Source organism: Bartonella sp. CR127HXZ, from assembly GCF_042194555.1.
In the GTDB taxonomy this organism is placed as follows: Bacteria; Pseudomonadota; Alphaproteobacteria; order Rhizobiales; family Rhizobiaceae; genus Bartonella; species Bartonella grahamii.
In genome coordinates this window covers 288,358-346,028 of sequence record NZ_JBHIMZ010000001.1, presented here as the reverse complement: position 1 = coordinate 346,028, position 57,671 = coordinate 288,358, and the positions used below count along the sequence as shown (strand labels likewise).

At 36.9% G+C, this 57,671-nt stretch carries 44 protein-coding genes (2 of these 44 only partly in view); 12 read left to right on the top strand and 32 right to left on the bottom strand.

The window, feature by feature from the left end; translation table 11 throughout:
- Nucleotides 1–2,162: the 5' portion of an ATP-binding protein gene (locus ACFIKY_RS01395; RefSeq protein ID WP_375636489.1), read on the bottom strand. The gene continues 106 nt to the left of window position 1, outside the view; 2,162 of the gene's 2,268 nt are visible here — the first part of the coding sequence; the start codon lies at nt 2,160–2,162; its stop codon lies off the left edge, out of view.
- A gap of 172 nt (nt 2,163–2,334) precedes the next feature.
- On the opposite strand from ACFIKY_RS01395, the gene rirA reads away from it, so the two are divergent.
- Genes rirA through ACFIKY_RS01380 form a run of 3 tightly spaced genes read left to right on the top strand, consistent with a single transcriptional unit; the run spans nt 2,335 to nt 4,478 of the window.
- The gene (gene rirA / locus ACFIKY_RS01390; RefSeq protein ID WP_273788340.1) at nt 2,335–2,778 is read left to right on the top strand and encodes an iron-responsive transcriptional regulator RirA; all 444 of its coding nucleotides are present in this window, start codon (nt 2,335–2,337) and stop codon (nt 2,776–2,778) included.
- A 24-nt stretch (nt 2,779–2,802) separates the two neighbouring features.
- Nucleotides 2,803–3,993, top strand: a complete 1,191-nt coding sequence (locus tag ACFIKY_RS01385) for a bifunctional 2-C-methyl-D-erythritol 4-phosphate cytidylyltransferase/2-C-methyl-D-erythritol 2,4-cyclodiphosphate synthase (RefSeq protein ID WP_375644921.1) — start codon at nt 2,803–2,805, stop codon at nt 3,991–3,993.
- Nucleotides 3,990–4,478 carry a CinA family protein gene (locus tag ACFIKY_RS01380; protein ID WP_375636491.1) on the top strand — a complete coding sequence of 163 codons (489 nt, stop codon included), beginning with the start codon at nt 3,990–3,992 and terminating at the stop codon, nt 4,476–4,478. Before ACFIKY_RS01385 ends, ACFIKY_RS01380 begins: the two co-directional genes overlap by 4 nt.
- 540 nt (nt 4,479–5,018) lie before the next feature.
- On the opposite strand, the gene ACFIKY_RS01375 is transcribed toward ACFIKY_RS01380, so the two are convergent.
- From ACFIKY_RS01375 to tpiA, 15 genes are all read right to left on the bottom strand, one after another.
- Nucleotides 5,019–5,480 (bottom strand): type II toxin-antitoxin system RatA family toxin, encoded by a 462-nt coding sequence (locus tag ACFIKY_RS01375; RefSeq protein WP_273788342.1) that lies wholly within the window; start codon nt 5,478–5,480, stop codon nt 5,019–5,021.
- 2 nt (nt 5,481–5,482) lie between these two features.
- Entirely contained in the window at nt 5,483–6,445 is a 963-nt protein-coding gene (gene lipA / locus ACFIKY_RS01370; RefSeq protein ID WP_273723360.1) for a lipoyl synthase, read from the bottom strand.
- A gap of 67 nt (nt 6,446–6,512) precedes the next feature.
- A complete protein-coding gene (lpdA, locus tag ACFIKY_RS01365) occupies nt 6,513–7,973 on the bottom strand; it encodes a dihydrolipoyl dehydrogenase (RefSeq protein ID WP_375636493.1) in 1,461 nt (486 codons plus the stop codon).
- 220 nt (nt 7,974–8,193) lie between these two features.
- Nucleotides 8,194–9,537, bottom strand: a complete 1,344-nt coding sequence (locus ACFIKY_RS01360; protein ID WP_375661305.1) for a pyruvate dehydrogenase complex dihydrolipoamide acetyltransferase — start codon at nt 9,535–9,537, stop codon at nt 8,194–8,196.
- Between the two features lie 14 nt (nt 9,538–9,551).
- A complete protein-coding gene (locus ACFIKY_RS01355) occupies nt 9,552–10,916 on the bottom strand; it encodes a pyruvate dehydrogenase complex E1 component subunit beta (protein WP_375636497.1) in 1,365 nt (454 codons plus the stop codon).
- Nucleotides 10,917–10,932: 16 nt separating this feature from the next.
- On the bottom strand, nt 10,933–11,973 hold the full coding sequence (gene pdhA / locus ACFIKY_RS01350; RefSeq protein WP_273788346.1) for a pyruvate dehydrogenase (acetyl-transferring) E1 component subunit alpha: 1,041 nt from the start codon (nt 11,971–11,973) through the stop codon (nt 10,933–10,935).
- A 135-nt stretch (nt 11,974–12,108) separates the two neighbouring features.
- Complete coding sequence (locus ACFIKY_RS01345) at nt 12,109–12,420, bottom strand: septum formation initiator family protein (protein WP_012754998.1); 312 nt, start codon at nt 12,418–12,420, stop codon at nt 12,109–12,111.
- A 187-nt stretch (nt 12,421–12,607) separates the two neighbouring features.
- Complete coding sequence (locus ACFIKY_RS01340; protein ID WP_375628670.1) at nt 12,608–13,060, bottom strand: TM2 domain-containing protein; 453 nt, start codon at nt 13,058–13,060, stop codon at nt 12,608–12,610.
- 383 nt (nt 13,061–13,443) lie between these two features.
- The gene (locus ACFIKY_RS01335; protein WP_273788348.1) at nt 13,444–13,854 is read right to left on the bottom strand and encodes a TM2 domain-containing protein; all 411 of its coding nucleotides are present in this window, start codon (nt 13,852–13,854) and stop codon (nt 13,444–13,446) included.
- Nucleotides 13,855–14,236: 382 nt separating this feature from the next.
- Entirely contained in the window at nt 14,237–14,644 is a 408-nt protein-coding gene (locus tag ACFIKY_RS01330; protein WP_273788349.1) for a TM2 domain-containing protein, read from the bottom strand.
- A gap of 111 nt (nt 14,645–14,755) precedes the next feature.
- Complete coding sequence (gene eno / locus ACFIKY_RS01325) at nt 14,756–16,027, bottom strand: phosphopyruvate hydratase (RefSeq protein ID WP_273788350.1); 1,272 nt, start codon at nt 16,025–16,027, stop codon at nt 14,756–14,758.
- 71 nt (nt 16,028–16,098) lie between these two features.
- Nucleotides 16,099–16,935, bottom strand: a complete 837-nt coding sequence (kdsA, locus tag ACFIKY_RS01320; protein ID WP_375661304.1) for a 3-deoxy-8-phosphooctulonate synthase — start codon at nt 16,933–16,935, stop codon at nt 16,099–16,101.
- Nucleotides 16,936–16,971: 36 nt separating this feature from the next.
- Nucleotides 16,972–18,600 (bottom strand): CTP synthase, encoded by a 1,629-nt coding sequence (locus ACFIKY_RS01315; RefSeq protein ID WP_026500351.1) that lies wholly within the window; start codon nt 18,598–18,600, stop codon nt 16,972–16,974.
- Between the two features lie 126 nt (nt 18,601–18,726).
- Entirely contained in the window at nt 18,727–19,179 is a 453-nt protein-coding gene (secG, locus tag ACFIKY_RS01310) for a preprotein translocase subunit SecG (protein WP_273788352.1), read from the bottom strand.
- An 82-nt stretch (nt 19,180–19,261) separates the two neighbouring features.
- Complete coding sequence (gene tpiA, locus ACFIKY_RS01305) at nt 19,262–20,026, bottom strand: triose-phosphate isomerase (RefSeq protein WP_273788353.1); 765 nt, start codon at nt 20,024–20,026, stop codon at nt 19,262–19,264.
- Between the two features lie 152 nt (nt 20,027–20,178).
- Between tpiA and ACFIKY_RS01300 the strand changes: the two genes are divergently transcribed.
- On the top strand, nt 20,179–22,068 hold the full coding sequence (locus ACFIKY_RS01300) for a peptidyl-prolyl cis-trans isomerase (protein ID WP_375636503.1): 1,890 nt from the start codon (nt 20,179–20,181) through the stop codon (nt 22,066–22,068).
- 729 nt (nt 22,069–22,797) lie between these two features.
- Here ACFIKY_RS01300 and ACFIKY_RS01295 read toward each other — a convergent pair.
- The 9 genes from ACFIKY_RS01295 to tatA all read right to left on the bottom strand — a co-directional run bounded on the left by ACFIKY_RS01295 (nt 22,798) and on the right by tatA (nt 31,529).
- On the bottom strand, nt 22,798–23,658 hold the full coding sequence (locus ACFIKY_RS01295) for a phytoene/squalene synthase family protein (protein ID WP_375661303.1): 861 nt from the start codon (nt 23,656–23,658) through the stop codon (nt 22,798–22,800).
- A gap of 875 nt (nt 23,659–24,533) precedes the next feature.
- Nucleotides 24,534–24,920, bottom strand: a complete 387-nt coding sequence (locus ACFIKY_RS01290; RefSeq protein ID WP_012754989.1) for an Mth938-like domain-containing protein — start codon at nt 24,918–24,920, stop codon at nt 24,534–24,536.
- Nucleotides 24,921–25,368: 448 nt separating this feature from the next.
- Nucleotides 25,369–25,821 (bottom strand): preprotein translocase subunit YajC, encoded by a 453-nt coding sequence (gene yajC, locus ACFIKY_RS01285; RefSeq protein WP_375647558.1) that lies wholly within the window; start codon nt 25,819–25,821, stop codon nt 25,369–25,371.
- A gap of 688 nt (nt 25,822–26,509) precedes the next feature.
- Entirely contained in the window at nt 26,510–27,691 is a 1,182-nt protein-coding gene (locus ACFIKY_RS01280; RefSeq protein ID WP_375636509.1) for a peptidoglycan DD-metalloendopeptidase family protein, read from the bottom strand.
- A gap of 155 nt (nt 27,692–27,846) precedes the next feature.
- Nucleotides 27,847–28,506 (bottom strand): protein-L-isoaspartate(D-aspartate) O-methyltransferase, encoded by a 660-nt coding sequence (locus ACFIKY_RS01275; RefSeq protein WP_375636528.1) that lies wholly within the window; start codon nt 28,504–28,506, stop codon nt 27,847–27,849.
- 133 nt (nt 28,507–28,639) lie between these two features.
- A complete protein-coding gene (gene serS / locus ACFIKY_RS01270; RefSeq protein WP_375636511.1) occupies nt 28,640–29,917 on the bottom strand; it encodes a serine--tRNA ligase in 1,278 nt (425 codons plus the stop codon).
- Between the two features lie 61 nt (nt 29,918–29,978).
- On the bottom strand, nt 29,979–30,761 hold the full coding sequence (tatC, locus tag ACFIKY_RS01265; RefSeq protein WP_375636512.1) for a twin-arginine translocase subunit TatC: 783 nt from the start codon (nt 30,759–30,761) through the stop codon (nt 29,979–29,981).
- Complete coding sequence (locus ACFIKY_RS01260; protein WP_375647555.1) at nt 30,758–31,162, bottom strand: twin-arginine translocase subunit TatB; 405 nt, start codon at nt 31,160–31,162, stop codon at nt 30,758–30,760. The genes tatC and ACFIKY_RS01260 overlap by 4 nt, the downstream gene beginning before the upstream one ends.
- A gap of 55 nt (nt 31,163–31,217) precedes the next feature.
- The gene (gene tatA / locus ACFIKY_RS01255; protein ID WP_375636516.1) at nt 31,218–31,529 is read right to left on the bottom strand and encodes a twin-arginine translocase TatA/TatE family subunit; all 312 of its coding nucleotides are present in this window, start codon (nt 31,527–31,529) and stop codon (nt 31,218–31,220) included.
- A gap of 1,641 nt (nt 31,530–33,170) precedes the next feature.
- Between tatA and ACFIKY_RS01250 the strand changes: the two genes are divergently transcribed.
- The 3 genes from ACFIKY_RS01250 to pgsA all read left to right on the top strand — a co-directional run bounded on the left by ACFIKY_RS01250 (nt 33,171) and on the right by pgsA (nt 37,065).
- Nucleotides 33,171–34,034: a 23S rRNA (adenine(2030)-N(6))-methyltransferase RlmJ gene (locus tag ACFIKY_RS01250; RefSeq protein WP_375644903.1), complete on the top strand. Its 864-nt coding sequence runs from the start codon at nt 33,171–33,173 to the stop codon at nt 34,032–34,034.
- A gap of 397 nt (nt 34,035–34,431) precedes the next feature.
- Complete coding sequence (uvrC, locus tag ACFIKY_RS01245; protein WP_375636520.1) at nt 34,432–36,411, top strand: excinuclease ABC subunit UvrC; 1,980 nt, start codon at nt 34,432–34,434, stop codon at nt 36,409–36,411.
- A 72-nt stretch (nt 36,412–36,483) separates the two neighbouring features.
- Complete coding sequence (gene pgsA / locus ACFIKY_RS01240; RefSeq protein WP_375661302.1) at nt 36,484–37,065, top strand: CDP-diacylglycerol--glycerol-3-phosphate 3-phosphatidyltransferase; 582 nt, start codon at nt 36,484–36,486, stop codon at nt 37,063–37,065.
- Between the two features lie 297 nt (nt 37,066–37,362).
- On the opposite strand, the gene ndk is transcribed toward pgsA, so the two are convergent.
- The 4 genes from ndk to bafA (ACFIKY_RS01220) all read right to left on the bottom strand — a co-directional run bounded on the left by ndk (nt 37,363) and on the right by bafA (ACFIKY_RS01220) (nt 49,661).
- Complete coding sequence (gene ndk, locus ACFIKY_RS01235; protein ID WP_375628682.1) at nt 37,363–37,785, bottom strand: nucleoside-diphosphate kinase; 423 nt, start codon at nt 37,783–37,785, stop codon at nt 37,363–37,365.
- Nucleotides 37,786–38,195: 410 nt separating this feature from the next.
- The gene (gene bafA, locus ACFIKY_RS01230; protein ID WP_375661301.1) at nt 38,196–40,766 is read right to left on the bottom strand and encodes a BafA family autotransporter; all 2,571 of its coding nucleotides are present in this window, start codon (nt 40,764–40,766) and stop codon (nt 38,196–38,198) included.
- A gap of 405 nt (nt 40,767–41,171) precedes the next feature.
- The gene (gene bafA / locus ACFIKY_RS01225; RefSeq protein WP_375661300.1) at nt 41,172–43,736 is read right to left on the bottom strand and encodes a BafA family autotransporter; all 2,565 of its coding nucleotides are present in this window, start codon (nt 43,734–43,736) and stop codon (nt 41,172–41,174) included.
- 360 nt (nt 43,737–44,096) lie between these two features.
- Nucleotides 44,097–49,661 carry a BafA family autotransporter gene (bafA, locus tag ACFIKY_RS01220; protein ID WP_375661299.1) on the bottom strand — a complete coding sequence of 1,855 codons (5,565 nt, stop codon included), beginning with the start codon at nt 49,659–49,661 and terminating at the stop codon, nt 44,097–44,099.
- 563 nt (nt 49,662–50,224) lie between these two features.
- Between bafA (ACFIKY_RS01220) and ACFIKY_RS01215 the strand changes: the two genes are divergently transcribed.
- Entirely contained in the window at nt 50,225–51,514 is a 1,290-nt protein-coding gene (locus tag ACFIKY_RS01215; RefSeq protein WP_375636532.1) for an MFS transporter, read from the top strand.
- On the opposite strand, the gene ACFIKY_RS01210 is transcribed toward ACFIKY_RS01215, so the two are convergent.
- The 3 genes from ACFIKY_RS01210 to ACFIKY_RS01200 are packed head-to-tail and all read right to left on the bottom strand — an operon-like array spanning nt 51,511 to nt 52,386.
- Nucleotides 51,511–51,774: a hypothetical protein gene (locus tag ACFIKY_RS01210; protein ID WP_375636533.1), complete on the bottom strand. Its 264-nt coding sequence runs from the start codon at nt 51,772–51,774 to the stop codon at nt 51,511–51,513. The genes ACFIKY_RS01215 and ACFIKY_RS01210 overlap by 4 nt on opposite strands.
- Nucleotides 51,764–51,940: a hypothetical protein gene (locus ACFIKY_RS01205; RefSeq protein WP_012754972.1), complete on the bottom strand. Its 177-nt coding sequence runs from the start codon at nt 51,938–51,940 to the stop codon at nt 51,764–51,766. The genes ACFIKY_RS01210 and ACFIKY_RS01205 overlap by 11 nt, the downstream gene beginning before the upstream one ends.
- A complete protein-coding gene (locus ACFIKY_RS01200; protein WP_375636534.1) occupies nt 51,940–52,386 on the bottom strand; it encodes a DNA polymerase III subunit chi in 447 nt (148 codons plus the stop codon). Before ACFIKY_RS01200 ends, ACFIKY_RS01205 begins: the two co-directional genes overlap by 1 nt.
- 397 nt (nt 52,387–52,783) lie before the next feature.
- Between ACFIKY_RS01200 and lptF the strand changes: the two genes are divergently transcribed.
- The 4 genes from lptF to ACFIKY_RS01180 all read left to right on the top strand — a co-directional run.
- The gene (gene lptF, locus ACFIKY_RS01195) at nt 52,784–53,974 is read left to right on the top strand and encodes an LPS export ABC transporter permease LptF (protein ID WP_375636536.1); all 1,191 of its coding nucleotides are present in this window, start codon (nt 52,784–52,786) and stop codon (nt 53,972–53,974) included.
- Nucleotides 53,971–55,062 carry an LPS export ABC transporter permease LptG gene (gene lptG / locus ACFIKY_RS01190; RefSeq protein WP_375636537.1) on the top strand — a complete coding sequence of 364 codons (1,092 nt, stop codon included), beginning with the start codon at nt 53,971–53,973 and terminating at the stop codon, nt 55,060–55,062. The genes lptF and lptG overlap by 4 nt, the downstream gene beginning before the upstream one ends.
- Complete coding sequence (locus ACFIKY_RS01185; RefSeq protein WP_375636539.1) at nt 55,063–57,423, top strand: LPS-assembly protein LptD; 2,361 nt, start codon at nt 55,063–55,065, stop codon at nt 57,421–57,423.
- Nucleotides 57,424–57,532: 109 nt separating this feature from the next.
- Nucleotides 57,533–57,671, top strand: the beginning of a protein-coding gene (locus ACFIKY_RS01180) for a peptidylprolyl isomerase (RefSeq protein ID WP_026500356.1). It continues 818 nt past the right edge of the window; 139 of the gene's 957 nt are visible here — the first part of the coding sequence; its start codon is at nt 57,533–57,535; its stop codon lies off the right edge, out of view.

The following is a 57,671-nucleotide window of genomic DNA, read 5'->3' as shown; positions in this document are numbered from 1 at the left end:
TCCGGTGCATCATGAAGCTCCATGGAACCACCGTGATCTTCAATAACTTTGCGCACAATGGCTAACCCGAGCCCTGTTCCTTTTTCCCGCGTTGTTATATAGGGCTCTAATAACTTTTGTCTTTGCTCTTTAGGAAGTCCTTTCCCATTATCAACAACATCCACAACCACCCATTCCTCTTGACGATAAGAACGGATAAGAATATGACCGTGAATATTTTCCTCTCGCATAACTGAATCTATGGATTCGCTCGCATTTTTGATCACATTGCAAAAAGCTTGTACAATGAGACGGTTATCAAATGCACCCATAAGTGGTAGACTTCCTAAATCTTGCTCAAAATGAATATCATGTCGTGTCACTTCTATCAAGAAACATGCTTCGCGCAACAATTCTCGTATATCTAAAATATGCATTTGTGGTTTGGGCATACGTGCAAAAGAGGAAAACTCATCAACCATACGCCCAATATCTCCAACCTGTCGAATAATTGTCTCAATACACCGCTCAAAGACCTCTCTATCTTGTGTAATAACTTTGTTATAACGTTTACGAATGCGTTCAGCGGATAACTGAATGGGTGTGAGAGGATTTTTTATTTCGTGTGCAATACGCCGTGCAATATCCGCCCACGCCGCTGTACGTTGTGCTGCAACAAGGTCTGTAATATCATCAATTGTTAGGACCCAAGATTGCCCCTGTCCATCATCCTCTTCCATCGTAACTTGGACATTACAGACACGCTCTTTTCCTGCAACGTTTAAAGTAACCTGCTCACGATGATTTTTACGATCCAATGAACGTGCAAACTGAAAAACCTGCCAAATTTCAGCACTTAAAGATAAAAGACTTTGTCCAACAACGTGTTCAGAGCGAATATCAAACATCGCTTCAATAGATCGATTAATAATTGTAATATCACCATTATCATCTATACCCGCTACTCCTGCTGTTACACCCGATAACACTGCTTCAGAAAAACGCCGTCTCTCATCAATTTGATCACGTACTGCAATCAACTCATTGCGCCGACTTTTCAATTCACTGACCATGTAATTAAAAGTTTTGGATAATTGCCCAATATCTCCGTCCTTCGCGCGTACTGGCACAAAAATTTCCATATTTCCAGTAGCAACATCATCAGCAGCACTAATGAGAAGACGAATAGGACGTACTAAGCGATCAGCGACAGCAATAGCAGCCCAAATAGCCGATAGGAATAAACTAAAAAAAAGACATAAATAAAGCATACCAAATGCAATTTGCGTCAGAAGGCGATTTTCATTTAAATCACGATAACGATCTGTATTGACTTCTGTTAAACGCAAAGCAGATAAAACACCTTTATCAACGTCACGCACCAAATATAAAAATGTGTTTGGAATGTTGGTAAATTTTAAAATAATACCAAAATAATCATGCACGCCTGGTTGAAAAGAAAAAGGCCTCGCACTGGTTGCACGTTCAATAAGATTGGAAGGAGGAATTGGCAGTTTATCTTCATCACCAAGAGCACTCGATATAAAAATAGCTCCGCTAGAACTTAACAAAAATGCGCCACGCAAATTGCGTCCTATAGCATGACGCGTCAATTGCATCCTATATTCAGCCGGATTACGTTCTAAGAGTTTTTTGTTATCAAGTGCAAATGCCATCGCGTAGGATAAATTTTTTAAATTTTGAAGCATTTCATCTGCATAAGCATTTGCTAAATCAATAGAAGAGCCCACAATTTGCCGCGTTGTTGTATCAAACCATCGATCAAGTCCCAAATTTAGTGCTGGACCCGATACAAGAGCTACAGCAACAGCCGGCATTGTCGCAACAAGTGCAAACAATGAAATAAGGCGCACATGAAGACGCGATCCTGCACGCCTTGAACGCCAAGCACGAATAATCGGAATCATCTCATAAAAAACGATGACAATAAGCCCTAAAACCCAAAAACTATTAATCCCTATAAGAATAAGGGTTACTGTTCTACTGGGAACAACAGGGGTTAATCCAATAAGAATAATAAATGAAACAGAGGCCGTAAGTAACGCCAATACAATAATTGTAATCCCTAAAAAAATATATACCTTACTTAAACGATACAACTCATCGTTATAAGTATTTTTATCTATGTCTTGAAGATTCGTTACAGATGTTATATTCGTCATGAGCTTACATACCCTTATCCCATTATTCTCATATAACCTTTTGTAGCAAAAATTGACAATACTAATACTACATTTAAAATAGGGCAAATATAGTCAATGAGAAAGAACTTCTACATTTTGCAAAATATCTTAAAATAAACTGTGTTCGACGATACTTTACGAAGGAAATGAGATGCGATTAACAAAACAAACAAATTATGCTCTTCGAATGCTCATGTATTGTGCAGATAATCAGGGAACTCTCAGTCGTGTTCCAGAAATTGCTAAAGCATATGCCGTTTCAGAACTTTTTTTATTTAAAATCCTTCAGCTGCTTGTTCAAGCAGGTTTTATACAAACAGTGCGTGGACGCAATGGTGGAGTTAGGTTGGCGAAACCCGCAGCAGAGATTTCAGTCGCTGATGTTGTGAAAGTAACAGAAGACAACTTTTCCCTCGCAGAATGTTTCGATACTGCAGAACCGACTTGCCCCTTGATTGATTTTTGTGGTTTAAATACCGCACTTCAAAAAGCATTAAATGCTTTTTTTGAGGTGTTATCCGTGATATCCCTTGCTGATCTACAACAACCATCCTTTCAAAATCATTTTAAAATTAATGACAAAAAAGCAAACTAAGATTATAACACGAGGAGATTAAGTATTTCTATTGCAGCAATAATATTAGCTGCTGGACGCGGTGAAAGAGCAGGGTCTCCCCATAAAATTCCAAAACAATATCGGCTTCTAGGACAAAAGCCGATTATTTATCATACCGTGCATTGTTTTTTGCAGCATCCAGCTATCACAACAATTATCCTTGTTATTCATCCAGAAGATCGTCAAATCTGTGAACAAGCTATCGGCGATTTTAAAGAGCGCCTTATTATCGTTGAAGGAGGCAGGACACGTCAAATCTCTACCTTACATGGACTTCAGGCACTCAAAAAATTCAATCCCCAATATGTGCATATTCATGATGGTGCACGCCCCTTTATCGAAAACAAGCTTCTTGATAACATTCACAACACGATCACACCTCAAGAAGGTGTTCTTCCTGTTCTGCCCATCTCTGATACCCTTAAACGTATAAATAATCAGCATGTTTTAGAAACAATTCCCCGTACCCATCTTTATAGTGCACAAACTCCACAGTGTTTTCCCTTTGAACATATCTTAGCGGCCCATAAACAAGCAAAACAAGCTTGCAAAAAAGAATTCACTGACGATTCTGCGATTGCCGAATGGTTTGGAATTCCTATGCGTACCGTTCCTGGGGATCCTAACAACATAAAAATTACATGGCATGAAGATTTTAATACTGCACATTTATATCTCCAAAAGAAAATGCAAATATTTCCTGATATCCGCACCGGCAATGGTTATGATGTTCACTCTTTCGAGGATGGTGATTTTCTTATTTTATGTGGTATAAAAATTCCTTTTCATAAAAAATTGAATGGACACTCCGATGCGGATGTTGCTCTTCATGCGCTAACAGATGCCCTGCTCGCTACGCGAGGTGCTGGAGATATTGGCACACATTTCCCTCCCTCTGATCCTCAATGGAAAAATGCATCATCAGAAATTTTTCTCCGTCATGCTCTTGATATTCTAAAACAAGCAGGTGGTCGTATCGCCAATGTTGATATCACAATTATTGCTGAAAATCCTAAAATTGGTCCCTATCGTCATGCCATGACAGAAAATCTTATGACGATACTTTCAATAACACCTGATCGAATCTCTATCAAAGCAACAACAAATGAAAGGCTTGGATTTATTGGTCGCGGTGAAGGAATTGCTGCTCTTGCAACAGTGAGCGTTCTTTATTCAGGAGAACTTCCCCAATGACATATCTTTGTGAAAAACAAGCACATGAAGTCCTTAATATCTTTCGCCAAAAAGGTTTGCTGTTAACAACTGTAGAGTCTTGTACAGGAGGACTCATTGCTGCAAGCCTCACAAATATTGCAGGCTCGTCAGATGTTCTCGATTGTGGATTTGTTGTTTATTCAAATGAATCTAAAACACGCCTTGTTGGCGTTTGTGCTGAACTTATAAGAACCTATGGCGCCGTTTCAAAAGAAGTTGCTCTTGCAATGGCTGAGGGTGGATTAAAACATTCACAAGCTGACATTGCAGTCTCTGTAACAGGAATTGCTGGTCCAGGAGGAGCAAGTCTTGATAAACCTGTAGGACTTGTGCACTGCGCAGTTGCTTACAAAAATCATAAAACTCTGCACAAAGAAATGCACTTTGGTCATCTTAACCGCAATGCTATCCGCCATGCAACTGTTGAAAATGTTTTTAAAATGATTCTGGAATTGCTTCACTGAATTCCCCATACTAATTTCAAAGCTCTCTATTCCACATTGAGTCTATAATCGTCAACATCTTGAAAAAATGATTTATTGTGCCACAACTTTAAGTTGAATCAATCAAATTTATTCACTTGCACGCCACAAGAAAAAAACTGTATAAATAAAATGATTAAAGAAAGGGATACTTGTACCTCTCTCAAATGCTAAGAGCTCGCGCAACATCTTGAGAGATGGCAAATCAATGGTGCAGGCTGACTTTTTCATAAGTGTAAAGATGTTGATTTATATACTTTTACGAGTATCTCTACTATTTATTATGAAATGGGTATGACGCAAGCATGTCCTATTTGGGCGTTTTGTTTGGATATGCCTCTATTAAAAAAGAGAAACAAAAGCGTAAAGCTGTGCATCATCTTCATCATTTAAAATGATATTCCTTTAATATGCTTTTCAAAGCTGAAAAAGATGAATTAAAACAAATAGTAAAGATGAAAACCAGTTTTCACCTTCACGCTGTTATAAGCAATACGTATTGTTAAAAAATAACAGAATAGACTATGTTATCGTAGAGCCATAAATCTGATGCGCACGCTTCTCAAAAGCGTCGGTGAATTTACGAAACGCAATATCAAACATTGAGCCCATCACTAATCCAAGCGTTTTACTTTTAAATTCATAATCAATAAAAAACTCTACATTACATGCATTGGTATTTTCAATATCATGAAAGGACCAACGATTTTCAAGATATTTGAATGGACCATCAATATATTTAACTTCTATAAGATTTTTTTCCGGCTGAAGAAATACTTGAGTCGTAAAAGTTTCACGGATAATCTTATAGCCAACGGTCATATCCGCAAGAAGCAACATTTTTTTCCCATACTCTTTTCGAGAACGTACTATCAAAGACTCACACATTGGTAAAAATTCAGGATAACGCTCAATATCTGAAACCAGCTCAAACATTTCACTGGCACTATGGGTGATCTGCCGATGTATTGTAAAAATCGGCATAATTATCTCTGTAAGGAAAATTTTTCATCACGCGCTTTTTGCAAAATAGCAAAATCATCTCCAGCATGATGAGATGAACGCGTCAGAGGATTGGAGGCCATATGTAAAAATCCTTTTACTTTACCAATCTTGGCAAAAGACTCAAATTCTTCAGGAGGCACAAAACGAACAACTGGATGATGTTTTCGTGTAGGCTGCAAATATTGTCCAATCGTCATAAAGTCAACATCAGCAGAGCGCAAATCATCCATCAATTGCAAAATTTCATTTCGCTCCTCCCCAAGCCCAACCATAATTCCCGATTTTGTAAAAATTGTTGGATCAAGTTCTTTAACGCGTTGTAATAAACGAATTGAATGAAAATAACGTGCCCCTGGACGAACCTTCAAATATTTAGAAGGAACTGTTTCTAAGTTATGATTAAAAACATCAGGCTTAGCAGCAACAACAACTTCTAAAGCGCCATCCTTATGACGAAAATCAGGTGTCAGAACTTCAATTGTTGTTTTAGGAGTTTTTTGACGAATCGCATAAATAACTTTTGCAAAATGCTCAGCACCACCATCAGCAAGATCATCACGATCAACAGATGTAATGACAACATGTTTTAATTCCATCCGTGCAACAGCATCGGCTACGCGTTCTGGCTCATTATCATCAACGGCAAGTGGAATACCTGTTGCAACGTTACAAAAAGCACAAGCACGCGTACATATTTCACCTAAAATCATAAAGCTAGCATGCCGCTGGCTCCAACATTCGCCAATATTAGGGCAACCAGCTTCTTCACATACAGTCACTAACTTATGCGTACGTACAATACCATGTGTTTCCTTATAAATTGGTGATGTTGGCGCTTTTACACGAATCCAATCTGGCTTTTTTTGAACGCTTGTATCAGGACGATGTGCCTTTTCAGGATGACGCAAACGTCTATTTGTAACTCTATCAACAACCGTAACCATTTAAGCCTTTGCCTTATAAATACGAAGTAACAATCAAAAATATAAAATCTTTCACACAATCCAGTCATCAAGCGTTTAAAACTTGACCATAAGCATCCAATACACTTTCTTTCATCATTTCCGATAAAGTCGGATGTGGAAAGACAGTATGCATTAATTCTTCTTCTGTTGTTTCAAGATTCATGGCAATAACAAAACCCTGTATCAATTCTGTTACCTCAGCCCCTACCATATGGGCCCCAAGAAGCTGTCCTGTTTTTTTATCAAAAATCGTTTTTACTAACCCCTGATCTTCACCCAAAGCAATCGCCTTGCCATTCGCAGCAAAAGAATAACGACCAATACGTATATCATAACCTGCTTCTTTTGCTGTAGCTTCTGAAAGCCCTACAGAGGCAACCTGTGGTGTACAATATGTACACCCTGGAATTTTTCTTTTATCAAGCGGATGAGCATTCTTTAAACCTGCAAGATGCTCAATACATATCACACCTTCTTCTTCTGCTTTATGTGCCAACATAGGAGGACCTGCTACATCACCAATAGCATAAATTCCTTCCACCCCCGTCCAACTCCATTCATCGGTTACAATGCACCCGCGATCGGTTTTTATTCCCAAAGCTTCTAAACCAAGATTCTCAATATTACCTTGCACCCCAACAGCGGAAATCAATCGGTCAACAGTCATTGACTCTATTTTACCTTGAACATCAATATGTACAGTCACAGAATCAGAAGATTTTTCAACCTTTGTTACTTTTGCTTGACGAAGAATGCGTAAACCTTTTTTCTCTAACTGTTTACAAGCAAACGTTGAAATTTCAATATCTTCAGCAGGCATGATGTGGGGCATCATTTCAACAACAGTTACCTCAGCTCCCATATCACGATAAAAAGAGGCAAATTCAATGCCAATAGCCCCAGACCCTATAACCAAAAGCGATTTTGGCATTGCTGGCGGTATCATAGCTTCAAAATAAGTCCAAATGAGTTTTCCATCTGGCTCAATACCAGGAAGGACACGAGGACGTGCGCCCGTTGCAATAATGATATACTTTGCTTGATAAGTTCCCTCCCCTAACGTCCCTTTAGGGACTGGATTTTGCGGTTGCATAATCGGTTTTGAGGATGAAGAAACCATAATTTCCGCAGGATGGCTTCCCTTCGCTTCTTTGGTAAGCTTTGCTTCACCCCAGATAATATCAATTTTGTTTTTTTTCATTAAAAAATCAACGCCAGCATTTAAACGTGCTGAAACACCGCGTGAACGTGCCACAACATCTTTGATGTTTGCCTCAATTGAACCATTAATTTTTAATCCATAATTTTTTGCATGTTCAGCAAAATGTTTCATTTCCGCTGAACGTAGAAGGGCCTTTGTTGGAATACATCCCCAATTTAAACAGATCCCTCCCAAATGTTCACGTTCAACAATCGCAGTCTTAAAACCACATTGTGCTGCACGAATTGCGGTTACATATCCGCCTGGACCTGATCCAATCACAATTACATCATAAAGATTTGCCACAGTAATTCCTCCATGGATATATATAAAACGGATATGCATTTTTTGAACTTAAGACTGCAAAACAACATCACAGAATTATCTTATGTCTTTTGCTTTAAGCTTCACGTAAATGCTTTACCCAAACCAGAAATAGCAATAACATTGCTCTTCAAACTCTTAAATTTGTTTTTATTCTCTTAACACACTCTCTCACAACTTACGTGAAGAACTGTTAAACAGTTCAAACTAACATTGCTAATGGATTTTCGATTATCTTCTTAAAAGTCCGCGCGAGCTCTGCGGCTAAAGCACCATCGACAGCACGATGATCCGCAGAAATTGTAACTGACATAACTGTCGCAACAACTAATGTACCATTTTTAACAACGGCGCGTTCTTCCCCTGCACCAATCGCAAAAATCGTCGCATGCGGTGGATTAAGGATAGCCGAAAAACTTTTTATACCATACATCCCCATATTTGATACAGCTGTTGTTCCACCCTGATATTCTTCCATTTTTAACTTGCCCTCACGCGCACGCTTTGAAAAATCCTTCATCTCTTTGGAAATAAGGGATAACTGCTTTTCCTCTGCATGGCGAATAATCGGCGTAATTAATCCATTGGGAATAGAAACAGCAACCCCAACATCACAATGTTTATGATGAAGCATTCCGCCTTCAAGCCAAGAGACATTCGCATCAGGAACAGCTTTCAAAGAAAGTGCGACAGCTTTGATCACCATATCATTAACAGAAAGCTTATAAGTAGGCTGAGTTTCTTCCTGCCCCTTAATCATTGGTGCAGCAGCATTCAGTTGTGTACGCAGTGCTAATAGCGCATCAAGTTCACAATCTACCGTTACATAGAAATGTGGAACTCTCTGTTTTGATTCCATCAAACGTGTTGCGATTGTTTTACGCATATTATTATGGGGTGCGAAGGTATATTCATCCTCTTTAAAGAGTTTCAGTATCTGTTTGTCAGAAGCACCTGTAGCTACTAGCTCCCCTATTTGTGATGAATAAGACACTTTAGAAATATCACTACTTACAGCTTTTTCTACATCGCGCTTGATAATACGCCCATGCGGACCACTTCCAAAAATAAGGGATAAATCAAGACCTTCCTGAGATGCTAATCGCCGCGCTAAGGGAGAGGCAAAAAGACGCGCTTCCTTTTTATCTTGCTGCAATAATTGCTGAGCTGATGATTCATGAGACATTTTTGTACCCTTTGAGTCCGTCTGTTTCAGAGAATCTGTCTGTTTTACGCCCTCTGGTTCTTGTCTTGTAGAAGAAGAGATTTCTTCTGAAACTTTTGCAGCTTCAGCTAAATCTTCACCTTCTTCTGCTAAAACAACAATTAAAGCATTTACTTTAACGCCTTGTGTTCCAGCAGGAACAACAATTTTGGCAACCCTACCTTCATCAACGGCTTCGACTTCCATTGTCGCTTTATCCGTCTCAATTTCAGCAATAACATCACCAGAGAAAACTTTATCTCCCTCCTTAATATTCCATTTTGTTAAATTTCCCTCTTCCATCGTAGGGGAAAGCGCTGGCATTGTAATTTTAATGGGCATTATGCTTTCCTCCGTTATGCTCTGTATGTCACAGCCTTAACGGCCTCAATAATTTCAGCAGTATTAGGCAAAGCCAACTTCTCAAGATTAGCGGCATAAGGCATCGGAACATCTTTGCCAGAAATCGTAGCAATTGGCGCATCAAGATAGTCAAAAGCCTGCTGCATAACACGCGTTGCTATTTCAGTTCCCACGGATGACTGAGGAAATCCCTCTTCAATTGTTACCAAACGACCTGTTTTTTTAACCGAAGAAAGAATTGTTGGAAGATCCATCGGGCGAATGGTTCGTAAATCAATCAATTCAACATCAATACCAAGCTGTTCAATTTCCGGCAACGCTTGAACGGCATAATGCATTCCAATTCCACACGCGACAATCGTCACATCTTGTCCAGACTTATGAATACGCGCCTTACCAATAGGCAAAACAAAATCATCCAGTTGAGGGACATCAAATTGATGCCCATACAAAATCTCATTTTCAAGAAAAATAACAGGATTATCATCACGAATAGCAGCTTTCAGCAAACCTTTTGCATCTGCAGCACTATAAGGCATGACAACTTTCAAACCTGGTACATGACTGTACCATGCAGCGTAGCATTGAGAATGTTGAGCACCAACACGGGCAGCCGCACCATTGGGACCTCGGAAAACCATAGGAGCGGTCATTTGTCCACCAGACATATAACGTGTTTTTGCTGCTGAGTTAATAATTTGATCCATCGCCTGCATCGCAAAATTAAAGGTCATAAACTCAACAATGGGACGTAACCCTCCAAAAGCAGCCCCAACAGCCAACCCAGCAAAGCCGTGCTCTGTAATTGGGGTATCAATAACTCGGCGCTCTCCGAATTCTTCCAATAAACCCTGACTAACCTTATAGGCACCTTGATATTGCGCGACTTCTTCCCCCATGAGAAAAACTTTTTCATCACGCCGCATTTCTTCAGCCAAAGCCTGATTAAGCGCTTCACGAACTGTCATTGTAACCATTTGTGTTCCCGCTGGAATATCAAAATCAGGAGACGTATCAAAAGTAGGAACCTGCGGAACTGACGAAGGCAGAGAAAGAGGAGATTCCTTAGGTTTTTGTGCTGTATCCGTAGGTTGCGAAATATCCTCAGCACGCTCACCTTCTTCTAACAAAATCGCAATAACAGTGTTGACCTTTACGCCTTCAGAACCTTCAGGCACAAAAATTTTACCAAGAGTACCTTCATCAACGGCCTCTACTTCCATTGTAGCCTTATCCGTTTCAATTTCAGCAATAACATCGCCAGAGCTAACCTTATCACCTTCTCTCTTGAGCCATTTAGACAGTTTACCTTCTTCCATAGTTGGTGAAAGCGCCGGCATCAAAATATCAATAGACATACTTGCTTCCCTCGCATCAAACTAAAATATCAGTATAGAGCTCAGAAGCATCTGGCTCTTGATCACTTTGTGCAAAATCTGCCGCATCAGCAACAATTGCACGAACCTCTTTCTCAATAGACTTTAAATCATCTTCGTTCGCCCAATTTTTCTTAAGAATCCGACTTTTTACTTGATCAATCGGATCGTGTTCCTCTTTTATTTTTTGGACTTCTTCCTTTGAACGATATTTTGCTGGATCAGACATGGAATGACCACGATAGCGATAGGTCTGCATATCAAGAATGATCGGTCCTTTACCTGAGCGTGCCCAAGAAATCGCTTCATCAGCAGCTCCTTTTACTGATCGAACATCCATACCGTCAACAACAATACCTGGAATTTCAAAAGAAAGACCACGTCGGGAAAAATCAGTTTCTGCAGATGCACGTGAAACTGACGTTCCCATAGCATACTGATTATTTTCAATAATATAAACAACAGGAAGCTTCCAAAGTGAAGCCATATTAAAACTTTCGTAAACCTGCCCCTGATTTGCGGCACCATCACCAAAATAAACCAATGTCACATTATCTTTACCAAGGTACTGATTCGAAAATGCCAAACCTGAACCAATTGGAACCTGCGCACCAACAATACCATGTCCTCCATAAAAGTTCTTTTCTTTAGAGAACATATGCATCGAGCCACCTTTCCCTTTGGAAAAGCCACCTTGACGTCCCGTTAATTCTGCCATGACACCACGTGGGCTCATCCCAACGGCTAACATATGACCATGATCACGGTAAGACGTAATAACCTGATCACCTTCTTTTGCCGCTTTCAATGTTCCTATAACAACGGCTTCCTGACCAATATAAAGGTGACAAAATCCCCCAATAAGCCCCATACCATAAAGTTGTCCTGCTTTTTCTTCAAAACGGCGAATTAAAAGCATTTCACGATAAGCATCAATTTCTTCTTCTTTTGTAAAGTCTGCTATTGGTGCTTTCTTTGTGGTGCTTGATAATGCAGTGCGCGCCACCGACGCAGAATTTTTTTTAAGTCGTTCTGCCATATTAAACTCCCTTTTATGATTATTTAGGAATAACCTTTACGAACAAAAGTTACAAGCCTTATCAATCGGCTTAAACAATATCATTGCTGATTGTTGTTTAAATTAAGCGATTTTTCATTTACCTTTGGTATCATTTCAAGGTATTAAGATTGTCAGTTCATTTGGCTTAGAAAAGTTCAAATTCTTTCGGACATACTCATCCAGCATATCTTTTTCTATATGTCCATTGCGTAAAAGAGAAATACGCTTTTCCATGAATATCCGCTCAGCTTCTATTTTATGAAGCTCCTTTTCTAATTCGCTAATATGCTGATTAACTTCACTGCGTGAATACAATCCATACTCACCATGATAAATGTGATAACTGAAATAGCTTAAGACTCCCACCGTCATAAGAGGTAGTACAAAGCGCACTTTGATTGATCGACGTTTCTGCTTTGTCCACATAAAATAGCACAGTCTTTACAGCACAAATTTTTTAATATTTTGCCCAACTATGCACGATTTTGATTAATACCTCATTACCAAATCTATACACTCAAACAATTTGTTATCACCAATTTATCCCCCCCTTAAATACAATCAAAGTAAGCTGAATGCCCCACTTTTTGTATTACAAATATTGGATATCCCACTAACTTGTGATTTTACACCCATCTTTGTCTTTAAAATTTCCTGTTAAAATGACTATAAAATCAATCAATACCCAAGGTGTAATTATCAAAAAAACTCCTATAAGCCCTACCGGCATAAATATTACACTTATTATAAGTATTACACTTATTATATTTATAAGAAGCATTGCAATGCCCGTTCCAACTTTACCAACCATAAAACGATGAATTCCTAGTCCACCTAGAAAAAAACAAACGACCGCTAACGTCACTTTTGATTGCTGTGACTGACCTTCAGTCAAGATAGGGAAAATAGATTTAATGGTATCCCCTTCACACACAAAATCAACGACGTCACCAACTTTCGGCGGCGTTTTTCCTGACCAATCCCAATTCGCAAACTGATAGCGCTTACCATCAGCCCCTGAAATGAAATAATCTCCTTGATCATGACCAATAATCTTACCTTTCATCTTCACCACCTATAAAATTGTTATTCATAAAGAAGCTTTTCTTCTAATATGATAATATGTTGAATAAACCTCACAGCATGAATACAGTCTGTATTCACCGTGATATATGACAATTTAAAAAGCTAAAAATCCCCCAACAACTTAAAATTCCCGCAATTACAAGTGGTAATACAAAGCACGCTGTTCGATTTGCACCTTTGCTTTTTTCATATGAAATAGTACAGTCTTTTTCAATAGTTTTATTTAAATATTCATAATTTTCTTTAATATTTCACATTTAAAGACATAGACTAAAATAATTTACATTATTAAATTAATATATTGACAACATTAAAAGTAAAGAAAATTCTTAGCTCTTTACATTTTATATTATTCTAAAATTTCTACCAATTTATAATTTTATCCCCATTTTCATCCCTAAAATATCCGGATAAAATAACTATAAAATCGATAAACGACCACGGTATAGTAACTAACAGCCCTATACCTGTTATCGTTATAAGAAGCATTGCAATGCCCGTTCCAACTTTACCAGCCATAAAGCGATGAATTCCCAACCATCCAAAAAACCAACAAACAAGTGCTATCGCCAATCTTGATTTTTCTGACTGCGATTTACTCAAAAGAGGGAGAACAGATTTAACAACATTATCTTCATATACAAAATCAACGGTATCACCCACTTTTGGTGGTTTTTTTCCTAACCAATCCCAACTCGTAAATTGATAACGCTTACCATCAGCCCCAGAAACAAAATAATCTCCTTGATCCTGACCAATAATCTTACCTTTCATCCTCGACCACCTATAAAGCTTCTCCTCATGTGTTATTCATAAAGAGATTATTTCTTTTTATAATATGCTGATTAACCTCACGGTGTAAATAAAATTTGTAGCAGCCGTGATAAACGTGAAATTAAAATAGTTTTGATCCCCCCAATGAGCTAATGTTTTCTGCAGCTATAAGCAGCAATACAAAACACACCTTAGTGGATTTACGCCGTTGTTTTACCCACATAAAATAGCACAGCCTTTTTCAATACTTTTATTCAACTGTGCATATTTCTCTTAATATCTCACATTAAAGAAATAGAGTACAACAATCTTGCATTATGCAGCTTACTATATTGATCAAAATAAAAAGTAAACTTAATTATTTTCTTTTTATTATAAATTTTTAAAAATCTGTAATCTGATTCCCGTCTTTATCCGTAAATCTTCCACCAAGAATGAGTATAAAATCAACAATTGCCCAAATACCGGTAATTATCAATCCAAACAATGATAAAGATAGAATCAGCATTAAAGCACCAGTCCGAACTTTACCAACCATAAAGCGATGAACACCAAAGATACCTGAACACCAACAAAGGAGTGCGAACATTATCTTTGAATTCTCTGTACCTGGTCTCAACAATGGAAAAACAGAACTGACAACACCCCCCTCACAGACAAAATCAACAGTATAACCGATCCTTGGCGGATTCTTTCCCATCCAATCCCAAGTCGCAAACTGATAACGTTTACCATCATCACCCGAAACGAGATAAGTTCCTTGATCTTGACTAATAATTATACCTCTCATCTTAATCCCTATAAATTTAAACACTTAAAAATTATTGCGTATATGCCTTTGATAAGAAATCTCAATTTCATAGTCTAAATGATCTTATACTTTCATATTTTGTGCTCACAACTATACACGATATAAATCACCAGCATAACGCGCTTGGGCCCCTAGCATTTCTTCAATACGAATAAGTTGATTGTATTTTGCTAATCTATCCGAACGTGCAAGAGAACCTGTTTTAATTTGTCCACAATTCGTTGCAACAGCAAGATCTGCAATAAAAGAATCCTCTGTTTCGCCTGAACGATGAGATATAATGGCACGATAACCTGCTTTATGTGCTACTTCTACAGCATCAAGTGTTTCACTCAATGTACCAATTTGATTAACTTTTATGAGAATAGAATTGCCTACCCCCATTTTGATACCATCACGCAAACGTGCTGAATTCGTTACAAACAAATCATCGCCAACAAGCTGACATTTTTCTCCAATTGTGTCAGTGAGTAACTTCCAACCTTCCCAATCATCCTCAGCCATTCCATCTTCAATTGTAATAATAGGATAATTTTTCACAAGCTGCGCTAAATAATCTACCTGCTCTTGGATGTCACGGCATTTCCCCTCACCTTTATAAAAATACGAACCATTTTTATAAAATTCGGTTGAAGCACAGTCTAAACCAATGGCAATTTGTTCCCCTGGTTTGTAGCCACATGTTGTAATAGATTCCATAATAAAATCAATTGCTTGATCAGCACTTTTAAATTGAGGTGCAAAACCACCTTCATCACCAACATTGGTATTATAACCCGCATCTTTTAAACGCTTTTTCAATGCATGGAAAATCTCAGCGCCATAACGGATAGCTTCTCTTACAGTAGGGGCTCCTATAGGAATAATCATAAACTCCTGAAAATCAATCAAATTATCAGCATGAACGCCACCATTAATAATATTCATCATAGGGGTTGGAAGAATATGCGCTTGTGTACCACCAATATAACGATACAAAGGTAAATTTAATGAATCCGCAGCTGCTTTCGCAACAGCTAATGAAACACCAAGAAGTGCATTGGCACCAAGACGGGCTTTGTTTGGCGTTCCATCCAAAGCAATCATTGCTTGATCAATAGCGATTTGATTTGTTGCATCCCGCCCACCAAGTTCTTCAAGAATTTCGCCATTAACTGCAGCAATCGCTTTTTCAACACCTTTCCCTTGATAGCGCAAACCACCATCACGAAGCTCTATAGCCTCGTGTGCTCCTGTTGAAGCTCCCGATGGAACCAGAGCACGACCAAAAGCTCCATTCTCCAAATGAACATCAACTTCTACCGTTGGATTACCACGGCTATCAAGAACCTCACGTCCAATGATATCGACAATTATAGTCATATGTGTTTCCTTATCCAATAAAAGTCTCGATTCATTTCTAATGCCCTATTAATAAAATATTTTTTCTCTTCTTAATTCAACTTCTTTGACAGATAATCAAACTCCATTAAAGTCTCAAGCAATCTTTTTAAATTATCAAGTTTAACCATGTTGGGTCCATCAGAAGGTGCATTATCTGGATCTTGATGCGTTTCTAAAAAAATACCTGCTACCCCAACAGAAACAGCCGCACGTGCTAAAACTTCAACAAATTGACGCTGTCCACCAGATGAAGCACCCTGCCCCCCAGGTTCTTGAACAGAATGCGTTGCATCAAAAATAACAGGAGCACCAAATGAACGTAAAATAGGCAATGAACGCATATCAGAAATAAGTCGGTTGTAACCAAATGATGTGCCTCGCTCACAAAGCATAACATTGGGATTACCACTGTAAACAACCTTTTTTAAAACATTCTCCATGTCCCACGGCGCTAAAAACTGACCTTTTTTAATGTTAATAACACAGTCTGTTTTGGCGGCTGCTACCAAAAGATCTGTTTGACGACATAAAAAAGCCGGTATTTGTAAAATATCAACCGTAGAAGAAACAATTGTACATTGCTCTTCTGTATGCACATCAGTTAATATGGGACAATCAAACTCCTTTTTTAAATCAGAAAAAACAGCCATTGCTTTTTCAAGACCAATACCACGTGCCGCCCCTAAAGAAGTTCGGTTAGCTTTATCGTAACTCGATTTATAAACAAACCCGATACCAAGCTGATCGGTAATTGTTTTAATACGATCAGCCATTTCAAAAGCATGATCGCGACTTTCCATCTGACACGGCCCTGCAATTAATGAAAGAGGCATTTCATTTGAAAAAATAATATTTCTAACTTTCACACGGGCATTTGGTTTAGTCATTTTATCCCTCAAAAGCAAAGTAACCCAATTTATGCATTAAACCAATCGACTTTGTTCTACAGCGGCTTCAATAAAAGAAGAAAAAAGCGGATGTGGATCAAAAGGACGGGATTTTAATTCTGGATGATATTGAACACCAATAAACCATGGATGATCTGCATATTCTATAGTTTCTGGTAAAATACCATCAGGAGACATCCCAGAAAAAATCAAACCACACTGTTCTAACTTATCCTTATAATCAATATTGACCTCATACCGATGACGATGTCGCTCGACAATCTTGGTCATCCCATAAATTTGAGCAATATGACTCTCTTCTTTTAATTCAGCAGCAAAAGCACCAAGACGCATTGATCCGCCGAGATCACCGTTTCTTGTACGTTTTTCAAGAACGTCTCCTTTAAGCCATTCTGTCATTAAACCTACAATTGGATTTTCTGTTTCGCAAAACTCACTTGATGAAGCATTCTTAATCTGTGCAATATTGCGCGCAGCCTCTATACAAGCTAATTGCATCCCAAAACAAATCCCTAAAAATGGAACTTTACGCTCTCGTGCAAATTGAATTGCTCGAATCTTTCCTTCTGCCCCTCGTGCCCCAAAAGCACCTGGAACCAAAATTCCATGGGCTTTTTGCAAAGCTGAAACAGAATCTTCTTTTTCAAAAAGTTCCGAATCAATCCACTCAATATTAACTTTTACTTTATTCGCTAAACCACCATGCGCAATCGCTTCAATAAGAGATTTATAAGCATCCTTTAAACCCGTATATTTTCCTACAACAGCAATCGTAACTTCTCCTTCAGGATGGTGAATACGATGCGTAATATCTTCCCAACGATCCATCTGAGGAGAAGGTGCCGAATCGATTCCAAAAGCGCAAAGAACTTCAGAGTCCAACCCCTCCTTATGATATGCCATAGGAACATCATAAATTGTTGGCATATCTAATGCCTGAATGACTGCATTGGAGCGAACATTACAAAAAAGTGATAATTTGCACCGTTCTGTTTCTGGAATAGATCGATCTGCACGTACAAGCAAAATATCAGGAGAAATACCAATTGCTTGCAATTCTTTGACAGAATGTTGTGTTGGTTTCGTTTTTAATTCACCTGCCGAAGGTATATAAGGCATTAATGTGAGATGGACATAAACGACACTTTGTCTTGGTAGCTCATTGCGAAGCTGACGAATCGCTTCTAGAAAAGGCATTGCTTCAATATCACCAACCGTTCCCCCTATCTCACACAAAACAAAATCAAACTCTTCATTTCCCATCGTAATGAATCTCTTAATTTCATCCGTAACATGAGGAATAACTTGAACTGTTGCCCCCAAATAATCACCACGCCGCTCTCGTTCAATGATATTGCGATAAATACGCCCTGTTGTGATATTATCTTGGCTATTTGCAGACCGCCCAGTAAAACGCTCATAATGACCAAGGTCAAGATCCGTTTCTGCACCATCATCGGTCACAAATACTTCACCATGTTGATAAGGTGACATCGTACCTGGATCAACATTTAAATAAGGATCAAGTTTTCGAAGACGTACACGGTAGCCACGAGCCTGTAATAACGCTGCTAACGCCGCCGCTGCGATGCCTTTTCCAAGGGAAGAAACCACACCACCAGTAATAAAAACATAACGTGCCATGGGCTTATGGTGATAAGCAATTTATAATGATTTTTCCAGCAAAAAATGCAAAAAGAAACAATTTTTCTTCTAAAATAAAAAAGGTGAAAAAATCACCTTTTAAAAAGTCTATATTTTCTTAAAAAACTATTTCGTACTGTTATCCGGAACTGTGTTTTCAAGAACCGGTGGAACTGGGCTTTCTGCTTCAGGATTTGTGGACTGTTTCTGTTCCTGCGGAGAATTCGAATTGCCTCCTAGCTGTTCAAGAATAGAAGGGGAAGACTCACCATCTGATGATGGGACTGATTCTGAGGCTTTATTGGTAGAATTCTGCTCTGAATTAACCGGTATACGCTTTAAAATATCAGAACTAGAATTTGATATATTACCCACCACGGTAAGCCCAATAGACACAACAAAAAAACAACAGGCTAAAATAGCAGTCAAACGTGTTAAAGGGTTTCGAGATCCACGAGTTTTCATCAACCCTGAGCTATTACTCACACCTAGCCCACCACCTTCTGAAGGTTGGATTAATATAACACCAACCAAAGTAATCACAATCAACAAATGAATAATTATAAGTACTGTTTGCATAAACCCTGCTCTTCAAATAACTCTTTCATAGCTATTTACACATAAATAATACACAATCCAAGGGGAAACTCAAATTTCTCTACTATAGTTTACGACAAACATCGCAAATAGTTAAAAAATCAATCGCTTTTAAGCTTGCTCCACCTATCAAAGCACCATTAACATGAGGAATGCTTAAAAGCTCAAATGCATTGGATGGCTTTACGGACCCACCATAAAGCAGACGTATCTTATTGCCTTCATCACTAAAACGAGAACGCACCTTATCACGAATGAAATGATGTACTTTTGCAATATCTTCTGGAGTCGCTGTATTGCCGGTGCCTATCGCCCAAACAGGTTCATAAGCGATAATGGTATTCTCTGCTGTTGCATCATCTGGTAAAGATTCTTCAAGCTGCTGCGTGAGAATATCCAGCACTTTATTATCATTACGCTCCTCCAATGTTTCACCAATACACACAAGGGCCACAAGACCTGCTCGCCACGCAGCTTGCACTTTGGCACAGACAATCGCATCATTTTCCTGATACACTGTACGACGTTCTGAATGCCCAATAATGACATGACTTGCTCCTGCTTCTTTAAGCATAAAAGCTGAAATATCTCCAGTATAGGGACCATGATCATCAAAATGACAATTTTGTCCTCCCAAAAGGAGATTTTCACCATCCAGCATATCAGAAGCACGAGATAAAAGCGTTGCTGGGACGCAAATAAGCGCCTCAAAAAGATGATTGAGATCAGAGCTAACGCCTGTAGCAATAGCACGCAACTCTCCAAGCGATTCACTCGTTCCATTCATTTTCCAATTTCCAGCAAGAAAAGGCCGAGTATTTGGAGACATATTTTCACCTCAAGAGCTCTTACAATACATTGTTTATCTGTAGTTACCAAATTATAACATGAAAGCAAGTCTTTAAAGCTTGCATCTTTCATCTCTTTATTGCAAATTCCATTAGCTTTGATAATAATTCACATTAAAAATGGACTTGAACAATGCTTGACATCATAAGAAATGCTACAAATTCTTGGATTTCTAGAATTTTCCTTGCTATTTTACTCTTATGCTTCATTCTTCTATGGGGAATACCGCAATTACACAAAAAAAGTGAAAGAGATCTTATTACTTCTGGAAAGTCCACAGTAACTGTCGATGATTATCGTCTTGCACTTGCCGATCAAAGCGCTCGTTTAGCATATGCTGCTCATCTTGGACGAATGTTTACAGCAAATGAAATGCAGCAATACCAAATTCCTGCTTTTGTATTTAATCAATTACAACAAAATGTATTGCTTGATGAACAAGTACGTAAAATGAAAATAAGTCTTTCAAAAGATACGATAGCTCATACGATTGGTTCTGATAAGATGTTCCAAGTAAATGGCACTTTTGATAAAAATTTGTTTTATAACTATCTTCAGCATTTACGTATTAGTGAAAGTGCTTTTCTTAATTATTACACCAAACAAGAAAAGCGTAACCAACTTATTTCAGCTTTACTCTCTGATATGAAAGCACCAAATCTCTTTTATAAAGCACTTGCTCTTTATCAAGGAGAAATGCGTATTGCTGATTATCTCGTTATTGATCTAAAAGAAAAGGAAACAATTGCTGATCCTGATGACGAAACACTACAAAAATGGTTTAAAACACATCAAAGTCAATTTCGTGCTCCAGAATACCGCACTGTCTCTTTGCTATCTATGGAACTTAATGATTTTGTAAAACCTAAAGATATCTCAACAGATGAGGCAAAAGCCTATTATACACAAAATGCTTCACGTTTTGTAACGCCTGAAAAGCGTACATTCGAGGAACTGCAATTCCCCTCACGTGAAGAAGCCGATAATGCAGCAAAAAAAATAGCTGATGGATTGAGTTTTGATGAACTGGTAAAAGCTGAAAACAAGACTCTTAATGACATAAAAAAAGGTCCTCTCGCAGAAAATGAACTTCCTAGTCATCTAGCCTCTGAAATTTTTGAACTTCAACAAGGCCAAGTCAGTACTGTGATAAATGACTTACAGGGACCTATTATCATTCGCGTCACGCATATTGAACCCTCAAGCTCTCTTCCTTTTGAAAAGGTCGAAGAAAATATTCGCCAAACACTTGCCAAAAATCGTGCTACTGATGATATCCGTAACAATTATGTAGCCATTGAAAATGCTCGTTTTGAGGGTGCTTCTCTCAAAGAGCTAGCTGACCAATACAAGTTATCTTTGCGCACAATTACCATTGATAAAACGGGAAAAACGCTTGAAGGTGCAGCACTCACGGATTTACCTCAAAAAGATATTTTACTGAATGCCATCTATCAATCAAATGAAGGAGTCGATCTTGATCCTCTCTCTTTTCAAAATGGTGGATATCTCTGGTATAAGGTCGATAAAATTATTCCTGCCCGCGATAAAACACTTGAAGAGGCTAAGCTAGATGTTCTTTCTCAATGGAAAAGTGAGGAAATCCAACGTCTTCTTGATGAAAAAGCTCAAAATGCTCTCAAACAGCTCACGGAAGGAAAAAGTCTTGTTGCTCTTGCTCGTACCCTTGGTGTTACAAAACAAACAACACCAGCCCTCCGGCGTCAAGACTCATCTGACCCTCTTGGCGTTGAAGGGATTAAAGCATTATTTTCTGCTCCCAAAGGTCATTATGGCATCATAAAAGGTCCACTTGCAACAAACCGTATCATTTATCAAATAAAGACTGTCACCATGCCTAAAGATATCACGCCTCATACTCTTTCAACTGAGGTCCGCGCCAATATAGATATGATGATAAGAGAAGATCTCAAGCTAGAAATGCTACAAATTGCCAATAAAGAACATCCTTTGGAAATTAATAGCACAAATTATAATCAGATCTTTAACGCTCTCCAATAAAAAGGTTGTACATAATTTAAAGAACTTATTTGATAAAGTTTCCATCAGCTCTTCGTCTATAGTTGAAGAGGTAAGATAGGTCTCTTGTTTGCATATCTTAGGATCAACATTTGTATAATGATTAATTCTCTCGCAAATCAGTGCATGTATGGATTTGCGAGAAAATAGTCAATGGAATGTAGAGTCGTTTTTGCAACGCATTAAAAAATATTATCCATCCAAAGGTTGTAAAATTTGTCGCACACTAAGCTATACCCATTAAGCTATAAATGTCATCCCTATCGTCATTCATTTATAGCTTATCATATTGCTACTCTTAATACTCATTCATAAGGAGCGTATTGCTTTTTCTTTAAATGATTTCATTTACACACCCAACTTATAGTATACAAAAAACTATTTTTAAAATTCATTATAAAAATGAAGAAATCTTTTTCTATTCAAGACTCTCATTCAATATGAGAAAAAACGAATTATCATTATAAATCAATATATTCATAAATCATAACAGTCATCAATTATGATTTCTCAAAAATAAGAGTTTTTTATAAACTCATAGACTGCCAAGACAACTTCTCTCATAAAATTTCTTATTCTTTTGCGCTCATAACAACCAAAACATCAACATTTTTTATAACAAAAAAATGGTTTGGAAACACCATAGCTCCTTTTATTTTCATATGAGAAAATCAGTCTATATGTTACGCATTTCAACGTGCTAATATTCTTTTACAATATCTTTGGAAAATTGCCGCTTATTGCTGCCCTTGTTATCAACCAATAGCGATATATCAATGGCAATGTTGCACTCTCTTGAAAAATTGCAGCACCCAGCTGTATAGCTTTTTGAAGAGAAGCCGGTACAATGACCAATGGAAGAAAAGCTGGCTTAAGAACTCTAGGTAAAGCACAAGAATACTCGTAAAATTGGGTATAATGATCGCGCGATAATGCTACCATAGCTTCAACAATACGACCCTTTTGTTGATCACTGAGACGATGAGATTCTAAATCTTCCCTATTCACTCCTACAGCCTTTAATATATCAGTAGGTAAATAATATTGATATCGTGATTGCATGAATGATAAAAGACGCAATACACCGCTTAATCCTTGAGAAATCCCTCCATGTTCATAGATATCTGTAAACTCTTGTGCAGTATCAGGATCTAATATCTGACAAGAAAGCTGTAAAATTATGCTTGCTGTCTCACCACAATAATGCTCTAGATCATGAAGTGTTTCTATTGGATTGTGATAAAGATCTAAAATTTGTGCATTACAATAACGTAAAAAAGCTGTCTTAGGTAAATTAAAAAGAGTTATTGCTTTCAATAAATCACTCAAAATCGGATTATTTCCACTCGTTTGCATTTCACCATGAGCAATAGAATCATACCACCAACGTAACCGTATTTCTCCTATGAGTGGATCATGTACACTTTCGCGAATACGAGAAACTTCAGCATTAAATACATAAAGAGCAGCCAATGCTTGGCGCTTTTTTTTAGGCGCAAATAAAACCGATATATAGCGATCACGATCTATGGTACGTAAAATATCAAGACAATAAGGAAGAGAGCCTATCATTTAAACCTATTAACGTCCCTTTTTTAGTAATGAAATTAATATCCTCTTTTTATTCATATTAAAAAATGAGGGATAAGCAAATACAGTTCAGAAAATAAGATTTTTAAATGTGTCTCTTAACTGTATTATGAATTAAAATTTCTTTTCTAGTCACTTTTCGTTTTAGAAAGAAAAAAATTAAATAAATAACTTTTCTGATAAAACTTGTCTTATCGGACTTCAAGTTTTCATTTGCAGTAAAAAAAGCTAAAAACTAATCGTAACATGCATAGTGAAACTTAGAATAACAAACAACGCAAAACACTTTTTCACTAAATAGATGACAATGTTATTTTATAAAAATGCACTGATCACAAAAACTTCATCAAATCATTAACCTCCTCCCCACCCTAAAGGACAAAGATTCTTACCAATACCAATTTGTAAAAAATCCAATTGCTCTCGGTGAGTTTCTATTACTATCAACGCATTTATTTATAATGATAATTCATTGTTTTATATGTTAAATTAGAATCTCAAATATCGTAGAATGCTTGCATTTCAAACCAATTCCATGTTGAATCAATCAAAACTATTCCCTTGCATATCACAAGCGGGGCTGACTTGTAGGTAAAAACTGTATAAGAAAGAATTAAAAATGCCTCCTATGAACTGTCTCAAGTGCCAAGAGTTGATCACTCATGTGATTCATTGAACTACGAACAAGCTCTGCCCTGAATACTTGCTACTGTATTTAAAAACACTTAATGTGTTAAGTTATGTATATTTTATTCCCCTTCTATCACCACTTTAAACGACGGTATTTTACGGCGCAGTAAAATAATCACACAAGTCTTTCATACTAGACGAGAGCATTTGTTTTATTACACAATACTCTATTCTACCGCAAATAATAATGCCGCAACAGCGCGATCTTCAGCCAATAAAACATTAAATGTACGCACCGCCGCTCCCGTACTCATTGTATCTGATGAAATACGTTTTTCCCATAAAAGCACCCGTAACTCTTCAGGTAATCGCAATAATTCAATTCCAGTACCTATTAATAAAACTTCGATTTCAGAAGCTTCTTCTAAAATACGAGATAGATCCCCTTGAGTGGGAATAGGCCCTGCCATGTCAATACCATAAATACCCGATGGTACACAAATAATAGAACCTCTATGAGACATATCAGCAAAACGAAATCCACCATTTCCATAAGCATCAATAGGTGCGCGACTTGGAAAATGTGCTTCACGAATTTGAATTGCATCGAACATGAAAAAGCACCCTTTATTTTTGTCTTTGCTACTTCTTACCATAAAAATTAAAGGAAGACTGATACAAACATTGATATGTTAACCATAGCCTAGTATTGAAGTGAAAATTTTATATAAAACCTTAATCTTCTCATACAGCAAGTATATGAAAATTTGATAATAAACCGCGATCAAATGCTCTACCTGCTTAAATAAATCTACCTTTTAAAAAGTTTTCTCAGTTTATTTACTCACAAGTTTCTTTTTATAGAAACAATGATCTTGTTTAAAAAACAGAAAAAAATTGCGTAATATTCTATAAATAAAGCAACTATTTTAATAATCTCAAGGAAACAAAAACTCGATTTTCTGTATCCACTATAAAAGCCACTTTTCCAATGAAATTGTCTTGATCTTGCCAAGCTTTTTATAAAAATGCTTAAAAAATGTAATAAACTGCCATTACACCTTAAGATTCATTTTCTTTTGATATAGCTTTTTTCTCTTTAGAGACACTCATATTTTCTTTCGTTGTCGTTTTAGATTTAGACTTTTGTGGTGTTTCTGCTTTAGCATTAAGCTTTGATTTTTTTTCTGCAATCGGCTCACCTTTAACGCGCACATCAGCTAATGTTGAGCGAATAACACGAATATTCATACTCTCACCAATTTCAACCTCTAATTCACCACTCTCGTCGTGAACCTTCGTAACCTTGCCGATAATACCACCACCCGTTATAACTGTATCACCACGACGTACTGCATTAAGCATTTCTTGGCGTTTTTTCATTTGGGTACGCTGTGGACGAATGATAAAAAAATACATAATTGCAAAAATTAAAATGAGTGGGACAGCGCTAACAAATGAAAATCCACCGGAAACATCGCCTGCAACTTGAGCATAAGCGTTCGTAATAAACATTTTTATCTCCTATAGTTAAACTTCAGGTATTCCCCACTCTATTAAAATAAAATTCCGATTCAGAAAAAATTCTTAAAGAATTTATTATAAAAAGCAATAACTACATAATCTAATCACAGCTTTACAAAAATGCAATAAATCCTTAAGAGACAGAATACCAAAATACAATGAGAAAAATCTTTAAAAATAGATTCATTTTTCCCTATTATATATCCTACAATGTAAACCTTTTCACTAACTCAATAAATGATACAAGATAATTTTTCTAATGAAAAAACTTTAATTTATATAGATAATTTATCGTTTTTGATATCGAATGACAGACATAAATACAGTAAAATGCTCTCATTTCAAACCCTCTGAATTAATCAAAACGATTTTTTTGCACGTCTCACATATGAAATGAGCCTGTAGATAAAAACTTTTTAAGAAAGGCGTGAAATATCTCTTTTCATGCTTCTCTCAAATGCAAGAGCCGTTGAAACACTGAAAGCTGACAAATAAGTATGATACTATTGTTTTACACTTTCATAGACACAAAGATGGTAATATCTAACGACCCCAACGAACTGCTCTCCTTAAAGCAATGATTTTTTTGCTGCAGTGTTATTGATTTAAGAAAATCAATTGTTTTTCATGAAGTTTCTATAAACTATAAGACTATTTAAATTTAAAAATCATCAATAAATTAGTTTTCTAAATATTTAAGGGGATCAACAGGTAATGAATTCTTACGCATCTCAAAATAGACACGTGGCGTTTTAACATTTCCTGAAACACCAGATTTAGCAATCTCATCACCACGTCTTATCCTTTGTCCTTTGTTAACAACAAGCTTACTGTTACATCCATAAATAGTGATAATATTATTTTCATGTCGAATCATCACAACATTACCAAGCTCTTTTAATCCATCTCCCGCGTAAATAACAACACCATTTTCTGCCGCCTTTACCGAAGATCCTTCCGGCACTGCAATATCTATTCCTCGATTCATTACTGTTCCCTTTTTTTGACCGAACTGGCTTAATAAACGCCCTCGTACTGGCCAACGCATCTTAGAAATTCCTGTGGCTTGCGGAGTCGTCATATTATCGGTATTCGTAACAGTACTTGATAAACCAGTCTCATGATTCAATTGCGTCATCTGTTTAGAAAAACTTTTCTCAGAACTTGATTTGTTCATCTTTGCAGAAGGGGGCGTTGTTACAGGCGCTTTATATATAGGAGAGGACTTCTTGTTTTTTATAGAGGACATCACTTGAGATTGGAATGCAGATTCTGTTTTTGACACTGCCCAATCGTTATTAGTGTGTGCATTTGAAGCTGCTAATGTACGCCTGCTTGGAACAACAAGTACCTGACCGATATAAATGGAATTGCTGTTTATACCATTTGCTAATTTTAATGCCTCAACACTAACCCCTATTTGTCGTGCAATACTGAGCAGTGTATCTCCACTCTGGACAATATAAGAGTTCCGCCGAAAAATAGGAGATTTATCCATTTGTGAACGGGAAAGTGTTCCAAGATTACGTGGAGGGACTCCCATAACGCGACCATCAGAAGAAGTTATCCTACCTTGATGTGGAAAATTATAGGGAGAATTGTCATCTCCCCACGAATCATCGCTTGATTCCACAGGTGGCAATTCAGTGCTTTGTATCATACCGCTACCGTACGATAGCATTCGCGGATCTGTAGACATAGTACTCGATATATTTGATTGAGATGATACCGTACGATGAGAGACAATATTGGAAAAACGCTGTGTACCAGAACTACAACCAGCAACAATAGTTACCACCGCTAAAAAAGTTATTCTCTGAAAATTATGCTGGAAAATATTATCCAAAGCTTTTAAACGCATCGTTTTGCTCACTCATCAATAATCAACTCACTCCATTAAAGCTTTTTTAAATTACCGAAGAGTTAAAATGAGATGTTTTATTCATAAATATCTTTATATAAGATCAAAATGAATTTAACGTAGGCTATTTGCGGCTATTTCTTAACTTTTAAAAATTAAAGTATCTCCGCAATGCCTTTAATAAAAGGTTGGTAACGCACTTGAAACAGTTCTAAACACTCAAATCGACTACCAATTTTTGTATAGCGCGTCACCGCTTGTACCCCTTCGTCAGGTCCTATCGCCTGAATGAGAATTCCGTTTTCAGCTAAAAGTTCTAAAAATTCCTTGGGTTCATCAAAACGTGATGGCCAAATAAGAATGCGATCAAATGATCCCAAACCTGTCACACTATGACTTCCATCAATCTGCCGTATAATAATATTTTCAATTCCTAAAGTTTGAAATTTTTGGCGTGCCAAATCAACAAGCGTTTTATAACGATCAATCGTTGTCACACGGTCACTCAGACATGCCATAAGCGCAGTACAAAAACCAGATCCTGTACCGATTTCTAAAACGCGATGCCTTTTTTTCAACGATAATGCCGAAAGAATTAAGAGTTGTTCTTCCAAACGTTCCATATATTCACCACACTCAAGGGGAATAACTTTATTATCATAAGCACTATTAAACCAAGGAGCAGAAACAAACTGTTGACGCGGAATTTTCTCTAATGCCGAAAAAAATCGCACGTCATCAATGCCTTTGCTACGCATTTTCAGTACAAGAGCGGCTAACTCCTCACGAAATTGTAAAATACCCTTTTGCCCCATAGTATCATTCAATCTCCAATGGAGGTGCACTTTTATCATACTGACAAACTGCTTCTTTTAAAATGGCAAAAACTTGCGTTTGCATATCATCACCTCTTGGCAATAAACGCATATTGTCTCTCCTTTCGTAAAATTAAGCAGTAATACAACGCATGCCTCCCATATAAGGTTGTAAAACATCTGGAACAATAATTGATCCATCAGCCTGTTGATAATTTTCAAGCACGGCAATAAGACAACGTCCAACAGCTGTACCAGAACCATTAAGGCTATGAACAAAATGCAATTTTTTATCGCCTTCTTTACGATAACGCGCATTCATACGACGACCTTGAAAATCTCCACAAACTGAACAGCTAGAAATTTCACGATAACATTCTTGACCAGGAAGCCAAACCTCGATGTCATAGGTTTTACGTGCTGCAAACCCCATATCACCCGTAGAAAGAACCACTGTGCGAAAAGGCAAACCAAGTCGTTTTAATATATCTTCTGCACATTCCGTCATACGTTCTAATTCAATTAAAGACTGTTCTTCACTGGTAATTGAGACCATTTCAACTTTCCAAAATTGATGCTGACGCAACATACCGCGCGTATCACGACCGGCTGCTCCCGCCTCTGAACGAAAACAGGGAGATAAAGAAGAAAATCGCAGTGGTAAATCTGATATTTCAAGAATTTCATCGTTGACCAAATTGGTTAATGGCACTTCTGCTGTAGAAATAAGCCATCGACCATCTGTTGTACGAAAAAGGTCTTCAGCAAATTTCGGCAATTGTGCTGCTCCGTAAACAATCTCATCACGAACAAGAAAAGGTATTGAGACTTCTGTATAACCATGCTCATTGACATGCACATCAAGCATAAATTGGCCTAATGCTCGTTCTAGCCGTGCTAACGCCCCTGAAAGTATTGTAAAACGTGTTCCAGACAAACGACTAGCTCGTTCAAAATTCATCTGCTTGAGATCTTGACCAAGATCAAAATGTTCCTTTGGTGTAAAATTAAATGTTGGAAGTGTACCAAAATGTCGAATGACGACATTATCACTTTCATCTTTACCTTCTGGAACATCATCTAATGGAATATTTGGAAGTGCTGAAAGAATTTTCTCAAGACTCTCCGTCAGCTGTTTTTCTTCCGCTGTTGCAGAGGAAAGAAAGACTTTAATCTCTTCACCTTCAGCTCTAAAGCTTTCAGCCATTTGCTGATCAGATACCGCTAAAGCCTGTCCTATTTCCTTTGAAACCGCATTGCGACGTTCCTGCGCCAATTGCACCTTAGCAATATGCGACCGACGTGCAAGATCAAGTTGTATTAACCTTTCAGCTTGTGGCTCAAGACCTCTACTTACGAGTGCTTTATCTAATTTCTCAGGATTGTCACGAATCCACTTAATATCAAGCATAAAAATTCCTCATTTATATTGTTTTTATTCATTTCTTGTCGCATAAGATTATACACTTTTCTTAAGCGGATTTTCTTCTCTTTTCTATACTGTAAGCAATTAAAATTGAAATCTCGTAAAGTGCTATCGTTGGTAAAGCCACTGCAAACATCGTAAAAAAATCCGACGGCGTTATGATTGCCGCAATGATAAAAGAGAGTAAAATAGCCCATTTTCGTTTAGACACCAAATCATGAGACGTTAAAAATCCAACTTTTGTTAAAAGACTGATGACAAGAGGTAATTGAAAAATCAAACCAAAAATTAGGATAAACGATGTCATAAAGCCCAAATAATCAGAAATACGCACTATAAACTCTATTTTTAAATGAACATCTGGAAGAAATTGTTGAGAAAGGCTAAACCATAGTATTATTGGCGCCAATAGACCATAAACAAACGCTCCCCCAATACAAAATAAAATAGGCCCCCCAATGAGAAATGGTAAAAAAGCCATACGCTCATTTTTATAAAGCCCTGGTGCAATAAAACTATAAAACTGAAAAGCCGTATAGGGAAAAGATAAAATAATTCCCCCAAAAGCAGAAAGCTTCATCTTCGTTAAAAAAGTTTCCCATACTTGCGTTGATTGCAAACGAATACCCTCAGGATTACCCCCTGCTATTTTCATTGCCCACTGATATGGCCATAGTAAAAAATTTAAGATATAATCTTTAACAAGAAAACACATCATAAAAGCGATCATAAATGCAACCAAGGCAGCAATAATTCGCTGACGAAGTTCAATTAAATGTTCCAAAAGTGGTGCCATATGGGCATCAACTTCATCTTTGTTAACATTCATGACACATCTTCTTTATCTTTAGAAGCTATAGATCCTGTCATATCTTTATTGGTTACGTTGTGATCGCATTCCAAAAATTCTTTACCTTTTTCTGATTTATGGTGTGTTGCCTTAACATCCAAATTATCGTGGATATCTTCTAATGTATTTTGAATGGGATCAAAAGTCTCTGTCAACTTCTTGCTTGAATCGCTAATATCTGAATATGTTTTTTGCAAATCGTCGAGCTCGATTTGTTTTATTGCATCTTCAAACTGATGACGAAGTTCATTTGCCATTAAACACATATGAGCTCTTACCTTTGCTATTGTCTTTAATATTTTAGGTAAATCTTTCGGTCCAACAACAATGATGAGAATAAGTAAGATTACGACAAACTCTGGTCCATCAATCCCAAACATCTCTTAATTCGACTTCCTCATCAAAAAATAACGCACAATGATGATTACGTTTTTGTTATTTGACACGCTGTTTTTTAGCAACAGATGTTTTGCTTCTTTTAGAAGCAGAAGAAGCCTTTCTGCGCGCTGTTACATGTTTTACCGATAACGGCTGAGATTGTTGAGATTCTACATCAACTATTTGGGAAGTAGTAGCCATTTCAACTTTATCCTCAATGCCGTCATCTTCTTCCTTCATATTTTTTTTGAAGGCTTTAATTCCCTTAGCAACATCGCCCATTAATTCAGAAATCTTACCGCGACCGAAAAGCACAAAGATAATCAGTAAAATTATAATTAAATGCGTTGGTGAAAAAATATTACCCATTACTCTCTCTAACTTTATGCTTGTAAATTCGATTTCATTTATTCATGCTTCCTCTGAAGAATGTATCAAATATAATATCTTACTTATATATTTTCTTCTTAACTTAAAAGCAATCACACGCTTTTATTGCAAAAGAACTTTTTATCCTCTCATCCCTTTTTAGCGTATTATAACACAAACCATTCAAAAATGATAAACCGCTTCATACAAAATTCAAAAGGCTTAAAAACTTTTCTAAAATAACTCCATCTGATCTCTTAGGTTACTCATCTTCCTGTAAATACTATAGCTCATGTCTTTCCTTTTAAACAAAGTTGTACGTATCATTACAAACATTTCCTCCAAATTATCCGTTACTGATAAAGATCATAACATGCTGTAAAAAATTTTACGTATTTAATTAAAAAAAATCAGAAAGAAAAATCTCTAAAAAACTTTCTTGACACATCATCAGTCTCTTTAAAAACTATCATCTTACGCATAATATTTATTCTTTGCGTTGGTGGGAATTTTATCATCCATTATTCCATATACAATACGAAATATAAGCTATCATCGCATTCAATTAAATATCTGTCGTGTGGATAAAAACTATTAGCGGAAAGAGTAAAAATGCACTTTATGAATCAGGTCAAGTGGCCAAGAGGTATGGCAATACTGCTAAAAAATAAAAATGGTACCAGCTTGCGCCTTTATTCAGTAAAATACCTCCATATAACCAGCTCTTTGAACCGCTGCATGCCCTAACTATTACAAGTCTCCGGATTCTGGGCATGCGTTCTCATAATATCATGTGCTTAACTTATCTCAGTATTGAAAACAGAATAGGCATTAATAGAAAATTACATTCAATCAAAAGCATGGAATCGAAGCATAATCCATGTAAAAGAATTTCTTATCCTAGTCTTTTTATAAGATTATCTCATAAAGCCGCTAGATAATACAGTGTTAGAAATAGATAAACCTATTTACTTTAGTTAAAAATCGCTCATTTTATTGAGATCGCTTGCAGAGAGCATATCACTTTTCAAAAGTTTTGTTTTAGCACCATACACAATAATCTAGCCATTTAGCGTGTATAATGTAAAGCTTGGGCTCCGCTTAAACCAATGAGATTCATCCACACTTTTACAAAAATCTATCACTATAATACCAGCACTTTATTGCTCTATCCATAATTTTACGCTCGCTAAAAAAACTGATAAATGTAATAATGTTTTTATCAAGCATTTTAAATTCTTTAATCTTTAAACAAGTAAATTTATGAATGAATTTGAAAGATAACCTTAATTTTTTTAACAAACTTCACTAATATTCTCGTTAATTGCTTGTCTTTTATAGTTTTCCTGAAAGAGTCCGCGATCATAAGAAACTTCTCTTACAACATAACTATCTCTATTGAAATGTTTGCCCTCTTCCTATCTATTTTTCATATAAAAAATTAAAATCTTAACGATGAATCTCATAATATAAAAATAGCCCAGTGAATAAATGCTCCCATGACATTAATATTTTTTCTGTAGGGTATTATTTGGGAGTGAGGGTATTATTTGATTTCTATAAGAGTATTTTTATGGATATCAATTCTAATATTCTATGCTAATAATCCGGTACAGTTATACATATGATAGAGTTTATTCCATGAATTATCGGCATATTTATCATGCTGGCAATTTTGCTGATGTTTTTAAACACATTATTGTCACTCGCATTGTAGAATATCTCAAACGCAAAGAAAAAGCTTTTCGCGTTATAGATACGCATGCTGGAATCGGTATTTATGACCTTTCTTCTTTAGAAGCACATAAAACAGGAGAGTATCGCGAAGGTGTCCAACGACTTTTTTCAACTCCTATCCCAGAAGATTTAAGAGCACTCCTTTGTCCATGGTGTAATATCATTGATGCCCTCAATAAAGGGGAAAAAGAAATTGTATTTTATCCTGGATCTCCTGTTCTTATTCGTCAATTATTACGGAAACAAGATCGCCTCACCGCAATAGAATTGCACAATGAAGATTATCATATTTTAGCAAAAAACTTTGCCGGAGATTATCAGACAAAAGTTCTGCATTTAGATGGTTGGCTTTCCTTAAATGCTCATGTACCACCAAAAGAAAAACGTGGGTTTATCCTTGTTGACCCTCCCTTTGAAAAAACTGGAGAATTTTTCCGCCTTATTGAGGGATTAACGAAAGCCTATCGTCGCTTTTCTGGAGGGATCTACGCTTTATGGTATCCTGTTAAATATGACAAAGAAATTGAAAGTTTTCTTCACGCGCTTTATCAAACAGGAATTCCTAAGATTCTACAGCTTGAAATGCGTATCCGAAAAAGTTCAAGTCCACCGACAATGAATGGAAGTGGTATGATTATTATTAACCCTCCCTACCTTTTGGAAGAAGAAATGAAAAAACTCAGCCCCTTTCTTATCAATCGCCTGGGACAAGATGAAAATGCCCAAATAACGCATAAGTGGCTTCAAAAAGAACATCTATTATGTTAGATCTTTCTCTGTATTTTTTCTAAATCAAATATCATGTTGTAAGATACAAACGCATTAAATGATAAAGTTCTTTGATTTTTTGAATAATATCAACACGTTATAATGATAAGCTAATAACGATCAGCGTGAATTAATTTTTTCCCTTTTAGAACGTCTATCTTCTTAATCATCATGAATTTCCTATTCCAATCATTTTAATGAATAAATTGGGCAAATTCATAAAGCTGTTTTAGAATAACAACTCTCATATTTTTTATGAAAAATCGGCTCTCTAAAATCATACTCTTATGCTATAAGATGTTATTTATAGAAAAAATTATAAGGATATAAATAAGCATTATTTAATAAAAAAGAATATTTCATATATTAAACAAAAAACATATTCTTAATAAACGGAATGGTCCTGAAAAATAATACAAATTGTCCGAAAAATGAGCGGGAAAAGCTTTCTTTTCTCTCTAACATTACATGGAATAATGCCAATCAAAGTAATGAGAAAAATCAATTCCAAGGTGTAAAATTCATACAAGAGTTTGTTAGACACCTTCCGCATAAGCCAGGGGTTTACCGGATGATTGGTAAAAATGGTGATATTCTCTATATTGGCAAAGCTCGTAATCTCAAAAAACGCGTTTCAAACTATACACGTGAACAGGGACACAATAATCGTATTACCCGCATGATTCGCGCAACATATCATATGGAATTTATCGTCACCCATACAGAAACAGAAGCACTCCTTTTAGAAGCCAATCTCATCAAAAGATTGCATCCACATTTTAATGTATTACTACGTGATGATAAAAGTTTCCCTTATATTATGATTACAGATGATCATCGAGCGCCTGGACTTTACAAACATCGTGGTGCCCGAACACGAAAAGCTCACTATTTTGGTCCTTTTGCTTCTGCTGGTGCAGTGACACAAACAGTTCATGTTTTACAACGCGCCTTCTTATTACGAACCTGTACTGATTCAGTTTTTGAAAACCGTACACGCCCCTGTTTGCTTTATCAAATTAAGCGATGTTCTGCACCTTGTACCCATGAAATTAGTGACAATGATTATAAAGAACTGCTGAGGGGAGCAAAAGCGTTCCTTTCGGGAAAAGATCAATCTGTTAAAAACAATATGGTTCAAGCTATGCATAAAGCCGCAGAAAATCTTGATTTTGAACAAGCAGCTTCCTATCGTGACCGCTTATCAGCCCTTTCTCATATACAAAGCCATCAAGGTATTAATCCTCAAACGATAAAAGAAGCGGATGTATTTGCAATTGCGCAAAAAGAAGGAATGACCTGTATTCAAGTGTTCTTTTTTCGCATGGGGCAAAATTGGGGAAATCGTGCCTATTTTCCTAAAGCAGATCCCTCTTTTTCCTGTACTGAAATTTTAGCGAGTTTTCTTGCCCAATTTTACGATGATAAACCACTTCCAAAAAGCATCCTTTTATCTGAAGAAATTGAAGAAAAGACACTTCTTACAGAAGCATTGAGTCTCAAAGCAAATCACAAAGTGTCTCTCTCTTTACCCAAACAAGGTGAACGGAAAACTCTTGTTAATCATGCCTATCTCAATGCTCATGAAGCACTTGAACATAAGCTTTCTGAAACAGCCACTCATACAAAATTGCTTCAAGGTCTTGCCAAAACATTCCAACTACCTTTTCCTCCACGCCGGATAGAAGTCTATGATAATTCTCATATCATGGGAACAAATGCTGTAGGGGCTATGATTGTTGCTGGTCAGATGGGATTTGTTAAAAATCAATATCGCAAATTCAACATTCGCTCAATAGATATCACGCCTGGCGATGATTTTGGCATGATGAAAGAAGTGATTAAACGAAGATTTTCACGCCTTATAAAAGAGCATGATCAGTCAAATAGAAGTCATGACATAAAAGATAATGATCTTTTTCCCATTTGGCCTGATCTTATCTTAATCGATGGTGGTGAAGGACAAATCAACAGCGTACATGCAATACTTGCTGAATTACAATTAAATGACCTCTTCACAGTTGTTGGAATCGCCAAAGGTGTTGACCGCCATGCGGGACGTGAACGATTTTTTATAAAAGGTATCCCCCCCTTTACACTTCCTCCACGTGATCCTATCCTCTATTTTTTGCAACGTCTGCGTGATGAAGCACACCGTTTTGCGATTGGAGCTCATAGGATAAAACGAAAAAAAGAAACATTCAAAAACCCACTTGATGAAATCGAAAATATCGGTCCGACAAGAAAGCGTGCGTTGCTTCATCATTTTGGAAGTGCCAAGGCTATTGCTAGTGCCTCACTTGAAGATTTAAAAAAAGTTACGGGAATTTCTATGACAATTGCACAAAAAATTCATAACCATTTTCATGAAAAATAGGCTTGTTTCATAACCTTTGCCTTGTTACGTTTAGGAAATATATTCTCTTTCACAAGAATTAAAAATGGCTCCATGAAAAATCATACTTTTTCTTTTCCAAATATTTTAACTTATGCACGAATTGTCGCAGTCCCAATGGTTGTTGCATGCTTTTTTTTAGAAGGGCGATTACAATCAAGTGATATCACTCGCTGGATTGCTGTGTCCATTTTTATCGTTGCATCCATTACTGACTTTCTTGACGGTTACCTTGCTCGTATTTGGGAACAAACATCCAATATTGGTCGCATGTTAGATCCAATTGCTGATAAACTTCTCGTCTCTGCCTGTTTGCTCTTGCTTGCCGCAGACAGTACCATCGCTGGGTGGACACTATGGGCAGCTATTATCATTCTTTGCAGAGAAATTCTTGTATCAGGATTACGTGAATATTTGGCTGAGTTAAAAGTTAGTGTTCCTGTCTCTCGTCTTGCAAAATGGAAAACTTTTGTACAGATGATCGCTATTGTATTTCTTTTAGCTGGACCAGCCGGTAATAAAATTTTCCCTTACACAGTAGAGTTTGGCATTACTATGCTGTGGATTGCTGCCCTCCTTACATTGTGGACAGGATGGGACTATTTTCGTGCAGGTTTAAAACACGTTATCCCATGAAGAGTATGGAGATTTATAATGATAATTTATCTTTTTGTACTTAAATAAGAGATGAGGATAGCATAAGACTAATTTATTTTAAATCTATTAATGATAAATCAATAAAACACTTTTTTGCACATTACAAGTAAGGGTAGCATGTAGATAAAAGCTCTTCAAAAAAATAGTAAAAAGCTAAAAAAACGATGAATGCTCCCTATGCTTTTAAAAAAGTCTATAATCTTATAAGCAAAAAACCGAAATATAGTGTTTCGGATTTTTGCTTCTTATATACGCTTTATTATTATAAACGCTTTATTAACCAACAATTTCTACCTCAGAAAACCAAAAGGCGATTTCTGTTTTTGCCGTTTCAGCGCTATCGGATCCATGGACAGAATTTTCGCCAATCGATAAAGCATGAACCTTACGAATTGTCCCTTCTTCTGCATCACTAGGATTCGTAGCCCCCATTACTTCACGGTTTTTAGCTATTGCATTTTCGCCTTCCAAAACTTGTACAACGGTTGGACCAGAAGACATGAATTCCACCAATTCACTAAAAAAAGGGCGTTCTTTATGAACAGCATAAAAATTTTCAGCCTCACGTTTGCTCATCCAGACACGTTTAGACGCAATAACACGTAGCTCCGCATCCTCAAGCATTTTAGTAATTGCGCCAGTCAAATTACGACGGGTTGCATCTGGTTTAATCATCGAAAAAGTACGCTCTAAAGCCATTTAACCACCTTTATTTCATTTATAACATTCTCTCGCCATTTCTATAGCGAGCAAGAAGCCCTTTGCCAAGTGACTCTGCAAAAATCTACACAAATTCTCAAAAATATAGAATGAATTATAAAAAAAACTTTAATAGAAATACCTTTAATTTCTCATCCCATCATAAAGATGCGCTACCGACTCTCAATAAATATTGAACCTTCTTACATAATCTTAAATGCCTCTCATCATCTTAAATGCCTCTCATCAAATTTATCATTGAAGCAATAAAGAATCATAAGAAAAGCCTAACATGCAAAATATATCTTTTTGAAAGCCTTCTTCTTTAAAGAGGATGAACCTAGATACTCCGATCTAGGTTTGAAAATCCTTCTACACACATTGAGATCTATCAAAAAATAACCATATAATTAAAAACTATAGCGTACACCTAAAATACCCTGAAGGGACTGTTTTGTTTTACGTCCTTTAACATAATGTGCCTCACCATATAACTTTAACTTCTCACTCACTAAACTGCTCAAACCGATTCCTAACTTACCTGCATTACCCGATAAGTCAGTGGTAAATGAATGCCGTTGATTAATCAATGTATGGTTGTCATTTTTATTCTCACGCAACCATGCTGCTGTAATATACGCAAGTGATGAGGAATCCATGTGAGAACCAAATTCATATCCTAAAGATATGCCAACCTCGCTGCGTAATGAAGTGAATGGACGCATGTCACCTATCATGTCATTCGATAACTTGATTTCTTTACCCTCAACTTGCAACCATGTAAATTGTCCATAAGGCTGCAACCAACTGCTCTTTGACGTCTTAAGTCGATAACCTGCTTCAAAGGAGGTGCCCACCGCCCATTGCCTATAACTTCCTTCAATCCCTAAACCATTCGTTGAAACTGCCTTTAGAGTATTCTGATAATGATTATATTTTAAAATACCATCCAAATACCATCCACTATGATCCAAATAAGTGACATAAGCGCCAATGCCATAAGTATTGATAGCGCTCATACCACCCCGTGCATGCGCAATGCGTGCACGGTCATAACTGCCAAAACCACCTATATAAAATTCTCCATTTTCCCACTCCCTTAAACTATTGATCCCTAAAACAATACCTGTCTGATCCAACTTAAAATCTATATGCTCTGTAGCAATACTCTCTTTAGACTTGATCGCATAGCTCCATAAAGCTGCATTCTTTTTACTTTTATCTAGAATTCCTCTTCCCGCACGCACGGTTTGCATTTCATTGTGAAAAACCATCGCTGGAACCACAGACATAGACAATACCGCATCTGTAGAGGGAGTGGTTAAAAAATGAGAAACTGAAAGCGTTTCTCTCAATTGTGGAGAAGGCTGTTCTTTATGAACTGGACGCAAAATCATCTGATCGGCTAAAGATTGTGAAGATTCTGAAACAATAGCCTGTTGCTTTCCATCAGAAAAATGAAGAGAACTTGCTGGGGGAGACTTCACATGAGTGCGATTTTCTTGAGAGGGAGATACCGAAACACTAGAGACATTCTGTCTTTCTCTTAAATGACGTGGAGGACGTGGCTTGGATTGCTCTTTTTTAGTAGGTTTACGAGGACCAGTATTTTTTCCTCCAGAAGGAGAACTTTGATCAGATAATGCAACAGAGTCCTTTGTTTTCTTGTTTACACACTGTGTTTTAGTATTAGAATGTTCTGCATTTTCAGAGACTCTGCTTAAAGACCAAATTGTAGCACTACCACTAGAACTAGCACACCTTTCTCTCTTCAGCAATTGATACTGATAGGTTCCACCATCGACAACTGTAATGTTCTTGCCCAAAAAATCTGCCAGAGTAAAATTAGCTCCTCCATCTTGGCTTCTATCGGTAATTAATGGAAGTTCAGTAACCAAACTATTCCTTTTTGACAGAGAGCCTGTGATTTCAGCACCAGAATCTGCAACGCTTATTTTGTGATTACCTGCACCATCGCCAATCGACAAGTAATCACTCGCATCCCCCGTAGCACTAATATTGAATCGAAAATGTAAATCCCCTGAAAGTTTTTCAACATGAAGTGAAATATGACGTGGATCATACGGAATAGAAGTAAAAATAACAGTTCCATTATGCCCCCCTAAATCTTCAATTTCAATCTGAGGTTTTTCTCCTATATTTCGTTCACCAACCTCAAATATTATTTCATCAACTCTTGCCTCTATAGGAATCTTTTTCTTAGTGATATGGTTTGTCCTATCACCAGCAAATAAATAAAGTTCTCCGTGATCATTGACCCTTACTTCTCCCACGACTTTTTGAACACCAGAATGAAACCATGACCTAGCAGAATCCGTAATTGTTAAAGTATCCACAAACCCTTCAGGATATACAACTTGAATAGCCTGCCCCTTCAAAGTAGTAGCATAAGACCCAGCATGCGCTAAGACGTGCTGTCTGCCATTCCCAGAGACCTCTGTATCCATTGCGCTCCCACCTTCTTTTCTTTGTCCCGCATAAAGATTTTGTTCTCCGTTATCTCCCACTTTCGTATTCCAAACCCACGCTCCATCATACACATTCTGCTGTCCCACTACTCCACCATCTCCTGTAACTGTGGAATTATATGCACTACTTTTTCTCTCCACGCTTGTAAGATCAAGATTTGGCTCTTCATGAATAAACTGCTTACCACCAAGGATTTTGGTGCCTATCGCAGTTCCTCCGCGTGTAACTATTTGCATTCCCCCTTTTTTAATAGTGGAACCTATAGAAGTTGCCCCATTTTCAACAATTTCAGCACCGCCATCTCCAATTTTACTATTACTACTGGGAAAATTATTCGTAATCAGTGCTGAACCTTTTGGTATCTCTGCTCGATTTCCTACATGTTCTACTATTGTTAGCTCTCCATTCCTGTTTTCAACTGCATTCGCAACTTGTACAAGACAACTACTGATCATCAATACTGAAAAACTTAACTTATGTTTATACTGCATTATCGACACTCCACTCTCAATTATTTAGAAAAATATCCCACGGCTACGTAGGTAACCCGTCTTAGATTGTATCGTAATGTGTTTTATTTATGTTTAAAAACACTTTTAAAGTGTATTTTTTAATATAAACAACTTTAAGTTGTGTATTTATAAGCAGCTAGAAAGTTCTAACTTAAGGCAGAAAGTCTGAATAAAATTCAAACTGTTCACTTGAGTTCAAGGAACAATTTTCAATATTTGAAGTTATAGATGAAAAAAACGCTCGTGCCTTCAAAGGAGAGTATAAAGATATCCTTACTGTTTGAGAAGATCTCTACACTCTCGAGAAGATAAAATCGAGCGTTATCTGTTTAAGCTTGCAAAATAATTACATTCATAAAGTTAATCAGCCGCGTACACACATATTTAGAAACTATAGCGTAATCCTAAAATAGCTTGAAGAGCATTCTTAATCTTATGTCCTTTTAGATAATGTGCTTCCGCATAAAGTGTCAGTTTATCATTGACCGAACCGTTTACACCAATTCCCAATTTACCTGCATTACCCGATAAGTCTGTAATAAATTTATGCTGGTTATTAATTGTCGTATAATTATTATTTACATTCTCACGCAACCAAGCTGCCATAATGTAAGCTGTTAATGAAGTTTCTGAATTCACAAAGAATTCATGTCCTGCAGTTAATCCAACTTCACTGCGGAATGAAACCAATGGGCTTAGATCACCTATCATTCCATTTGAAAGTTTTATTTTTTTACCTTCAACCTGCAAACCTGTTAGCTTGATATAAGGCTGCATCCAAGTATTCTGTGCCGGTGTAAAATAACAACCAATTTCAAATGACCCACCTATCGCCCACTGATTGTAATGACTTTGAATAGCTAAACCATTCGTGGAGATAGCTTTCAAATTATCTCGGTAATAATTATATTTCAAAACACCATCCATATACCATCCGCGATGATCAAAATAAGTTGCATAAGTTCCAATGCTATAAGAACTCAGATCACTATTACCACCTCGTGCATGAGAAATACGTGCTTGATCATAACTACCGAAACCACCAACATACAACTCTCCATGCCTTAATTCACTCAACTGATCAGCACCAAAGACTAAACCTGTCTGCCCAAGCTTAAAGTGTGTATGTCCTGTCGCAATACGTTCTCTGCTCTTAATCGCATAAGTCCATAGTTCGATATCTTTCCTATTTCTGTTCCAAATTTTTCTACCATTCCTTACAATTTGCAACTCATTGTTAAAAACAAGTCCAGGAACTACGGACAACGTTAACACTGCATCTGTAGAGGGTGTTGTTGATGTCTCACCAGGAACAAAAGGATTTGCCGGATCTGGAATAGAGGTTTCTGGTCCACTGAGGCGGTCTGCAGATAAAAACCACACTTTTCCATTTTCATCCTTTCTTTCTTTCAAGTCATACATATAAGTTCCACCATCAATGGCGTTAATTTTGTCACCCTTAAGATCTGTCAGCGTAAAATGTGCGCCACCACTTTGATCCATAATTAAATCACGCTTATTTGAAAAAGGATCCGTGATTTCAACTCCAGAATCAGCAACACTTATCGTATGATTCCCAGCACCTTTCTCAACAAAGAGATAATCACCACGGTTATGGGCAATCGTGGTATTGAATGCGAAATGTAAATTTCCTGAAAGATTATTCACATGTAGCTGAGAATAATATGGATCAGAACCTGTAAACGAAAAAATAACACTCCCTTCACCACTTAATTTTTGTATCAAAGAACTTTTTCCATCAAACTCATCAGTAATAGAGTACAGTTTTGTATCTTTTCCATTTAAAATAATATCTTCTACTATGGTACGATGTTGATCATTCCCAGCATAAAGATGAATCTGCCCAGAATGATTTACCTGTGTCTTGCCTTCTAATGTTGCCCCAGCATGCACCCATGATTTTGTTTCATCATTCATTGTTAGATTTTTTACAGATCCATCAGCATATATTTCCTGAATAGCGCTCTCATTTAAAGTAACTCCAATAGCATTACCGCCTTTTAAGATACGCTGTTTACCACCGCCAAAAACTTCTGTGTCAAATGCAAAACCACCATTTTTAGCACTTTGAGATTTTTTTCCAACCTCTTGTACGCCCCCTCGCATAACTTTCGTATCCCAAACTTTTCCGCCATCATATACTTTTTGTTGTCCTAGTGTTTCATCTTGACCATAAATGACAATATGAGAAGCACTACTCCCTTTAACCTCTCCTCCAACATCCCCCTCCCCGAAAACAAGTTGTTCACCACCATAAATTTTAGTCCCCTCTACCTTTCCTCCATTTCCAACACTTTGTTGTCCACCTTCTTTAACGACAGCATTTTTCGAAAAGCCTTGTTTTCCATTTAAAGCCTCAACATTTTCAATTCCACCATGTTCAATTTTACTATTCTCACTGAGACCTCCTGCATACACATAAAGCTCTGCACCATTCCTTACAGTGTTATTAATGGATCGCCCTGGGCTATCACTCTCGCCATCATTTGAAATGTATGCTTTACCTTCATTATCAAGGACATAATTTTCTAACAGTGCCCCATCTTTAATGAAGATAAGTTCAGGTTTTTTAAGAAACGCAATATTTTGTTTTTGTAAATTATATCCGACATTGTCACGACGACTGCTGTCAAGCTCCTGTTGACTCGCAAACACTCTAGCGCCCTTATCCTCAGTAAAATCGCTAGGCTTTTTAAAAAAGTCTAATTCATTGCGCGTCCTTATAATAACATCATTAGATGCTCCAAGTATGCATCTTCCTGTTTTCATATCCTCATTGTATTGATCCTCAATTTTTTTGCCATTTTCATAACTTGAAGATTGACAAAAAAGTGATATTCCCCCCTCATTTGCAGCAGCAGCTTGCACAAAACAGCTGCTCAACATGAGTATCCAACAATGTCGTTTCCATTTATATTGTAGAGCCATATCCTCCCCCCTTCACGCCTGCATAGACACCAAACGTAATTAGCTCTATAAAACATATTTTCAACCTTAGATTGTAAAGAATCCTTCTTAAAAATCCTTCTTATCTCATAAAAAACTGTTCTTTACAGTTTTTTTAATACTTTTTTGATTAAGAATATAAGGGCGTTTTTATAGTGCTTCTTTAGCATTTCCTCGGAGTTTTCTTATCAAAGAAAAAGTAATGCATAATAAAGTATATAAGGGTATACAGCTACCATGAAAAGCGAAGCGGCATGCTCTGAAAAATTGTTCTCTGAACCTTCATTAAAGACCTTTAAAGACAATCATATATTTAAAGATAACTAAAAAATAACCATATGATTAGAAACTATAGCGTACACCTAAAATACCCTGAAGGGACTGTTTTGTTTTACGTCCTTTAACATAATGTGCCTCACCATATAACTTTAACTTCTCACTCACTAAACTGCTCAAACCGATTCCTAACTTACCTGCATTACCCGATAAGTCAGTGGTAAATGAATGCCGTTGATTAATCAATGTATGGTTGTCATTTTTATTCTCACGCAACCATGCTGCTGTAATATACGCAAGTGATGAGGAATCCATGTGAGAACCAAATTCATATCCTAAAGATATGCCAACCTCGCTGCGTAATGAAGTGAATGGACGCATGTCACCTATCATGTCATTCGATAACTTGATTTCTTTACCCTCAACTTGCAACCATGTAAATTGTCCATAAGGCTGCAACCAACTGCTCTTTGACGTCTTAAGTCGATAACCTGCTTCAAAGGAGGTGCCCACCGCCCATTGCCTATAACTTCCTTCAATCCCTAAACCATTCGTTGAAACTGCCTTTAGAGTATTCTGATAATGATTATATTTTAAAATACCATCCAAATACCATCCACTATGATCCAAATAAGTGACATAAGCGCCAATGCCATAAGTATTGATAGCGCTCATACCACCCCGTGCATGCGCAATGCGTGCACGGTCATAACTGCCAAAACCACCTATATAAAATTCTCCATTTTCCCACTCCCTTAAACTATTGATCCCTAAAACAATACCTGTCTGATCCAACTTAAAATCTATATGCTCTGTAGCAATACTCTCTTTAGACTTGATCGCATAGCTCCATAAAGCTGCATTCTTTTTACTTTTATCTAGAATTCCTCTTCCCGCACGCACGGTTTGCATTTCATTGTGAAAAACCATCGCTGGAACCACAGACATAGACAATACCGCATCTGTAGAGGGAGTGGTTAAAAAATGAGAAACTGAAAGCGTTTCTCTCAATTGTGGAGAAGGCTGTTCTTTATGAACTGGACGCAAAATCATCTGATCGGCTAAAGATTGTGAAGATTCTGAAACAATAGCCTGTTGCTTTCCGTCAGAAAAATGAAGAGAACTTGCTGGATATGCCCCTTCAATAATTTGACTTCCAAGAGTTGAAACAGTTAGAGATACAGAAGCTGGAGATTTTTGCCTTAAGTTTTGGCGGTTTTCTCTTCGATGTAGCAACTTAATAGCATGCTCTTTTGTAACTGTAATAGTTGAAAGAGAAGAAGCTGATTGATTTTGATTTAAATGCCACGTAGATCTACTCCTACTACGTGGCAAACTGTTGAGAAATGAAACATTATCAATAAATACCGCAGATAAATACCAAACTTTTTCACCCCCATCCTCATCAATTCTCTGTTTTAAACCATACATATAGGTTCCGCCATCAATAGTTTTAACATTTGCACCAGAAAAGCTTCTCAGAGTAAAATGTGCTCCTCCACTTTGATCAACAATTAAATCAAGTTCTGTTGAAGAAGGATCAACAATTTCAATACCGGAATCTACAATACTTATTGTGTGAGAACCACGGCCATTCTTGATAAAGAGATAATCACCCTCTCCTTCTGCAAGGCTGACATTAAAATCGAAATGTAGACTCCCAAAAAGATTATCAATATAAAGCTTAGAGTAATGTAAATTGGATTCTGTAGAAGTAAAAATAATATTTCCCACACCGCTTAGCTTCTTAATATAGGTTTCTGTGTTTCCATATCCAGTAGAAATAGAGTATAATTTAGCGTTTTCTCCCTCTAAATTAATATCGTCTACTGTTGTCTGATAATTTTTATATTCAGTATAAAAGCTATTATTTCCAGCATAAAGATGGACTTGTCCAAAATCATGAATCTTTATTTTTCCTTCCAACATCGCACCAGCAAAAAACCATGAATTGGCTCCTTCTTTAATTGTTAGATTTTTTACAATGCTACCAGCATGAACTTCTTGAGCAGCATGGCGGTGTAAAGTCACAATATCCGCCTCTCCCCCTGCTAATACCCGCTGTACCCCACCCGCGAAAACCTCAGTATTCACGGCTAAGCCACCACTTTTTTGTACAAAATCATCATCATCTGCGAACCATTTAGCAAGAGTTTGTATTCCTCCACTCATCACTTTTGTTCCCACAGCCATCCCATCATCATATACATTCTGCTGTCCCAGCGTGTCACCTTGACCATAAAGTGTCGTGTTATAAGTGCTGCTCCCCACAATTTCACCATTTACATAACCCTCTCCGAAAACAAGCTGCTCCCCACCATAAATTTCAGCTCTCAATGCGGATCCTCCTCCCTCCACTCTTTGTTTTCCACCCTCGTAAATAATCGTAAATTCTGAGATCCCCTGTTCCCCTACAATCTCTGAACCACCATTTTCAATTGTTGTATTCTTACTAAAACCACCAGTCTCAACATAGAGTGTTGCAGTTTCTGGAACTGTATTATTAATGGATAATTTAAAATCATCCGTTTCTCCATCACCAGCAATATAAACTATGCTATTGTCACCAAGTATGGAGTTTTGTAAAATTTTTTCACCTAGACCAGTAATGAAATCCTCTGCATAAAAATTGAAATCACCTGTATAAGAATCGGCTATAGAATCTTCCGAAGGAGAAACAGTATTTTCTTGCTCAAAAGAGTTATCTATAGGCAACTCCGTATGAGATGGAGAAAAGATAGGAGTAGAAATTTTTTCCGATGTAGATGATGTCGATAAAGACCAAATCTTTCCACCGTTATGATCTTTTTTCTTTAGAGCGTACATGTAGACTCCATTATCAACAGTAGCTATCTCTTCACCCCCAAAATCTATCAGAGTAAAATGCGCATTTCCGCTTTGATCATGAATTAAATCAAGCTCCAAAACTAAGTTCTGATTTTGTAGAAGAGAATTGGTCATTTCAGCACCAGAATCGATAACGCTGATGGTGTGATGACCTGCTCCTTTTTTTATAAGAAGATAATCACCGCGCTGTTCTGCAAAATTAGTATTAAACCTAAAATGTAAATTACCTGAAAGATTACCGACCTCAAGTTTAGAGTAATGTGGATTAAACACGGTAGAAGTAAAAACAACGCGTCCATCCCCGCTTAGATCCTCAATCAGAGAGCTTTCACCATCCATCTTGGAAGCAATAGAGTATAATGTGGTATCTTTACCATTTAAAACAATTTTTTCTACTTCAGTATGAGATCGCTCAGCACCAGCATAAAGATAAATCCGTCCAGAATCATGAATCATGGTGTTTCCTTCTAATGTTGCACCAGAATGCAACCACGATTGTGCTTGATCCTTAATCGTTAAATCTTTTACATAGCCTCCTAAATCTATTGCTTGAAAAGCATTCCCTTGTAAGAGAACACCAATCGCGATTCCTCCTGCTAAAACGTGTTGTTCTCCACCAGAAAAGATCTTCGTATCAAATGCAAAACTGCTATAATGGTCTAGATCTTTTTCCACAAAAAGATTTTGTACCCCTCCTTCCATGATCTTTGTGCTAAAAACCTCTCCATCATCATACACATTCTGGTATCCTAGCACTCCATTTTTACCAGAAACGACAGTGTTATAGGCGCTACTCCTTACCATCTCACCTTTGATATCAAACTTTCCTGAAACAAACTGCTCACCACCGTAAATTTGAGCCCCTTCAGCTTTCCCCCCATCTTCAACCTTTTGTTTTCCCCCTCTCTTAACTGTACTATCCTGTGAAAGACCCTGTGTTCTAATAAGTTCAGTACCGCCTCTTTGAATTGTCGTATACAGGCTAAAACCACCGTTATAAACCGAAAGCTTTCCAGCATCTTTAACTATATTACTAATTGAAGTCTCTCCATTGCTATCAACTTTCTCACTGTTACTATCAAAGCTAGGATCAGCAATCGTAACAATCATTCCCTTTTCAATTGTGCGTTCTGTGAGATCATTCGATAATGAAGCCATCGCAGATGGTTGCAAGTTAAAATCAGAAAATAAAGAGGTATTTTCCTCATCAAGAGCATAATTCGCATCTAAATACCAAATTTTACCATTGCTCTTATTTTTTCTATGTTTCAAACTGTGCATGTAGGTTCCGGCATCAATAGCTCTGATTTTTTCACCAAAAGTATTTGTCAGAGTAAAATGAGCGTTTCCACTATGATCAGAAATTAATTTAAGCTTTTTGTGGGAAGGGGTTGTAACCTCACCTCCAGAATCAGTAACACTTATTGTATGATAACCTGAACCACTTTTTTTAATAACAAGATAATCACTAAGATGCTTGGCAAAGTTGACATTAAACTCAAAATGTAAAGAACCTGATAGATCATCAATATTAAGCTTAGAGTAATGCTTATCAGCCCCAAAAGATGTAAAAATAACTCTGCCACTTCCAGTTAAATTCTGGATATTAACCTGAGAGAGAGTAGCGTTATTTTTAGTTGCAATAGAGTATAACTTGGCATCTTCTCCATTTAAAATAAGATTTTCTACTTCCGTAACAGCTTCACCATTCCCAGCATAAAGATAGAGGTTGCCAAAATCATTAACATTTGTATCCTTATCTAATATTGCACCAGCAAAAACCCATGATTGTGCTTGGTGATTAATTGTTAGATTATCCGCGTATCCAGAATCATATATCTTCTGAGTAGCTCTATCATATAAAGTAACTTCGCTCGCATTTCCTCCTGCTAAGATATTCTGCGCACCATTTTTAAAAAGTTCGGTACTAAGTGCAAAAGCCCCCTCATTGATTGTAAAATCCTCATTTTCTGTATCAGCTGTATCAGTATCTTCTGAGAATCCATTATTAAAATTCTCTTTACCATCAAGATTCTGGACACCTCCTTTCATAACCTTTGTGTCAACAACCATCCCCCCACTATAGACACTTTGTAGTCCTAGGATTCCATCTTCAGCATAAATTTCGGTGTTATAAGCACTACTTTCCTTATCTTTACGCAACAAACCAGTTCCAAGAACCCCCTTACCAAAAATAATCTGCTCACCACCATAGATTTTAGCCCCCTCAGCATTTGCACCACTCTCAACAATTTGTTTACCACCTTTTTTAACAGTGGCATATTCTGAACTGCTCAGATTTTGGACGAATTCAATACCACCACTCTCAATTGTCGTATCCCTGCTAACACTTGCTGCATCAATGTAGAGTTTTCCACCTTCTTGAACCGTATTATTGATGGAATAGCCTGCATCTTCATATTTAAAGCTATTTATTTCAGAATCTTCAGAATCTTGATTAGTAATATAGATAGTAGCACCATCACTTATTATTGAATTTGTGAGTACTTCAAAGAATAGGTTTTCTAATCTCTCCCTTTCCTCTTCTGAAGACTTGCTTCCTTCTACTATCTGTTTATTCTCTATCCTTTTTGATCCCCCTTTTTTTTCTTTTAATCCCCTCACTTCCAATAACAATTTTTTTGTCTCTTCTAGATGTTCACTGATACTTACTGGTGTTAATAACTTTTCTTTTGGTGTCGCTACTCCATCTGCACTCGCAATCTTGACAAAAAAACCACTGGTCATTAATGCACAAAAACTTAATTTCAATTTACGTTGCATTATTCACACTCCATAATTTCAAATTTAAATTCCCCCATTTAGAAAAAAGTGCATAGACCAAAACAACTCAATGCAATTGCTCAACCTCATGTTTTTTAAGATAATAAAGCATTCGATGGACTACACTCTGACAGATCAAATATACACCCTGTGTTTTAAAATGCATGCACAACTAAAAGGTTTAATTTCTTTTTGATACGCTTAAAAAGTGTTATAATTACATCTATGGAAAAATATTTTTGAGATACCAAAGGCTGGTCTATAAATAAGATTGATCCCTCAATAGATAAAAATGGCATTAAACATTAAAGGAAACAGTAATGTTAATGAGAGCGGCCTTTATATCCACATATTTCTTCCTCTACAGCATTTAAAACAGTGTCTTTATTCTACTTAACTTGGGTAATCTAAAGAACACTTATTCATGCTCATCAAGCCATAATCATTGTTCTAATATATAAGAAACGTCATAATATCGACTCGACAGTGATTTGAAATTTTTATAATTATAGTCAGTTAACTCATCATTTGATTTGTCATATACTGAAAGGGACATTCTATTCATGTCTATAAACTTAGAAATGCAAGGTACAAGAAACAGAAATTCCCCTCGTCGCATTTTGTTTGCAAGCCTTATTGGCCCAACAATTGAATTCTTTGATTTCTATGTCTTTGCCACTGCCGCAGCTCTCATATTTCCTCATGTGTTTTTTCCAACACAAAATGATCAGATTGCCATTTTACAATCTTTCCTGATCTTTGGAGCGGCCTTTTTTGCCAGGCCCTTTGGATCAATTGTTTTTGGACATTTTGGAGATAAAATTGGAAGGAAAGCAACACTTATTGCTTCTCTTCTCACAATGGGTCTTTCAACAGTCATTATTGGTTTTCTTCCTACTTATGAAACCGCTGGATGGTTTGCCCCTTTCCTCTTGACCTTGTGCCGTATTGGACAGGGAATGGGATTAGGAGGAGAATGGGGAGGAGCTGTTTTGCTCGCAACAGAAAATGCCCCTCCAGAAAAGCGCGGCTGGTACGCGATGTTCCCCCAATTGGGTGTTCCAATCGGTTTATTTTTATCTATTGCCGTTTATTTAGGTCTGTTGCATTTCCTTGATCATGAAGAACTTTTAGCTTGGGGATGGCGCATTCCTTTTATTGCTTCAGTTGTTTTTATGATTATAGGATTATGGGTCCGTCTTTCAATCAATGAAACTGTTCAATTCAAAAAAACTCTTGAAAGTAAAGAACGTGTCAAAGTTCCTATCATCGATGTCTTTTTAAAATGTCCACGAATCCTATTTCTTGGAATATTTTCTGGTATGGCAACATTTGTTTTGTTTTACTTGGTCACCGCATATTTGTTAAGCTACTCAACAAACCATCTGCAATTGCCATTTTATCAAGCTCTTCAAGTCGAAATTGTTGGTGCTATTTTCTGTGGAATTTTTACTGTCATCACTGGAAAACTCGCTGATCGTATTAGACGTAGAACTTTGATGATTTGGGTTACAATTATCACCGGTATTTATTCTTTTGCAATTCCTTATTTCTTAAATTCTGGAGTTATAGGAGTCCTTGCAATGTCTGTTATCGGTTTGTCTATCATGGGGATGATATACAGTCCTCTTGGTGCTGTTTTGGCTTCACCATACCCAACAGCAATTCGATATACTGGTTCTTCTATTACTTTCAACTTATCGGGTATCGTAGGAGCCTCTCTTGCGCCTTATATTGCAGAATATCTGGTACAACATTTTGATACATCTTATATCGGCTATTATTTGCTTCTTGCTTCTTTTATTTCACTGATTTGCTTCGTCGGATTTACAGATGATGAAATATCCAACTAAAATATAATAAAGAAGAATAAAATAAGTACTGGCAGCAAAAATGCTGCCAGTTTCGTTTTTAAAGACATGGGTTGCGGTATTTTCCACCACAATATTCCTGCGAACAAGGCACTCAAAAAGAAAAATAAAAAATCTGCAATATTGCTTATATAAGCAACAGTAAACATTCCTGATAGGATATGTGTTGTTCCCAACCACGAAACGCAAAAAAAAGCCAATATCACAGCCCATAAAACAAGCAAAATTCGATCAATTATCATGATGCCGTTTCATTTTTTTAATTGTAGGCCATATCTTTAATATGCCTAAAAGAAAAATCACAATAAAAACCCAACGCCCTCCCCCTGATCCTTTCGCAATAAAAAGCGCTGGATTTACTATTCCTATCAATCCTATAAAAATCAGAACAACAGAGATGAGACGCATTAAACCTGTTTTTCCCAACAACGATCTTCAGTCTGTTGCCAATACGTTAAATTATGATTTTCCATTTTATATTTTTTCCACTGTGCACGAACAAGACTCAACTGCTCATCATCTCTACCATCAAATATCACAACAAGCCGTTGATAAGTATCAATATTCGAACATACGGCTCCCTCTATGAGAAAACGAATCTTTGAATCATTCGGATTTTCTTGTCCTGTCGTCAAAAATACAGGCTGAAAGTTTGAATATTGATCACACTCAGTTCCATGTCCAATAAATGATTCATCCGCATAAACCCATAAATGCATATCTATAGAATCGCGTTGTTCTTCACTTACACATTGTATTGTTACCTTACCAAAACGAGCCAATGCACGCTCTACAAGCGTTGGCAAAATATCTTTCAGCGTTGACTGCGTCAAATGATAGAATAGAATATCCAACCTCTTAAGCCCTTATCACCCTTTATAAAAAGCTAACATCTTTTTTAGAGAAACTTCCATACCCACAGTATAAAAGGAAACGGTTCAAGATATAAACCCTCTTTTTTGATTGAGATGCATTATCTTTTTGCACGTGTCTTTAAAAGACAAAAAATTTTAATTTCAACGTTAATAAAAAATTTTTTTAAGTTATTTTCTAGATTCTTTGTAGACTATAGTTGAAAATAAAATATAATGTACGGAAAATTTAAAGAGGACCTCATAGGCAATTTTATATTATTTATTTGGTTAAAATATCCAATTCATAGAAGGGTATTTTTTCGAGCTTTATTACATTTTAACCGAAAGCAGTAAAATATTTGCTATCGAATTAAAGACTGAGGATTTTCCCCAATTTATGCGTATTATTGAGTTCTACATCCTGAAACGTGTCCTTGTTTTGTTTAGTTCTGTTATGATTGCAGCAGTGGGCGTTAGTTGGACAGTACAAATTCTCGCACGGATAAACTTTCTCACAACAAGTAAACAAACACTCCTCACAGTCTTACAATTTTCACTCTCATTGGTCCCTTCTGTTGTTTTTCTTGTCATTCCATTTGCATTAGTAATCGCAATTACAACCATCCTTTCAGCAATGCATCAAGACTCAGAACTTGCTGTCATCAATGCCTCTGGTTTTCCTAAAAGTACTGTTTGGAAACCTATTCTTCTTCTTGCTATTGTTGCATCCTGTATCTCCTTTTCTATAGCTAATTTTGTTGTTCCTCAAGCGCGTCTTCATATGCGACAAATGCTAGCAAGCGCTCATTTTGATCTTATTAATCTATTCATTAGTGAAGGAAGCTTCCAAAAACTCGCTAATAACCTTTACATAGAAATTGGCGAACGAAATCCAAATGGAGCACTTAAACGCCTTTTCATTGCCGACCAGCGTGATCCTAAGACTGATCTTTTTTATTATGCAACAGACGCATCCATTGTGAGCAATAAAAACGGCAGTTTTCTGGTTCTCAATAACGGTGAAATAGAAAGAGTTAACCATCAAAATAACAGTGTTTCAATCGTTCAATTTAGCTCATATACTTTTAGCCTAGGGGAGTTTATCCCCAGTGATAAAGCACCTACTCTTTATCCAAAAGATCGGTCTCTTTCTTATTTACAAAATCCTGATCCAAAAGATCCCTACTATCAACGAAAACCACTCCAATATAAAGCTGAGTTTCACCGCAGATTAACCCAATGGCTCTACCCTATTGTTTTTTCACTTATTGCATTAGCAGCGGCAGGGGATGTATGCTCCCATCGACAAGCTCGTCATTCCGCAAATTTCTCGGCAATTACCCTTTCTTTTCTGGTGTATTGGATAGGATATTTTTTTGCAGAAAAAGCAAAGAACGATCTTGCATACGTTCCTCTCCTTTATATTATGCCCATAGGGACAAGTGCATTTGTTTTTTTTATGCTTTTAACGAATCATAAAATTGGGCTCCCCACAAAAGTTAATGAGATTATTCAAATCGCTTTTCAAAAAGTAATGAACAAATTTGAACATCGAAAATCTCAAGATTCCTCGGATGAAATATCATGATTGGGTGGACACTTGGACGATACTTTTTTATACGTTATCTTAAAATAACTTGTTATTTCTGGGGAAGCATTTTTGTCCTTGCTCTTTTAATCGATTTCACAGAGAACTCCGGTAGGCTGTCCTCCATTCCGCATCATACAGCAAAAGATGCATTTTTCCTCTCTGTTTTACGCATCCCTTTTATCATGCAACAACTTATCCCTTTCATTGCACTCTTTTCTGCAATGGCAACGCTTATCTCGCTCAACAAAAAACTTGAACTTGTGGTGACTCGTTCAATCGGTGTTTCTGCATGGCAATTTCTTATGCCAGCTTGTTTGGGAGCTTTTCTTTTGGGATTATTTTCAGTTCTTCTCATTAATCCACTTGCTGCATGGGGATTTTCTCAAGCAGAAAAAAAGATGACTGAATGGCGCAATAACAATATACTAACACCTCTTCATAATACAGGTATCCACTGGTTAACACAACGTACAAATTTAGGCAGAACAACCATTGGTGCTAAATTTATCACCGACCAAGGACTTTCTCTTATCGATGCAACCTTTGTACAATACAATGACAACGCAACCGTCAAAAATTGGATTAACACCCCAAAAGCAACCTTGAGTAATGGATCTTGGCTATTAACAAATGGAACAATCTATAAAATAGGGCATCCTCCTGAAAAAATTACCGTGTTGCAAATAAAAACCAATCTAAAACCTGAATTTTTAACGGAACGTTTAGCGAATCCCGCGACTATTCCATTTTACCAATTGCCAAAAAAAATTATGATTGCACGTTCATTTGGCTATTCTGCTAATAATTTTGATATGTATTTCCAATCTTTAATTGCATTACCGGCATTACTTGTGGCAATGACCCTCATTGCAGCAACTGTATCTTTAAATTTTACGCGTTTTGGGCAATCTAGAACGTTGATTCTTGGTGGAGTAATAGCTGGGTTTACGCTTTATGTTATTTCCGTACTCGTTCAAGCTTTTGGTAATGCTGGATATATTCCACCAATTATTGCAGCTTGGACACCCGTTGTTATTGCGTTATTCTTAGGAATCTCTTTTTTACTTCATAAAGAGGATGGCTAAGTGAAAGCATTAACACTTAAAAAAATTATTTTAACAAAATTAAGTGCTCTCGCTTTTACAAGTGTTATGGGGGTTATTTTAGGAGGCGCTTTGTCTTATTGTGCGCACGCTCAAAGCCTTATGTCTCCTTCCCAAAGTCGCATTCGAAATCCGGAACGTCCTCTTTTGCTCTCTGCGGATGAACTCATCTACAATCGTGATGAAAACACTGTTTCTGCACAAGGTAATGTCCAAATCGAATATGATGGCAATAAAGTTGTCGCTCAAAAAATTATTTACAATCAAAAAACAGGACGGCTTATAGCACAAGGGAACGTTGAAATTACTGAAAAGGATGGTAATAAAATCTATTCCAACCAAATTGATATGACCAAAGATCTTGGCGAGGGTTTTGTAAACGCCTTACGTATTGATACAGCCAACAATGTTCACTTTTCAGCCCAAAATGCTACACGCAAAAACAATCACATAACAGTCTTTGAAAATGCAACCTATACAGCCTGTGAACCTTGCTCTTATAAACCAGATAGAGACGTCCTATGGAAAATTAAAGCAAGAAAGATCATATGGAATAATAGCATCAAAAAAATTCGGTTTGAAAATAGCAGTTTTGAAGTTTTTGGTGTACCGATTATAAAATTTCCAAATTTTGAGATCTATGATCCAACTGTCAGGCGTGCTAGCGGTCTGCTTACTCCTCATTTTTTTTATACTGATTATCTCGGTATGGGGATAAAGAATTCTTATTTTTGGAATCTCGCCCCTCACTATGATTTTACCCTTTCTTCTACTGTTTATACCCAACAAGGGCTTTTAACCGAAGGGGAATGGCGTCAACGTTTTAAAATGGGCAGTTATAATATTCGCTTTGCTCATATATACCAAATGAAACGGCATAGATTTGATAATGATACGATTGATGCACAGCATAAAAACCGTTATATGCTGTCAACAAAAGGGGACTTTCGTATTAATTCACACTGGACTTATGGATGGGATATCCTTGCACAATCAGATCGGCATTTTAGTCGTGCCTATAAACTTGAAAACTATAGCAATCCTACACAACTTTCTCAGATCTATCTGAATGGCCTTGCAGGAAAAAATTATTTTGATATGCGTTTTTATCATTTTAAAGTTCAAGATTCAATATTGAATGATCCTCATTATGAACGTCACTCTCGGCAAGCTTGGGTCCTACCGCGCATCGATTATTTTTTCACACCAGATGAACCCATTTATAATGGAGAGCTTACCTTCCATAGTAATATGCAATCAATTTATCGTCGTCATACTGACTTCAGTTCTACCGACCAGAACGGAACCCCTCTCAACATAGTAAGACTTTCTGGTATGGCTGGAAATAGTTTGCGTTTAACAAACGAGCTTCAGTGGAAAAAGCGCTTCAACACGCACAACGGACTCATCTTAACCCCCCTTCTCTCTCTACGAGCTGATATCATTACAACCAATGCAAGCGAAAATTATACAGCTTCTACAGAAAAAAATTCCTCATCCGCAATTCATGGTTCAACAATTCGTGGCATGGCAACAGCAGGGTTGGAACTACGCTATCCCTTCCTTATTACAGCGGATCATTCTACACATATTATAGAACCAACCGCACAAATTTTTATACGCAATAATGAACAATATATTGGACAAATTCCTAATGAAGATGCTCAAAGCTTTGTCTTTGATGCAACCACTCTCTTTCAACGAGACAAATTTTCTGGTTATGATCGTGTAGAAGGTGGCACAAGAGCCAATATAGGTCTAAGATATTCTGGAAGCTTTAATGACAATTGGTCTCTTTATGGTCTTGTTGGACAATCCTTTCATCTAGCAGGAAAGAATTCTTTTGCAGAAAAGGACTTTGTCAATGTAGGTATTCATTCTAGCTTAGAGGCAAAACGTTCAGACTATGTTGCAATGTTTGGTGCAACCCATAAAAGTGGTTTTTCCTTAGAAACGCGTGGACGCTTTGACAAAAAGACAGGAAAAATCCGCCGTAGTGAAATCGAAGCATCACAAAAATGGCAAAATTTTTGGGCGGCTCTACAATATGCCTATATCGCAAAGCAACCAGATTATGAATATCCTCAAGAGCGCCAAGAAATTTCTTTTCAAACAGGACTTAAACTAGCAGATTATTGGTCTATTAATAGCAACACCGGTTATGATTTAGTATCTGGTACATTTGTAAAGCGAGGAATTAGCTTGAATTATACAGATGAATGTTTCGGGTTAACATTCGGTTATCAACAGGTAACGAATCCAGGCAGGAAAACACCCTTGCAAAACTTTAATTTCTCTCTTTCATTGCGTACGATTGCAGATATCGGAAAAAAGATAGATTAATTTATAAAGAGAATGTATCAGTCATTTAACTTATCATTGTTTTTATGAAAGAAAGAGTATATTTTAAGTTGTTGATGAGAATTAATAAACAATGCGAAAGCCTATTCACATGAATAAATTGAAAAAGCGTGTTCTTGCTTTATTTTATATTACGTCTTTGAGCGTAAGCAGCCTGCTAATAAATGGATTTTTGATTCCGACAGTCTTTGCACAGACTTCTATTGTTGTTACAGTTAATGGCAACCCCA

Coding starts and splice junctions, on each gene's coding strand:
- bafA (WP_375661299.1), bottom strand. CDS start 49,661: ATGCAACGTAAATTGAAATTAAGTTTTTGTGCATTAATGACCAGTGGT.
- ACFIKY_RS01380 (WP_375636491.1), top strand. CDS start 3,990: ATGACATATCTTTGTGAAAAACAAGCACATGAAGTCCTTAATATCTTT.
- ACFIKY_RS01335 (WP_273788348.1), bottom strand. CDS start 13,854: ATGAAAGGTAAGATTATTGGTCAGGATCAAGGAGATTATTTTGTTTCT.
- bafA (WP_375661300.1), bottom strand. CDS start 43,736: ATGGCTCTACAATATAAATGGAAACGACATTGTTGGATACTCATGTTG.
- ACFIKY_RS01260 (WP_375647555.1), bottom strand. CDS start 31,162: ATGTTTGGGATTGATGGACCAGAGTTTGTCGTAATCTTACTTATTCTC.
- lptG (WP_375636537.1), top strand. CDS start 53,971: ATGATTGGGTGGACACTTGGACGATACTTTTTTATACGTTATCTTAAA.
- tatC (WP_375636512.1), bottom strand. CDS start 30,761: ATGAATGTTAACAAAGATGAAGTTGATGCCCATATGGCACCACTTTTG.
- lptF (WP_375636536.1), top strand. CDS start 52,784: ATGCGTATTATTGAGTTCTACATCCTGAAACGTGTCCTTGTTTTGTTT.
- ACFIKY_RS01375 (WP_273788342.1), bottom strand. CDS start 5,480: ATGCCGATTTTTACAATACATCGGCAGATCACCCATAGTGCCAGTGAA.
- rirA (WP_273788340.1), top strand. CDS start 2,335: ATGCGATTAACAAAACAAACAAATTATGCTCTTCGAATGCTCATGTAT.
- tatA (WP_375636516.1), bottom strand. CDS start 31,529: ATGGGTAATATTTTTTCACCAACGCATTTAATTATAATTTTACTGATT.
- ACFIKY_RS01295 (WP_375661303.1), bottom strand. CDS start 23,658: ATGATAGGCTCTCTTCCTTATTGTCTTGATATTTTACGTACCATAGAT.
- ACFIKY_RS01205 (WP_012754972.1), bottom strand. CDS start 51,940: ATGCGTCTCATCTCTGTTGTTCTGATTTTTATAGGATTGATAGGAATA.
- ACFIKY_RS01315 (WP_026500351.1), bottom strand. CDS start 18,600: ATGGCACGTTATGTTTTTATTACTGGTGGTGTGGTTTCTTCCCTTGGA.
- bafA (WP_375661301.1), bottom strand. CDS start 40,766: ATGCAGTATAAACATAAGTTAAGTTTTTCAGTATTGATGATCAGTAGT.
- ACFIKY_RS01215 (WP_375636532.1), top strand. CDS start 50,225: ATGTCTATAAACTTAGAAATGCAAGGTACAAGAAACAGAAATTCCCCT.
- ACFIKY_RS01300 (WP_375636503.1), top strand. CDS start 20,179: ATGCTTGACATCATAAGAAATGCTACAAATTCTTGGATTTCTAGAATT.
- ACFIKY_RS01290 (WP_012754989.1), bottom strand. CDS start 24,920: ATGTTCGATGCAATTCAAATTCGTGAAGCACATTTTCCAAGTCGCGCA.
- ACFIKY_RS01330 (WP_273788349.1), bottom strand. CDS start 14,644: ATGAGAGGTATAATTATTAGTCAAGATCAAGGAACTTATCTCGTTTCG.
- lipA (WP_273723360.1), bottom strand. CDS start 6,445: ATGGTTACGGTTGTTGATAGAGTTACAAATAGACGTTTGCGTCATCCT.
- ACFIKY_RS01275 (WP_375636528.1), bottom strand. CDS start 28,506: ATGGGGCAAAAGGGTATTTTACAATTTCGTGAGGAGTTAGCCGCTCTT.
- ACFIKY_RS01360 (WP_375661305.1), bottom strand. CDS start 9,537: ATGCCCATTAAAATTACAATGCCAGCGCTTTCCCCTACGATGGAAGAG.
- pgsA (WP_375661302.1), top strand. CDS start 36,484: ATGAAAAATCATACTTTTTCTTTTCCAAATATTTTAACTTATGCACGA.
- ndk (WP_375628682.1), bottom strand. CDS start 37,785: ATGGCTTTAGAGCGTACTTTTTCGATGATTAAACCAGATGCAACCCGT.
- yajC (WP_375647558.1), bottom strand. CDS start 25,821: ATGTTTATTACGAACGCTTATGCTCAAGTTGCAGGCGATGTTTCCGGT.
- serS (WP_375636511.1), bottom strand. CDS start 29,917: ATGCTTGATATTAAGTGGATTCGTGACAATCCTGAGAAATTAGATAAA.
- pdhA (WP_273788346.1), bottom strand. CDS start 11,973: ATGGCAGAACGACTTAAAAAAAATTCTGCGTCGGTGGCGCGCACTGCA.
- uvrC (WP_375636520.1), top strand. CDS start 34,432: ATGGTCCTGAAAAATAATACAAATTGTCCGAAAAATGAGCGGGAAAAG.
- ACFIKY_RS01340 (WP_375628670.1), bottom strand. CDS start 13,060: ATGAAAGGTAAGATTATTGGTCATGATCAAGGAGATTATTTCATTTCA.
- ACFIKY_RS01355 (WP_375636497.1), bottom strand. CDS start 10,916: ATGTCTATTGATATTTTGATGCCGGCGCTTTCACCAACTATGGAAGAA.
- ACFIKY_RS01250 (WP_375644903.1), top strand. CDS start 33,171: ATGAATTATCGGCATATTTATCATGCTGGCAATTTTGCTGATGTTTTT.
- ACFIKY_RS01280 (WP_375636509.1), bottom strand. CDS start 27,691: ATGCGTTTAAAAGCTTTGGATAATATTTTCCAGCATAATTTTCAGAGA.
- secG (WP_273788352.1), bottom strand. CDS start 19,179: ATGCAAACAGTACTTATAATTATTCATTTGTTGATTGTGATTACTTTG.
- ACFIKY_RS01345 (WP_012754998.1), bottom strand. CDS start 12,420: ATGTGGACAAAGCAGAAACGTCGATCAATCAAAGTGCGCTTTGTACTA.
- eno (WP_273788350.1), bottom strand. CDS start 16,027: ATGACTATAATTGTCGATATCATTGGACGTGAGGTTCTTGATAGCCGT.
- tpiA (WP_273788353.1), bottom strand. CDS start 20,026: ATGTCTCCAAATACTCGGCCTTTTCTTGCTGGAAATTGGAAAATGAAT.
- ACFIKY_RS01210 (WP_375636533.1), bottom strand. CDS start 51,774: ATGATAATTGATCGAATTTTGCTTGTTTTATGGGCTGTGATATTGGCT.
- kdsA (WP_375661304.1), bottom strand. CDS start 16,935: ATGACTAAACCAAATGCCCGTGTGAAAGTTAGAAATATTATTTTTTCA.